Genomic DNA, 56,012 nt, shown 5'->3' with positions numbered 1-56,012 from the left:
CCTCCCGGCGCACGCCGACCGCTCGGTGCTGCGAACTGCCCCTCGCTGCACGCGAGTCAGGCCCGTAACCGGCGTGGTCGGGACCGTGACTCGCGTGATTGGAGCCGTAACTCGCGTGATTGGACGCGGAACTCGCGTGTCTGGAGGGGCATCACGTGTGATTGCAGGGACATCTCGCGTGATTGGAGGGTCATCTCGCGTGATTGGAGGGTCATCTCGCGTGATTGGAGGGTCATCTCGCGTGATTGGAGGGTCGGCTCGCGTACTCGGACGGTCGGTTCGCGTAGCGAGAGGGTCGGGTCGTGTACCGGGAGGGGCGGGTGGGTGGGTCAGGCTGCGTCTCCTTCCGTTGTCAGGGGGATTGCTCGGACCTTGGGGCGGGGGGTGCGGGATGCCTCGCCGAAGGCTCGGGCCAGCTCCTGAGCCACCTCGTGGGGGACCTGGCGGAGCTGGCGGACCGTGCAGCGGACCAGGACTATGCCCGTCGCTGCCAGGGCGAGGTGGCTGAAGCTGCCTCCTACGCCGGGGGAGCAGCGGTACTGCCAGGCCAGGCCGATCTCGTCCCACCATGCGTCCGCCTCGCCGAGGGGGCGGCCGCGGCGGTCGCAGATCGTCTGGTCCCAGCTCGGGGGCGGGAGGGGCGCCAGCTGCAGGATCTGCGCGGCGAGGCCGTGGGCCTGGATCGGGCCCTCGTCGAGCTCGCGCAGCACCTTGCGGACCGCCGCCGTGCCGCGTTGGGGGCCCTCGTCCAGCTCGATCAGCAGCTCCTGACGGCTGCAGAGGCCCCAGTACAACGGCAACGTCAGCAGGTGGCGGATGCGGGCCGGGTCGGGTTCGGTGCGGGCCAGGTCCAGCGTGGCGCGGGCCGGTGGGGCGAACGGCAGATCGTCGACCAGGACCGGTTCCGGTAACCGGGCCGTTCGCGCCAGCCGCACCCCTTCGCACGCCGCCACCCGGCAGTGGTCGGGTACCAGCAGGCGGATGTCGCCCGCCTCGCACTTGACGCCGTGGGCCTGGAGGGCGTCGGCGCCGGTGATCACCACCTTCGTGCCGTACCGCACCAGCAGCGCGCGCAGCAGCTGCTGCCGCGTCGGGGCGGTGTTGCGCAGCAGGACGACACCGGGGTGCAGGCGGCGCCACGGCCCGCCGGGGCCGCAGAGCCGCCGGGTTCTTCGATCCGATACCCCGGCCCTTCGCAACTGTTCGAGGTTCATCACCTCGCCGGCGTCGGGATTACTGAGGGACAGGGGGTCGGTGCACTGTGTAGCAGTCATGCTCCGAGCATGGCGGCTCGGCCAACCGGGTGGAACCCCGTCCGCGCCGTCTGTGGACAACTCGGCGGAATCCGTCCGTTCGCGGCCCCGCCTGTGGACAACTCAGGCGGCGAACCCGGGCTGCCAACGCTCCACGATGCCGCGGGCGGGGATCTCGGCGTCGAGCTGGCAGAGGATCCCCGTCGACCCCGCCGTCACCCGGTGGATCATCAGGTACTCGGGCGGCAGGTTCAGCGACCGGCCGACCCGGAAGTCGTTGCCGCGGCTGTCGCCGACCCGGCCGGCCTGTTTCTGCATCCACCGGCGGGTGAAGTGGAACGTCGGCGCGGCGAGCGGCTCGGTGAACGGCGCGAGGTACGCGAGCACCTCCTCCGCCTTGAGGTCGCTGTCCGGCCGGATGAACCGGTTCTCCCGCAGCAGGCGCATCAGCCCGGTGGACTCGCCGTCGAGGGCCAGCCGCGTCATCTCGCCCAGGTGGCGGGGGATGCCGTCGGGCAGCCGGGCGACGCCGCCGAAGTCGATCACGCAGAGCCTGTCGTCTTCGGTGATCATGAAATTGCCCGGGTGCGGGTCGGAGTGCAGCAGGTGGACGCGCTCGGGTGAGGAGTAGTGGAACTCCGCCAGCAGCCGGCCCGCCAGGTTCCGGGTCTCGCGATCGCCGTCCGCGATCACCTTGGACAACGGGGTGCCTGTCGCCCACTCGGTCACGACGACCTTCGGCGCGCTGGCCACCACCCGCGGCACCAGGATGCCGGGATCGCCGTCGAACGCCTTCGCGAAGGCCCGCTGGTGCTGCGCCTCGGCCTGGTAGTCGAGCTCCTCGTTCATCCGCTCGGCGAGCTCGGCCAGCAGCGGCTTGACCTCGGTGCCGGGCACGAACGCCTGGAACAGCCGGCTGAACCGCTGCAGCTGCCGCAGGTCGCTGCGCAGCGCCTCGTCGGCGCCCGGGTACTGCACCTTGACCGCGACCGCGCGGCCGTCGTGCCAGACCGCGCGGTGCACCTGGCCGATGCTCGCGGCCGCCGCCGGCTCGTCGTCGAACGAGGCGAACCGGCTGGTCCAGGTGCGGCCCAGCTGCTCGGCGAGCACCCGGTGGGTCTGCCGGGCCGGCATCGGCGGCGCCGCGGCCTGCAGCTTCGTCAGGGCCTCGCGGTAGGGCTTCGCCATGTCGTCCGGCACCGCCGCCTCGAACACGCTCAGCGCCTGGCCGAACTTCATCGCCCCGCCCTTGAGCGTGCCGAGCACCTCGAACAGCTGCTCGGCGGCCTTGGCCGACAGCGTCGCGTTCACCTGCTCCGCGCTCTGGCCCGCGAGCCTCTTGCCCCAGCCGCCCACCGCCCGGCCGGCGATGCCCAGCGGGAGACTGGCGAGCTTGGCGGTGCGGGCGGCACCCTTGCGCGGCATCGCGGTGTCGCGATCGCCCGGGTCGCGGAAGTCGGTCACACCGGCGATTCTGCCTTGCGGCGACGATGGCGCGCAGCCTGCGCGCGACGACTTAGTGGTCTACGTCTCCCGCAGCACCTCCTGGGCGCCACAGCCGCACCGCGGGTGGGGCGGCCAGCCGCGGTGGCGGATGCGGCCGGCGAAGGCGTCGATCTCGAGGGTGGCGTTCCACGCCGGCGGCGCCGGCGCGGCGGGGGAGAGCAGCCGCATGGCCTGGGCGACCGCCAGCGACGCGCAGGCGTGGACCGCGCCGAGGTCGGGCCGCTGGTGCCGGCCGGCGAGCTGCCCGGCGACGCGGGGCCAGCACGGGTCGCGGTCCGTCCGGTGCAGGTCGGCGCAGCGCAGGCACGAACTGCGGCCCGGCACCACCAGCGGCCCGACGATGGCCGTGCCGTCGCGGACGCGTGCCGCCAGGTGCGGGACGCCGTCCGCCATCAGCTCGGCGACGTGCTCGGGGGCCGGTACGACGGCGTCGGTGAGCAGGGCCAGGTCCGGGTACCGGTCGTGCAGGCGGGTGACCCGGACGTCGGGGTCGACCCGGCGGAGCAGGTCGGCGAGGGCCTGTCGCCGGGGCCGGCCCAGATCGGCGTCGGTGAGGCCGGAGCCGAGGTCGTGCTCGGTCACCGTGCCGGACGCCCGCAGCTCGACGTGCCCGATGCCGGCGTTGGCCAGCAGCACGGCGACGGCGACCGCCACCCGGCCGTCGCCGTGGACCGTGACCGCGGCGGCGCGCCTGCGGCTCGCGAGTGCGGCCTGGTGGTGGCGGGCGCGCAGCGACCAGAGACCGGACTCGCCGCGGAGACCCGGGCCGTCGGGCCGGCCGGCGTCGGTGACCAGGCCGAGCGCGGTCAGCTGCTGCAGGAGCGTCCGCAGCTGGTCGCGGTGTTCGCTCTCGGCGAGCAGAAGCCGCTCGACGGGCTTGCTGCCGTCGAGGGCGCGCACTCTCGCGGCGAGATCCGGGGTGAGGTTTTCGACGATCACGCCGTGGCGCGGATCGAGGCCGATCTGGATCTCGCGCGGGCCGCGTTCCAGCACGGTGAGGCCCGGGAGCAGGGCGGGATGGGCGGGCAGGAGGACCGGGGGCATGTCCGCGGTGGAGAGGAGCATGTCCGCAGGATGGCACCCGCCGGCGACCGGGAAGCCCGGGAAGGCGCCCGCGCGGCCGAGTTGTCCACAAGTGGAACCGGCTGTGGACAACTCGCGTCTGTGACCTCAAGGCGCTCGGAGTTGTCGGTGCCTGGCCTTACCGTTGTCGGGTGGTCGAAGCACGGACGCACTCGCTGAGAGGCACGGGGGAGACGAACCCCCCGTCGGACACACCTGGACACAAGGTCGAAGTGCGGCGCAGCCAGCGCCGGCACCGGACGGTCACCGCGTACTGGAAGGACGACACGCTCGTCGTGCTCATCCCCGCGCGGATGACCAGGGCGGAGGAGAAACACTGGGTCGCCGAGATGGAGCGCAAGCTGCAGCGCGCGGAACCACGTCGCCCGGCGCCCCCGAAGACGTCGGACGAAGCCCTGCTGGCGCGCTGCGCCCTGCTGTCGGGCAAGTACCTGAACGGCACCGCGACGCCGGCGAGCGTCCGCTGGGTGCCACCGATGCGCACGCGGTGGGCGTCCTGCACACCGGTCGACGCGACCATCCGGGTCAGCGACCGGCTGCGGAAGGTGCCCCCCTGGGTGCTCGACTACGTGCTGGTGCACGAGCTGGCGCACCTGCGGGAGCCGGGGCACGACGCGGCGTTCTGGGCCCTGGTGCGGCGGTACCCGAAGACGGAACGGGCGATGGGATACCTCGAGGGGCTGGCGGCTGCCGCCGGATGGGGGATCGATACGGAGTGTTGAGCCGGTGAGCTGACCGGGGTGGCCTGCGGGTTTGTGGTTCGCGGGTCGCCCCGGTTGCTTCGGGCGCCGGTTTGGGTGACGGCTGCCGGGAGGGGACTCCGCGTGCCGGTTCGGGCGGTGTTGCCGCCGGGCCCGGGCAGGCCGGGGCCCGGCCGTGGAAGCCCTGGAGCCCGGTCCGGGCAGTAACCGGACGCAGGCTCCTGCCGGCCCGGGCGCGCCCCGGCTGGCCGGAGTGGGCCTTGGACACCCGGTTCGCCCGGTAGCCGGACGCAGGCTCCTTCCGGCCCGGCTCGCCCCGGCTGGCCGGAGAGGGCCTTGGACACCGGTTCGCCCGGTAGCCGGACGCTTGCGGCAGCAGAAAGGCCGGTGACCCGCGATGCGGACCACCGGCCTCTCGAAAGACCTCCCGGGGCTTACGCCGGGCCCTCGCCCTCCTCGGGCGGGGTGTCCTTGCTCTTCTCCTCTTGCCCGGCACGCTCCGAACGCTCGTCGCGCTCGGCCTGCTCCGTGCGCTCCAGCTCGGCGATCGGGTCGAGGTCGTCGATCGAACCCGCTTCGCCCACTCGGTCGGCGAAGTCGATCGGCTCGTCCAGGTCCTCCGCCGTCGGCATCAGGTCCGGGTGGGACCAGAGGCCGTCGCGCTTTTCCGTTCCGTGGCGGTCGCCCACCAGCTTCCACAGGTTCGATGCGTCCCTCATCCGGCGGGGGCGCAGCTCCAGGCCCACCAGGGTGGCGAACGTCTGCTCGGCCGGGCCGCCCGTGGCGCGGCGGCGGCGCAGCGTCTCGCGCAGTGCGTCCGCTCCCGGGAGGCGATCGCCCACCGCTTCGGCCACCACCACGTCGACCCAGCCTTCGACCAGGGCCAGCAGCGTCTCCAGGCGCCGCAGCGCCGCCTTCTGCTCCTCCGTCGTCTGGGGCTCCAGCAGCCCCGACGACATCGCTTCCTCGATGCTCGCCGGGTTCGACGGGTCGATCTGGCCGGCCAGGGACTCCAGGGCCGACGTGTCGACCGAAATCCCGTGCGCGAACTCCTCGACCGTCGCCAGCAGCCGCTGGCGCAGCCACGGCACGTGCGTGAACAGGCGCTGGTGCGCCGCCTCGCGGGCGGCCAGGAACACCAGGATCTCGCTGTTCGGCAGCTCCAGGCCCTCGGCGAACTTCTCGATGTTCGCCGGCAGCAGGGCCGACGTGCCGGCCGGGGCCAGGGGCAGGCCGATTTCCGACGACGTCAGCATCTCCGAGGCGAGCTGGGCCAGCGCGTTGCCGAGCTGGGAGCCGAAGGCCATCCCGCCCATCTGGCCCATCATCTGCAGCAGCGGGCCCGCGGCCTGCTTGGCCTCCTCGGGCAGCGCCTGCATCCAGGCACCCGAGATCTGCCGCGCCACCGGGTCGCACAGCCGCTGCCACGTCGGGAGCGTCTTCTCCACCCAGGACCGCGGGGACCAGGCCACCGTCGACGTCGCGCCGGCCGGGTACACCGTCGCCGCGTCGAGCCAGAGCTCGGCGAGGTGGGCGGCGTCGCGGACCGCGGCGTTCGCGTCGTCGCCGCCGCGGAAGCCGAGCTTGCTCTCTCCGGTGTTGCCCTCGCTGCCGAGGGTCTGCAGGGCGATCTGCTTGGCGAGGTCGTAGTTCACCGGCCCGCTGGAGCTGCCGGCCTGGCTGAGCATCTGGCCCAGCTGGCTCAGCATCTGCCCGAGCTGGTTGAAGGCCTCGGCGCCGGACTGCTGCCCGCCTTCCGAGGGGTCGTTCTCACCTCGTTTGTCGGGATCGGAAGGTCCGAAGCCGAACGGGGGTTTGCTCATGTGTCCACCGTACGCGGGTCGAGGGCCGTCGAGCGCGTCAACCGGACCCATGTGCGTGGCCTTCACCGAGAAGCGAACGCGGTCACCGTACGCTGTCGGTCGTGACCAAGTCTTCCGAGGAAACCGCCCCCGCGAAGAGCGCTCCGGAACCGGCGGCGGAGCCGGCCGGCGAGGCCCGGCGGATGACCCGCCGCGGCTGGACACTGGTGGTCAGCGGCGCGCTGTTCCTGATCTTCGTGGTGCTCGGCTCGGTGGTGCCGGTGCCGTTCGTGGCGATCAGCCCGGGCCCGACCTACGACACGCTCGGTCGCGACGCCGCGGGCAACTCCGTCATCCAGGTCACCGGTCACCAGACCTTCCCGACCACCGGCGAGCTGCGGATGACGACCGTCTCCCTGCACGACGGCGTCACCCTCTTCCAGGGCCTCGGCTTCTGGGCGAGCGGGCGGTACGCGCTCGCGCCGCGCGAGGAGTACTTCAAGCCGGGCGAGACGAACGAGCAGGTCAAGCAGGAGAACATCCAACAGCTGCAGGACTCGCAGACCAACGCCCAGGTCGCCGCCCTGCGCAAGCTCGGCTACCCGATCAAGGTGCTGGCGAAGCAGATCGTCTCCGGCAGCCCGGCCGACCACGTGCTCTCGCCCGGCGACAAGCTGATCACCGTCAACGGCAAGAAGATCGTCGAGGCCGCCGACGTGCGGGCCGCGCTCACCGGCACCCTGCCCGGCCAGACCGTCCAGATCACCTTCCAGTCCGACGGCCAGCCCGAGCGGACCGTGCCGCTGACGCTCGCCGCGCGCCCGGACCGCAAGGAGGGCTTCATCGGCCTCACCGCGGTCGACCGGGCCGACGCGCCGTTCACCGTCAACATCTCCCTGCAGGACGTCGGCGGGCCGTCGGCCGGCCTGATGTTCACCCTCGCCATCATCGACCGGCTGCAGTCCGGCGACCTGGCGGGCGGCCGGCACATCGCCGGCACCGGCGAGATCACCGAGACCGGCGAGGTCGACCCGATCGGGGGGATCTCGTTCAAGGTCGTCGGCGCCCGTGAGGCGGGCGCCACCGACTTCCTGGTCCCCGAGCACAACTGCGCCGAGGCCAAGACCGCCGCGCCCGACGGGCTCAACCTCATCAAGGTGTCCACACTGGACGACGCGCTCGCGCAGCTGGCCAACCTGAAGGCGGGCCGGGCGACCGCCTCCTGCTAGGGCAGCAGCGTGGCCTTCAACGCCTCGACCAGATTCGGGGCCAGGTCGGGGCTTTCCACGATCTCGTCGACCGGTTCGTCGGTGCCGATCCCGCGCAGCCGCATCACGCAGGCGCCTTCGCCGTCGCGCAGGACCGCGGCCACCAAGCGGGCCTCCGTGCGCTGCGGGTGGTCGGCGGCCGCGCGGCGGAGGCTCTCCGCGTCCGCTTCGGCGACGTCCGGCAGCTCCGACTCCGAGCCCGGCGGGAGCACGATGATCTCCTGGGCCAGCGCGCACCCGATGACCAGGTCGGGCCAGGCGATCCGGCCCAGCGCCTCGGCCAGGTCGCCGTCGGGCAGCGCCTCCTGGGCCACCGGCGTCAGCGGGTTCGACCGGTCCAGCTGGCCGGCCAGCTCCGGCTGCTCGTCCAGCAGCGCCGCCGTCGGCACGAGCGCGAACAGCTGCGGCGGCTGGTCCCAGCCGCCCGCGGCCATGAACTCCTCGATTTCACGGGCGAGCGCGGCCACGCCGGCCTGTCGCGCTTCGTTCGCTGCCATGCGCCCATCGTGTCAGGTCGGCCGGCGCGGCGACGCCGCGAGTCCGGTTTGGGCGGGTCCCGGGAACTTCACCGGGCATCCGTAGAGTTAGGGAATCAGGGGGCGCACGCGCCCCTGCTCAAGTGTTGACGAAGACAGGAGCGTGTGCCGTGGCGACTCGGCCCCCGGTGAGCCTGCCGAAGCTGTCCCGGCGGAGCCGGATCCTCCTCATCATCGCCGCGGTGATCGTGCTGGCGCTGCTGCTCGGGGCCCGCCTCCTCGACACGTACGTCGATTGGCTGTGGTTCGGCGAAGTCGGGGCGCGGCCGGTGTTCACCACCCAGCTGATCACGAGAGTGATCCTCTTCTTCGCCGTCGGGCTGCTCGTCGGCGGCGCGCTGGCGATCAGCCTGATGATCGCCTACCGGACCCGTCCGGTGTTCGTGCCGATCTCCGGCGCCGACGACCCGCTGGCGCGCTACCGCTCCGCGATCGTCGCCCGGATCCGCCTGTTCGGCGTCGGCATCCCGGTGCTCACCGGCCTCATCGCCGGCCTGTCCGCCCAGGGCGACTGGCAGGTCGTGCAGCTGTTCCTGAACGGCACCTCGTTCGGCCAGACCGACCCCGAGTTCGGCAACGACGTCGGCTTCTACGCCTTCGACCTGCCGTTCTACAACTGGCTGCTCGGCTGGCTGTTCATCGCCGTCGTCATCTCCTTCTTCGGCGCGCTGATCTCGCACTACGTCTTCGGCGGCATCCGGCTGGCCGGCAAGGGCGGCCAGCTCGCCGGCCCGACCCGCGCGCAGCTCGCCATCACCGTCGGGCTCTTCGTGCTGCTGAAGGCGGTCGAGTACTTCTTCGACCGCTACAACCTGCTGCTGTCCGACCGCGACATGCCGCTGTTCGTCGGTGCCACCTACACCGACCTCAACGCGGTGCTGCCGGCCAAGCTGATCCTGCTGTGCATCTCGGTGATCTGCGCGATCGCGTTCTTCGCCGGCGCGTTCCTGCGCAACCTGCAGCTCCCGGCCATCGCCCTGGTGCTGCTGATCCTGTCGAGCATCCTCGTCGGCGTCGCGTGGCCCGCGATCCTCGACCAGTTCTCGGTCAAGCCGAACGCGAACGAGAAGGAAGCGACGTCCATCCAGCGCAACATGGACGCCACCCGCCGCGCGTACGGGCTCACCGACGTCCGGTACCAGCCCTACACCGGCAGTTCCGCCGCCACGCCGGACCAGATCAAGGCCGACAACGGGACGATGTCGAACATCCGGCTGCTCGACCCGAACATCCTCTCCGACACCTTCACCCAGCGCGTCGGCCGCGAGAACTTCTACGGCTTCCCGGCCAAGCTCGACATCGACCGGTACACCGTCGGCGGCGTGACCCAGGACTACATCGTCGCCGCCAAGGAGATCAAGACCGAGGGCCTGACCGGCAACCAGACCAGCTGGATCAACAAGCACCTCGTCTACACCCACGGCAACGGCTTCGTCGTCGCGCCAGCCAACACCATCGACCGCGCGGTCAAGGACGCCAACTCCGACGGCGGCTACCCGATCGCCACCACCAGCGACACCCAGAACCCCACCGGCGCCGGCGCGCCCGCCACCGGCCAGCCCGGCATCGAGGTCAAGGAACCCCGCATCTACTACGGCGAGCTGTCCGCCGCGGAATCCGACTACGCCATCGTCGGCGGCACGTCCGGCAACGCGCCCGGCGAATACGACACCGCCACCGACCGCTACAAGTACACGGGCACCGGCGGCGTCTCCGTCGACAACTGGTTCAACCGCCTCGCCTTCGCCGCCGAGTACGGCGAGCGGAACATCCTGTTCTCCGACGCCATCGGCGACAACTCGAAGATCATGTACAACCGCGACCCGCGCGACCGCGTCAGCAAGGTCGCGCCGTGGCTGACCCTCGACGGCGACCCGTACCCGGCGGTCGTCGACGGCAAGATCCAGTGGATCATCGACGGCTACACCACCCTCAACAACTTCCCGTACGCCCAGCAGACCCAGCTCGGCGCGGCCACCAACGACTCCCTCAACGGCGTCGCCCGGCAGGCCAACAGCTCCATCAACTACATCCGCAACTCGGTCAAGGCCACCGTCGACGCCTTCAACGGCACCGTGACGCTGTACTCGATCGACGACAAGGAACCGGTCCTCAACGCCTGGGAGAAGGTCTTCCCCGGGCTCGTGAAGCCCAGCTCCGAGATCTCCCCGGACCTGCGCGCCCACTTCCGCTACCCCGAGGACCTCTTCAAGATCCAGCGTGAACTGCTGTCGCGCTACCACGTCAGCAACCCGCAGGAGTTCTACTCCCAGCAGGCGTTCTGGAGCGTCCCGCAGGACCCGACGGCCGAAGGCGGCTCCAACCCGGCCGCGGCCGGCGCGGCCAACCAGCCCGGCTACTACGTCCTCGCCAACACCCCCGGCCAGACCAAGGCGACGTTCCAGCTGACCAGCTCCCTCACCGGCCTCCAGCGCCAGTACCTCGCGTCCTGGATGTCCGTGTCGTCCGACCCCGTCGACTACGGCAAGATCCGGGTCCTCCAGCTGCCCAGCGCGGCCACCGGAGCCACCCAGGTCGACGGGCCCGTCCAGGTCCAGAACCGGTTCCAGAGCGACTCCCGCGTCGCCCAGGACCGCACCCTGTTCAACAACCCCAACGTCACCCCCATCTACGGCAACCTGATCACGCTGCCGGTCGCCGACGGCTTCCTCTACGTCGAACCCGTCTACATCCGGCAGCGCAACCAGAACAGCTACCCGCAGCTGGCCCGCGTCCTCGTCTCCTACGGACCCAAGGTCGGCTACGGCGCCACCCTCCAGGAAGCCCTCGACCAGGTCTTCGGCGCCGGCACCGGCGAAGCCACCACCACACCACCCCAGGCCGGCCAGCCGACCACGACCCCGCCGTCGTCCACCAACCCCAACCCGACCACCACCCCGCCCGCCACCAACGGCGGCGGCAACGCAGCCCTCGACAAGGCCGTCACGGACATCCAAGCCGCCATCGCCAAGCTCAAAGCGGCCCAGCAATCCGGCAACTTCGCCGACCAGGGCGCGGCACTCGCCGCCCTCGACGCGGCGGCCCGAGCCTACGAAGCCGCCAAAACGGCAGCCCCCGGAACCACCACGCCACCGCCCAGCACCCAGCCCGGAGGGTGACGTCGGTAACGGGAACGGCACCTGCTTTGCACCCCCGCGAAACGAGGGCGTAAGGTGGGTGTCACGACGCGGGGTGGAGCAGCTCGGTAGCTCGCTGGGCTCATAACCCAGAGGTCGCAGGTTCAAATCCTGTCCCCGCTACAGAGGTTGGGAGGGGTGTGCGGACGGAGAACGTCCGCGCACCCCTCTTTCGCATTTGCTCTGGGGGTCGAACCCCCAGACCCCCGCCAGGGGGGCTTCGCCGCCCCTGGACCCCCCTGCGCGTGGTTGGGTTATGGGGTTAGCCAGTCTTTTGTTTCTCCTGTTGTGTTTGCTATGTAGCCGTCTGGGCGGACCAGGAGTCTTGTTGCGTCGGGGTAGGGGAGGTTTGGGGTTTCGGCTACTAGTACGTGTGGGTGGGGGCTTTTTGTGGGGGTTTTTGTTAGTAGGACCCAGTTTCCTTTGTGGAATAGGGTGCTTGCGTGGCCTTTGGGGTTTTGATGTCTGGTAGGCGGGTTCCTGCTGCTGGGTGGGGGTCTTGTGTTTCGTACTTGATGTTCAGGCCTGATATCAGGCCTGATAAGTGGTGCTGGACCTCGGGGATTTCTGTCAGGTCTCGGAAGAGGGCTCGCAGCGCCAGTTGGTTGGGGGTTGTGGGGATCAGGGCGTTTTGGGCCGCTATGTTGTCCAGGACCTGCTTGGCTACGGGGCGGCGCTCCTGCTCGTAGGTGTCCAGGAGGGTTGTGGGGGCCTGGTTGTGGAGGGTTGCTGCCAGTTTCCAGCCCAGGTTCATTGCGTCCTGGATGCCCATGTTGAGGCCCTGGCCTCCTGCCGGGAAGTGCGTGTGTGCTGCGTCGCCGGCCAGGAAGATTCGGCCCACCCTGTAGTTCTGGGCCAAGCGGCTGTCGTCCGAGAAACGGGATGCCCAGCGGATCTCCGCGATCTTTGCTTCCGGGCCGAAGCGTTCGGTGACCGCTTTGGCGACTTCGTCGGGGGTTACCTCGGCTCGGAGGTTTCGGGGGCGGTTCAGGCGGTCTCCGAACGTGATGCGGTACAGGTTCGGCTCGGCCAAGGGGATTACGCCGATGAACTTGCCCGGGCTTCCTGACGTCACCATGTCGGCCATCGAGCGCCACTGTGTCGGGGCTCCCGGTGGGGTTCGGGCGAACAGGACGTCCGCTGCTACGCCGTGGCCCTGACCCTCTATGCCCTCGAACGGCATCTTCAGGGCCTTTCGCACCGTGCTGCGGCCGCCGTCGCAGCCCACCAGGTACTTCGCTCTTATGAGCAGGTCTCCTGCTTCGACTGTGACGCCGGTTGCGTTCTGCGTGACGCTGGTCAGCTCGTGACCTCGCCTCACCTTCACGCCCTGCTCGGCCAAGCGCTCCTCCAGAGCCGCTTCGACCTCGGCCTGGGGGATACCCAACTGGTATGGGTGGCGGGTGTTCCAGCCCGCGTAGCTCACCGGGATCACCGCGAAGTGTCCGTCCGCGACAGTCGCGAACGAGCGGTCCTGCGCCCGGCCCAGCAACCCGCGCAGATCCAGGACTTCCGCGGTCCTCGGTTGCAGGTTCAAGGCCTTCGACAAGCCCGTTCGCTCGTGCATCCGCTCAAGCACCGAGGTGTCCACTCCGGCCAGTGCCAGCTCGTTCGCCAGCATCAGGCCCGTCGGGCCCGCGCCGGCGATCACCACCTCGGTCGTCAGCTCCGCCATCTCCCCAGCTCCTTAACAACGTTAAATTGACCTGCTCCGAGGATGCCCTTAACATCGTTAAGGTGTCAACCCCGGTGCTCGAGGAGACTGCGAAACATGGCCCTGACCAGGCAGGACATCGCCCGATCCGGGCTGAAGCTGCTCAACGACGTCGGTCTCAACGGGCTCACGCTCCGGCTGATCGCCGGTGATCTCGGCGTCAAGGCGCCCGCGCTGTACTGGCACATGAAGAACAAGCAGGAACTGCTCGACGAGATGGCCACGCAGATGTACCGCGATTCCGCGGCCGATCGTGAGCCGCCGGCGTCGCTGGGGGAGTGGGAAGGCGTCGCGCACGGCGCGCGGGCGCTGCGGCGGATGATGCTCGCCTATCGCGATGGCGGAAAGGTTTTCGCTGGTACCTACCTCGCCGACACCGATCTCATCGGTCCGCACCCGTTGCGCCGGAGCATCGAAGCCGGGCTCGACGAGAGGCTTGCCAGCCGGGCAACTTTCACCGTCTACTGCTACGTCGTCGGCTACGTCATCGAAGAGCAAGCTGTCCGGCCCATGGCCGGGGAGTTCGACGAGCGGTACCGCGAGTCGGCCGGCGAGGCCGTGCTGGGCGACGCCGACGCGCGGTTCGAGGACGGGCTGGCGATGGTCCTGAGTGGAGCCCGGCAGTGGCTCGAGACGGCGTAAGGGCAGGTCAGGGCGTTTGGGTACCCCGGTGTTCGGCCCATGGCGACGCCATGTAATCTATTCAAGTACCACAACGGCGCGGGGTGGAGCAGCTCGGTAGCTCGCTGGGCTCATAACCCAGAGGTCGCAGGTTCAAATCCTGTCCCCGCTACCACCAAGAGGCACGTTCTCGGGAAATCCGGGAACGTGCCTCTTTTTTCATGCCGGAACGGCTTTCGCTGCGGACTTTTCCGCCTGATCCGCGAAAAACTGCGGATCCCACGATGTGGACGCACCGGGCACGCGGTTGCGGTGCGTGTCCGCGGTGCGCCAAGCCGGGGAGTACCGCCCGGCGAACTCACCTGCCTGGAGGTGCCGGAGCGGTTCGCGTGCGTCTGGTTGGACCAAAAAAACCTGGGAGCGGTTGCAGAGCGTATTCAGGTCCACAGTGGACCGGCTCGCATTGGGCCGAACGAGGGGATCTCACTAGCCACAATGGACAGATCCGCTGACCACTGTGGACACAGCGGCCGATAAGTGGGAATCTAGGGGGCGTGTCCGAATTGAATGCAACAGCCGCCGCCCTGCTCGGTCTGCTCCACGACGGTCCCGCCACCGGCGGGCAGCTCGTCGCGGGAGCGGGTGAGCGTTTCGGCGCCTTCTTCAGCGTCACCCGCAGCCAGGTGTACCGGGAGCTCCCGGCGCTGTCCAAGGAAGGCCTCGTCCGGCTCGGCAAGCAGGGCCCGCGCTCCAGTCAGCAGTACCTGATCACCGCCGCCGGCAAGAAGGCCTTCAAGGCCTGGCTGACGTCCGAAGCCGGCCCCGACCACCTGCGCAGCCCGCTCATCCTGCGGCTCGTGCACGCCGGGTCGTTGACGGCGAAGCAGCGCCAGTCGCTGCTCGAGTCGGCCCGGACGAGCTACAGCCAGCAGCTCGACGACGCGCGGGCGGCCACCAAGGCGGCCGAAGGGCCGTACGAAAAGGCCGTCGCCGAGTTCGCCCAAGCGCAGGCCAAGGCCGCGCTCAAGCTGCTCGACGCCATCCCCGCGGCCTGAGGTTCGCGCGCCCACGACCGGTCCTCGCAACCGGTCGTGGGTTTTGCCGTAACCTTGACAAACGTGAGTGATGAGTTCGACGCGGCACTGAGGGACCTGACCGGCAAGCTGACGCAGATCGAGTCGGTGATGGACCTGGCTGCACTGCGTGCCCAGGTGGCCGACCTGGAGCAGCAGGCATCGAGCCCCACCCTCTGGGACAACCCGGAGGCGGCCCAGCAGGTCACCAGCCAGCTGTCCCACCGGCAGGGCGAGCTGCGCCGGGTCTCCGACCTGCGCCAGCGGCTCGACGACCTCGGCGTGCTGTACGAGCTCGCCGAGGCCGAGGGCGACTCCGGCAGCATGGCCGAGGCCGAGAGCGAGCTCGCCGACCTCGGCAAGGCCATCGACGGCCTCGAGGTCCGCACCCTGCTCTCCGGCGAGTACGACGACCGCAACGCCGTCGTCACCATCCGCTCCGAAGCCGGCGGCGTCGACGCGGCCGACTTCGCCGAGATGCTGCTGCGCATGTACCTGCGCTGGGCGGAACGCCACGGCTACCCGACCGACGTCTACGACATCTCCTACGCCGAAGAGGCGGGCATCAAGTCGGCGACGTTCAAGGTCAGCGCCCCCTACGTCTACGGCACCCTGTCCGTCGAGCAGGGCACCCACCGGCTCGTCCGGATCTCGCCGTTCGACAACCAGAGCCGCCGCCAGACGTCGTTCGCGCACGTCGAGGTGCTGCCCGAGGTCGAAGAGGTCGACCACGTCGACATCCCGGAAAAGGACATCCGGGTCGACGTCTACCGCTCGTCGGGCCCCGGTGGGCAGAGCGTCAACACGACCGACTCCGCCGTCCGCATCACCCACCTGCCGACGAACATCGTCGTCTCCTGCCAGAACGAGAAGTCGCAGCTGCAGAACAAGGCGGCCGCGATGAAGGTCCTCCAGTCGCGGCTGCTGCAGCGCAAGAAGGAAGAAGAGCGCAAGGAGATGGACGCGCTCAAGGACGGCGGCTCCAGCTGGGGCAACCAGATGCGCTCCTACGTGCTGCACCCGTACCAGATGGTGAAGGACCTGCGGACCGAGTTCGAGGTCGGCAACCCGACCGCGGTGCTCGACGGCGACATCGACGGCTTCCTCGACGCCGGCATCCGCTGGCGGGTGCAGAGCGCTTGATCGGCGCGGCGGGTGTTGGCGTGACCGCTCACCGTACGCAAACACCCGCTGCTCCACCCGGGTGCACCGGGCAACCGGGGCTTCACGAGACCGGTGGGTAGTATGCCGAATCGTGATCCGGCTCGAAGAGGTTTCCAAGGTCTACAAGACCTCGACGCGGCCCGCGCTCGAGCGGGTGTCCGTCGACATCGAAAAGGGTGAGTTCGTCTTCCTCATCGGTCCCTCGGGATCGGGGAAGTCGACCTTCCTCCGGCTCCTGCTGCGCGAAGAGGTGCCCAGCAAGGGGCGCGTGATGGTGTCCAACTTCGACGTCGCCAAGCTGGCCCGCCGCCGGGTCCCCCGCCTGCGGCAGACCATCGGCTGCGTCTTCCAGGACTTCCGCCTGCTGGCGAACAAGACCGTCGCGGAGAACGTCGCGTTCGCCCTCGAGGTCATCGGCAAGCCGGGCCCGACCATCAAGAAGGTCGTCCCCGAGGTGCTGGAGCTCGTCGGCCTCGACGGCAAGGCGGACCGGCTCCCCAACGAGCTCTCCGGTGGTGAGCAGCAGCGCGTCGCGATCGCGCGCGCGTTCGTGAACCGGCCGCTGGTGCTGCTCGCCGACGAACCGACCGGGAACCTGGACCCCGACACCAGCCAGGACATCATGCTGCTGCTGGAGCGGATCAACCGCACCGGCACGACCGTCCTGATGGCGACCCACGATCACTCCATCGTGGACTCCATGCGGCGCCGAGTGGTCGAGCTGCAGCTCGGCCGGGTGATCCGCGACGACGCCCGTGGCGTCTACGGCATCGGTCGCTGAGACCCGTCCACCCCGCACCGACCCCGACCCCAAGGACCTGCACCCGCCATGCGCGCCAGTTTCGTCTTCAGTGAGGTAGTCACCGGCCTGCGCCGGAACGTCACGATGACCATCGCGATGATGCTGACCACGGCCGTGTCGCTCGCCATGCTCGGCGGCGGCCTCCTCGCCGTGCGGACGATCGACAAGATGAAGGCCAACTTCCTCGCCGACGTCGAGGTTTCGGTCTACCTCACCGACGACATCAGCGCGGGCGACAAGAACTGCACGCAGGCCCTGTGCCAGTCGCTGCGGACGTCGTTGCAGAGCAACAACGGTGTCGAGTCGGTCGTGTTCGAGAACCGCGAACAGGCCTTCGACCGGTTCAAGAAGATCTTCGAGAGCCAGCCGGAGCTGATCGCGCTCACCGGTCCCGAGTCGCTGCCCGCGTCGCTGCACGTGAAGCTGAAGGACCCGGACCGCAGTGACGCGATCGTCCAGGAGTACGCGAGCAAGCCGGGCGTGCGGAAGGTCGACGACCAGAAGAAGTTCCTCGACCGCGTGTTCAACGCCTTCAACGGCGTCCGCAACATGGCCTTCGGCGCCGCGCTCATCATGGCCATCGCCGCGCTGCTGCTGATCGCGAACACGATCCAGGTGTCGGCGTTCACCCGCCGCACCGAGGTCGGCATCATGCGGCTCGTCGGCGCGACGCGGTGGTACACGCAGCTGCCGTTCCTCCTGGAGGCGGTGGTCGCCGGCGCGGTCGGTGCGATCCTCGGGATCATCATGCTGATCATCACCAAGGCCGGCTTCCTCGACTCGGTGTTCACCGGGGACGTGTTCCCGAAGATCACCATGCTGGAACTGCTGTTCCCGGTCGCGCCGATCCTGCTGGCGGTGTCCGTGGTGATCTCCGCCATCACCGGGTACGTCACGCTGCGGCTGTACGTCCGGCACTAGGTCAAACCGGCTGCTTGCCGCCCGGAGAATCACGTAGAGTGGTCGTATGCCCAAGGAACGTGGCCAGAAGGTGATCGTGTCGAACCGCAAGGCGCGGCACGATTACTCCATCCTCGACACCTACGAGTGCGGTCTCGTGCTCGTCGGCACCGAGGTCAAGAGCCTGCGCGAGGGCAAGGCGTCGCTGGCGGACGCGTTCGCGACCGTCGACGACGGCGAAGTCTGGCTGCGCAACGTGCACATCCCGGAGTACACGCAGGGCACGTGGACCAACCACATGCCGCGGCGGACCCGGAAGCTGCTGCTGCACAAGCGGGAGATCGAGAAGCTCATCGGCAAGACCAAGGAGAGCGGGCTCTCGCTGGTGCCGCTGTCGATGTACTTCAAGGACGGCAAGGTCAAGGTCGAGATCGCGCTGGCCCAGGGCAAGAAGGCCTACGACAAGCGGCAGACGCTCGCCAAGCGCGACGCCGAGCGCGACATCAGGAAGGCCATGGGCCGCGCGCTGAAGGGCCGGTTCACGGAGTGACGGCCGGCCCGGCTTCCGATTCCGACGTCGCGCGGTGGGCGGCTTCGCTGGGCCTGCCCGGCCTGGTCGACCTGCACGTCCACTTCCTGCCCAAGCCGGTGATGGACAAGGTCTGGGCGTACTTCGACCGGGCCTCGACGCACTACGGCACCGAGTGGCCGGTGTTCTACCGGACGTCCGAAGAGGAGCGGCTGGAGACGCTGCGCTCGCTCGGCGTGACCCGCTTCGCGCCGCTGGTCTACCCGCACAAGCCGGGGATGGCCCAGTGGCTCACGGACTGGGCGCTCGAGTTCGCCGCGCGGGTGCCGGACGCCGTGCCGACCGGGACGTTCTACCCCGAACCGGGCGCGGGGTCCGCTGTGGACGGTGCGCTGCGAGCCGGCGCCCGCGTGTTCAAGGCGCACGTGCAGGTGGGCGCGTACGACCCGCGTGACGACCTGCTCAAGCCGGTGTGGGGCGCGCTCGCCGACGCCGGCGTTCCCGTCGTCGTCCACTGTGGACACGGTCCGTTGCGGGGCGACTTCACCGGGTTGTCGGTCTTCGAAGAGGTGCTGGCGCAGCACCCGAACCTGACGGCGGTGCTCGCGCACGCGGCGATGCCAGAGTTCGCGACGGCCTTCGAGCTGCTGGCGAAGTACCCGCGGGTGCACCTGGACACCACGATGGTGGGCGTCCCGTTCTCCGAGGCGATGTCGCCGCTGCCGCCGGACTGGACGGCGCGGCTGGCGGAGTTCCCCGATCGCGTGGTGCTCGGCACGGACTTCCCGAACATCCCGTACTCCTACGCGACGCAGCTGCAGGCGATCGCCGGCTGGGCGGCAGCCGACGATCGCCTGGGTGAGCCGTTCCTGCGGGCGGTCCTGCACGACACCCCGCTCCGGCTGCTCGGCGCCTCGTGAGTGGTAAGGCGAGTTAGAACTCGCCTTACCACTCACGACCGGGTCAGCGCTTGAGGGCGGCTCGCTCGCTGACCGCGACCGCGCGGCCCAGCAGCCGGGTGCCGACGACGGCGACCGGGAGCGGCTTACTCGCCAGCAGGAACCCGGCCGTCGCCAGGACCACCCACGGCACCGGGCCGTGCGCGATGCCGTCGGACAGCGGGGCGAACCCGTGGGCCGCCAGGCCGAGCAGGCCGCCGGCGATCAGCACGCCCGCCGCGACCAGCTGCGGGATCCCGGCGGCGACGCCGGCGGTGTCGCGCTGCATCTCGAACTGGGCGAACAGCCGCAGCAGGCCGAGCAGCACCAGGCCGCACACCGCGAACCACGCGGGCGCCATGACCAGCCAGAACACCGAGCCCGGCGCCGGGGTCTCGTAGCCGAGGCCGTAGACCGTCACCCCCGCCACGACGATCAGCGCCGGCATGTGCCAGAGGTAGACGCTCATGAACCGGGCTCCGAGCCAGCCGAGGGCGTGGCCCACGCCCGGCCGGGCCGCGAACGCGTTGAGCTGCGGGCGGAAGGCCAGCAGCAGCCCGATCTGGCCGACGGCGAGGAAGGCGAGCAGCACGGTCGGCGGGCTCATGTTCGACACCGGCGCCCCCGGCATGCCGATCATGCTGGCCGGGTACGGCCCGAAGGCGACCATCAGCGCGGTGACGCCGAAGCCGGCGGCCGAGAGCGTCAGCGCGGCGCGGCGGGTCAGCGAGCCGAGGCGGCCTTCGACGTAGTGGAAGCCCAGCTGGTGCACCGCGACCCAGACGAAGACGGCGTTGGCGTACCCGACGTAGCCGAGGTCGTTGAAGCGCGCGACGTCGACGAGGACGCCGGCCACCCCCATGACCAGCGGGACCTTCAGCCCCCAGCGCCGGTGCGCGGCGACCATGAGGGGCGTGAGCAGCACGACGAGCACGTACACGGCGAGGAACCACAGCAGCTGCGCGGCGATCGCACTGGCGACCTGCAACGGCTGCTGCGGCACGCCGAGCCCGCGCAGGAAGTCCGGCATGACGAGCCAGACGGCCATCAGCGGCAGCACCGGCACCATCAGGCGCTTGAGCCGCGCGCCCAGCCACTGGCGCGCAGAGTCCGCGCGCCGGAAGGAGATCAGGTTCGCCGCGCCCCCGGCGAAGAAGACCAGCGGCATGACCTGACTGAGCCAGGTGACGACCCACCAGCCGGGTGTGGCGAGCGCGTTGCCGGTGGCGAGGTGGCCGTCGGAGTAGGACAGCACCGGCATGGTCCAGTGCTGGGCGATGACGGCGAGGATGGCCCCCGCCCGGACGACGTCGAGGAACCTGTCCCGGCCGCCGCTCGCGATCCCCTGGCTTGTCTGCATGCCGTTCAGCCTGGCCGTTCCGACCTGGCGGAACAGCGGTGCTGACCGGTCTTTCCGGGGTGCTGTTCACCCCCGGTGGCTCCGGGGGTTCTCCCTACCTCGAGCCGTCGGGCTCCGGTTCGTGCTGCGCCGCCGCGACCCGGTACTCCCAGCCCGTCTCGGTCAGGCCGAGCTCGTAGCGGGTTTCGATCTTCGGGCCGCCGTGCAGGTGGATGTGCCGGATGACGGTGCCGGGCACCGGCTCGGCGTCCCCGAGCTCCTGGACGCGGCCGTCGAGCGGGCCGCCGAAGAAGCGGACGCAGCGGGTCTCGTCGGACATCTGCGCGCTCCTCTCGCCGACAGTCCGCTCATGGTAGGTGAGCGCTCACAGTGGTGCCGCCCGCGGAACGGGTGACCCCGCGTCCACCCTACGGGACCTGCGGTCACGGTCCGTCGCCGCGAGCCGGGGTGGCGGCACTAGGCTCGAGCCCGTGATCGGATCGCCACGCCTCCCGGGACTCACGCTGGCGGACGCCGACCGGCTGGTGGACGCCGCCCTGGCGGCCGGGGCGGAGCGCGGGTTCCCGCCGCTGGCCGTGGCCGTGCTCGACGTCACCGGCGAAGTCATCGCGCTGCGCCGCGCCGACGGCGGGATGCCGATGACCAGCCGGATCGCCGTGGCCAAGGCTCGCACCGCGCTGCTCACGCTGAAGCCTTCCGGCGGGCTGGAGCTGCCCGGTCCGATCGTCGACGGCATCCAGCACCTCTTCCACGGCGACTACGTCCCGTACGCCGGCGGGGTTCTCGTCACCGACGGCGAGGTGGTCCTCGGCGCCGCCGGAGCCTCCGGCGCGCACGCCCGCGAGGACGAGGAGGCGGTGCAGGTCGCCGTCGAACGGTGGCGGGCTCAGCGGCCCAGGTAGGTCAACACCGCCCGCACGCGGCGGTGTTCCTCCGCGCTGGCTTCCAGCCCGAGCTTCGAGAAGATGTTGCCGATGTGCTTCTCCACCGCGCCGTGCGAGACCACCAGCGAGTTCGCGATCGCGGTGTTCGACAGGCCCTGCGCCATCAGGCCGAGGACCTCGGACTCGCGGGCGGTCAGCGCGTCCAGCGGGTTGCGGCGGCCGCGAGCCATCAGCTGCGCGATGACGTCGGGGTCGATCGCCGTGCCGCCGCCGGCCACCCGGCGGACCGCGTCCACGAAGTCCACGACGTCGGCCACGCGCTCCTTCAGCAGGTAGCCGACCCCGCCGGCACCGCCGGAGAGCAGCTCCACCGCGTAGGACTCCTCGACGTACTGCGACAGCACCAGCACCGGCAGCCCCGGCACCTCCTTGCGCGCCGCCAGCGCGGCGCGCAGCCCCTCGTCGGTGAACGTCGGCGGCATCCGGACGTCGACGATCGCGAGGTCGGGACGGTGCTCGGTGACCGCGCCGAGCAGGTCGTCCCCGTTGTCGACGGCCGCGACCGTCTCGATCCCCTCATCGGCGAGCAGGCGCGTGACCCCCGCCCGCAGCAGGACGGCGTCCTCGGCGATGACTACCCGCATCCGGCCCCCAGGTTCGTGGTTGAACGGGGTCCAGCCTATTCACCACTGGCAGGGCAGGTCAGCCCGGATCACGGTCGGCCCGCCGACCGGGCTGACCACGGTGATCACGCCGTCGATCGTCGCCGCGCGGTCCGCCAGCCCGGCCAGCCCGCCGCCGGGCCGCACCTCCGCGCCGCCGTGGCCGTTGTCGGTGATCTCGACGACGACGTGGTCGTCGGTCCGCCACACCTTCACGCCCGCTTCGGACGCTCCGGAGTGCTTCGCGATGTTGGTCAAGGTCTCGCCGACGATGAAGTACGCCGTCGTCTCCACCGCGGCCGGCGGCCGCGGCTCGACGTCCACCCGCACGTCGACCGGGATCGGCGACTTCGCCGCCTGCGCCGACAGCGCCGCGTCCAGCCCCCGGTCGCCGAGGACGGCGGGATAGATGCCGCGGGCGAGGTCCCGCAGTTCCGAGACGGCGAGCTTCGCGTCCGAGTGCGCCTCGTCGATCAGCTCCCGCACCGCCTGCGGGTCGTGGTCGAACTTCGACTTCGCCCGCCCCAGGCTCATCGCGACGGCCACCAGCCGCTGCTGGGCACCGTCGTGCAGGTCACGCTCGATGCGCCGGCGTTCGGCTTCGGCCGCGTCGACACCACGGGCCCGCGACGCCTGCAGCCGCTCGGCCTTCTGCTCCAGCCGCTTCGTGCGGTCCGGGCCCAGCAGCGCCAGGGCCAGCTCGCCGTGCAGGTACCCCAGCCACGGCGTCACCCAGATCGCCATCGGCAGCAGCACGATCGACGCCAGCGCGATCGCGAGCTCCGCGCACGCCAGCGGGAACGCCGCCATCAGGTAGGCGAGGTCACGCCACGTCGTCGGGTCGCTCAACCGGGTGACCCACCGCCGCAGCAGGGGGAGCCCTTCGACGGGCCGGCGCTCCACCCGCGGCAGCGGCACGCTCAGCATCCGGCCCGCCCAGCCGCGCTCACGGTCACCCGACCAGCGGACGAAGCTCGTCGTCGCCAGCAGGATCGGGAACCCGACCCAGATCACCGCCGTGGAGACACCCACCCCGACGCCGACCACGATCAGCACGAACTGCAGGAGCCGGAAGACGAAGCTGACGATCATGTAGAGAATCGTGCGAGCCGGGTGCGGCCGCGGGTGGTCCAGTGCACGTACGTCGGTCATCCCGCCACCAGGTTCTTCTCTTCCGCGTCTTCCCACCAGCGCTCCATCCGGTGACGCTGCGCCACGGTCGGCCCCAGCAGCGCGTTCGCCAGCCGGGCGTGCGTCCCCGCCAGCGCCTTCGTCAGCGCGACCGACAAGGCGACGAACAACACCCCCAGTGCCGCCCACGGTAGCGCCTCGACGGTCGAGTCCACGGTCAGCCAGGGCACGTCCCACGCCGGGAAGTGATAGGCACCGCCCGGCAGCCACCGGAAGTAGATCGGCAGCCCCGCCAACGCCAGGCTCGTCGACCAGAACGCCGTCACCAGCACGAACTCGACGAGACCAACCGGGAACAGGAGCGCGAAGTACGTGAAGTCCCGCCAGGTCGAAGGGTCCTTCAGCCGAGCCTTCCACCGCGCGGCCTGCTTCCCGGCCGGCAACGGCAGGTAAGGAAGGTCGATGTAGCGATCCAGCAGCGCATAGACCCGCGCCCGCTCCAGCCGAGCACCCCCACGCACGGCAAGCACGACCAGAGCGAGCAGACCGACACCCACCCACACCACCGCCGTCCCCACACCGGCCGACACGAACGCGGCGAGGAACCCGAACGCCAGCACCCCCAACGGCAGGTTCATCAGCAAGAACACCACCGAACCACCGAACGGCGGATCCCGCCTGTCGCTCACCATGACCGCGCTCCCTTCACCGAGAACCAGCATCGCGGTTCCCCGAGATCGGCGACATGGTGCGAGCGGGCATCCCCGCGGTAGGGCTGACCCCACCCCACCCGGACTAAAGAGCTGGCGCCGGGCGTTATGATGAACAGGTTGTGATCCCGACAAGGGGGTGAACGGTTTCGACTTTGGACGTCGAGTCAGGGGAAGCGTGCCGGTGCAGGCGAGAGACCACCGTAAGCGTCATCGCAAACCAATAAGCGCCGACTCCAGTCAGCGCGAGTTCGCCCTCGCCGCCTGAGCGAGTGCGACTCTGTCGGCCCGGGTTCGCCTCCGACCCGGGTACCGGCATCAGCTAGGAGGCTCAGCGACTGTCCCGGCCACGGGGAACAGTCGTGAAGCAAACAGTGGCTGGGCTCGTCACCTCAGCTTGTTCGCGTGATTGAGGGAGCCAAGCAGAGACGTAGCGGACTGCGCACGGAGAAGCCCTGTCAAGACGCCAGAGGACCCGGGTTCAATTCCCGGCACCTCCACTTCGAGAAGGCCCACGCCCCTTCGGGGCTGGGCCTTCTCTCGTTTCGTTCGTGTTCTCTGGGGGTCGAACCCCCAGACCCCCGCCAGGCGGGCTTCGCCCCCTGGACCCCCTTCTCCGAGGCTTCGCCCCGGGCCCTCTCTGGCGTCGGGGCTTCGCCCCTGCCTGACCTTGGGGCTTCGCCCCTTGCCCCTCCGGGCTTCGCCCGGCCCCCGCTTCGCCTTCGGGCTTCGCCCTAACCCCTTCCGGGTTTCGCCCTGCCCTCGCAGCTCTCCGGGCTTCGCCCGGGCCCCGCCTCGCCTCGGGGCGAAGCCCCGAGGCAGCCTCGGCCTCGGAGCCCGCGTCCCGGCGGCCTCTCCCCAAAGCCGGGCAGGCTCCTGCCAACCCCTCCCGCACCCGCTGCGCGGCTCCCGCACCCAGCCCCCGCCCCAGCCGCGCCCACCCCCGCCTGACGCGAGGGGTCACGAGAACCGGCGCCGACGAGGACCCAGACCTCCCCCGCACCCCGATCCGAAGCCAGAACACGGCCGGCAGCGCCGGGTCAAGGCACGCTTTCCCGCCTTGACGCGGCGCTGCCGGCCGTAGTCACAATGACAGCTTCGGGGTGCCGGAAGGCCCCAGAGAACATCGCTACGAAGAGCGACCAGGGGCCTGTGGCCGAACCCACTTGCGAGTGAAGTTTTTGTGAGTGTCATGCTTAGGGTCCGACCATGGCTCCGCACCCGTGGGGTCGGAAGTAGGTGGCCAGATGACCTGGGCCCGGCGTAGTGGCAGCTCTCTTGCCAATGATGATGACAGCCGGATGGGGGTTATCCGGGCCGAAGAGGCTGTTCGGCTTGCCGAACAGAACGATCGGGCCGTTCTCACCGTTGCCGGGCACTCCTCGGATGTCCGGGACTGCACCGAGCTGCTTGCCATGCTCGGGCTCGATGTCGAGCGGCGACACAAGACCGCCTGAGTCACGTCAGGTCCGCTGCGTGGACCACCTTGTTCCGGCCCGTTGCCTTTGCGTGGTAGAGCGCCGTGTCCGCTGCGTCCAGTAGACGCTTCAGGGACGTGCCTGCCTTCGGGTAGGTCGCTATGCCGATCGAGACCGACAGGCCCGTTATCGGCAACTGGCCCACCGGGACCGTCAGCGTGCTCACGGCGTTGCGGATGCGCTCGGCCACCGCCGCCGTCTCCGGGTGGGCCAGGCCCGGCAGGAGGACCACGAACTCCTCGCCGCCGAATCGGCCCACCGCGTCCGCCCGGCCGCGGACCGCCGACGTGATCGTGTGCGCCACCGCGTGGAGGACCGCGTCGCCCGCCAGGTGGCCGTAGGTGTCGTTGACCTGCTTGAAGTGGTCCAGGTCCAGCATCAGCAGACCGAACGAGGTGGCGCGGCGGCGGGCGTCCCTGAGCGTTCGCTCGGCCAGTTCGCGCCAGCCCCCGGCGTTGTACAGCCCAGTCTTCTCGTCGCGGTGTGCCGCCACCTCCAGCTGCTTCACCAGCACCGTCCGGTGCAGCAGCAGGACCGGCGGCAGCACGAGCGCCGTCAACCCCGGCAACGTCACCAGCGTCACCGCGTTGAGTGCGCCCAGGCAGAGCGTGGTCAGTTCCAGGCCGTTGTCCGACCACGTGCCGAACAACGCCAGCGGTGTCCGGCCCACCTCGCGGCGGGCCGGGAGCACCAGCAGCGCGTTCACCAAGAAGAACGTCAACGCCGCCGCCACCACCGCCGAAGCGCCACCCCAGCCGCGTGCGATCGCCGCCCGGACGTCCTCGACGCCGGTCAGCCGCAACACCCCCTGCGCCGCGTAGCAGGACAGCAGGATGATCGCCGCGTTGCTCACCGTGCGCCACGCCGGTACCCGCCGCAGGCGGAACCAGCTGCGCAGGGCCAGGTGCAAGTACAGGCCGCCGACCAGTGCCGCCAGCAGCAGCGGCGGGAGCAGCAGCACTCCGGCGAACGTCCACGCCGACGTCATGTTGATGTGCGGTGCCGCCGACATCCGGCGCTGGTTGCGCTCCACCCGCCGGCCGGTCTCCGCCTGGGCCACCCCGAGCAGCAGCAGCGCCCCCAGCACCAGCAGCATCCGGCGGTCGGCCGGCTGCGGGACCGGTCGCAGCGCCAGCACCACCGCCACGGCCTCCGTCAGCAGGCAGTAACCGACCACCCGCGGACCCTGCCGCCACAACCCCCACCGCGCGGGTGGAACGAGGGCACGGCCCAGCCGCACCTTCGCCGCACGCGCGTCATCCATCGCTGGTATCCCTCGGAACCGCTGCTCAGCCACGGTAGAGAGCTGACGGAGCGGAATCGAGGCGTCCACGTTCCAGTTGCCCCGATCGCACCAGCGGGTCAACCCGGGTGGCCGCCGATCCGGGTGGTCAGCTCGGCCGCCGTGGCCGCCACTTCCGCCGCCAGGTCCGGCCACGTCTCCCGGCACGGCTCGGCCGCGCAGTGGTGGCGGAGGGTCACGCTGATCGCGGCCAGCGGGCGGGCGCCGTGGTCGAAGACCGGGCAGGCCACCGAGGCGAAACCCGCCGTGACGTGGCCGTCCTCGACCGACCAGCCGAGACGGCGTTCCGCGGTGAGGGTGCGGCGCAGCTCGGCCAGGGTCCGCGGGCCGCGGCCGGTGCGGAGGACGAACGCCGTCGCCGACGGGAACAGCGCGCGGACGTGCGGCGCCGGCAGGTGCCGCAGGATCGCCCGGCCGGACGCGGTCAGCTGACCCGGCAACCGGACGCCGACCTCCGTCACCAGCGTCTCCGGGCGTGCCGGGCGCTCCTTGATCAGGTACAGCGACTCGTTGCCGTGCAGGACGCCCAGGTGGGCGGTGTGCCCGACGCGGTCGACCAGCTTGCGCAGCAACGGGCCGGCCAGCCGCTCCAGCGGGTCGTGGCGCAGGTAGGCCGAGCCCAGCTCGAAGGCGGCGATGCCCAGGCCGTAACGGCGTTCGGCGGGGAGGTGGACGACGAAGCCGGCGGCCTCCAGCTCGTTGAGCAGGTGGTAGGTCGTGGACCGGGGGAGGCCGGCTTCGCGGGCGATCGCCGCCGCGGTGACCGGGCCCGGGCGCGTGGCCAGCAGGCGCAGCACCGCCAGCCCGCGGCGCAGCGCCGGGACTTCGCTGCTCTCGCCCATGCACCGAGCCTACGTCTGGGATACCAGACAGAACCACTCGGTGGGGCATCCCACCAGCGGTTCCGAAGGGGTGCAATGAGCCCATGCCGGAAAAAGTGCTTCTGGGGCCGGAACCGCTGACCGCCGCCCAGGTCGTCGACGTCGTCCGCGGCCACGCGCCCGTCGGGCTCGCGGACGCCGCCGAGAAGAACCTCGCCGCGACCCGTCAGCACATCGAGAACCTCGCCCACGCCGTCACGCCCACCTACGGCGTCTCGACCGGCTTCGGCGCGCTCGCCACCCGTCACATCCCCGTCGAGAGCCGGACCGCGCTGCAGCGGAGCCTCATCCGCTCGCACGCCGCCGGCGCCGGGCCCGCGGTCGAGCCCGAGGTCGTCCGGGCGCTGATGCTGCTGCGGCTGCGGACCCTCGCCAGCGGGTACACCGGTGTCCGGCCGGGGACCGCGCAAGCGCTTGCGGCCCTGCTGAACGCCGACATCACCCCGATCGTCCACGAGTACGGCTCGCTTGGCTGCTCCGGCGACCTCGCGCCCCTCGCCGCCGTCGCGCTCGCGCTCATGGGGGAGGGCGAAGTGACGTACCGCGGCGAAGTGATGAAGGCGGCAGACGCGCTGAAGCACGCCGGCATCGAGCCGGTCGTGCTCGCCGAGAAGGAGGGGCTCGCCCTCACCAACGGCACCGACGGCATGCTCGGCATGCTGCTGCTCGCCGCCGCCGACCTGCACCGGCTCTTCGACGTCGCCGACCTGACGGCCGCGATGAGCGTCGAGGCCCTGCTCGGCACCGACCGCGCCTTCGCCGCCGACCTCCAGGCCCTGCGGCCGCATCCCGGGCAGGCGACGTCCGCGGCGCGGATGTGGCAGGCGCTGCAGGGCTCGAAGATCGTCGAAAGCCACCGCGGCCCGGACTGCAACCGCGTCCAGGACGCCTACTCGCTGCGTTGCGCCCCGCAGGTCCACGGCGCCGCGCGGGACAGCCTCGCGCACGCCGAGCTCGTCGGGGAGCGCGAGCTGATGTCCGCTGTGGACAACCCGGTCGTCCTCGCCGACGGCCGCGTCGAGTCCAACGGCAACTTCCACGGCGCGCCGGTCGCCTACGTGCTCGACTTCCTGGCCATCCCGGTCGCCGACGTCGCCAGCATCGCCGAGCGCCGCACCGACCGGATGCTCGACAAGGCGCGTTCGCACGGCCTGCCGCCGTTCCTCGCCGACGACCCCGGCGTCGACTCCGGGCACATGATCGCCCAGTACACCCAGGCCGCCGTGGTCAGCGAGCTCAAGCGGCTCGCCGTGCCGGCGTCCGTCGACTCCATCCCGAGCAGCGCCATGCAGGAGGACCACGTCTCCATGGGCTGGTCGGCCGCGCGGAAGCTGCGCAAGGCCGTCGACGGCCTGACGACCGTCCTCGCCATCGAGCTACTGACGGCGGCCCGGGCGCTGGACTTCCGCGCGCCGCTGGAGCCGTCGCCGGTCACCGGCGCGGTGCGCGACCTGCTCCGCACGAAGGTCGCGGGCCCCGGCCCGGACCGGCACCTGGCGCCCGAGATCGCGGCCGCCGAAGAACTCGTCCGCTCCGGCGCCGTCCTCGACGCCGCCCGTCTGGAGGTCTGATGCCCCGCGTCGTCCGTGCCGCCCGCGGCACCCAGCTCACCGCCAAGTCGTGGCAGACCGAAGCCGCGCTGCGGATGTTCCACAACAACCTCGACCCCGACGTCGCCGAGCGGCCCGAAGACCTCGTCGTCTACGGCGGCACCGGCAAGGCCGCGCGCAACTGGGCCAGCTTCGACGCGATCACCCGCGAACTGACCACTTTGGATATCGACGAGACGCTGCTGGTGCAGTCGGGCAAGCCGGTCGGCGTGTTCCGCACCCACGAGTGGGCGCCGCGCGTGCTGATCGCGAACTCGAACCTGGTCGGCGACTGGGCGACCTGGCCGGAGTTCCGCCGCCTCGAGCAGCAGGGCCTGACCATGTACGGCCAGATGACCGCCGGCTCGTGGATCTACATCGGCACCCAGGGCATCCTCCAGGGCACCTACGAGACCTTCGCCGCCGTCGCGAAGAAGAAGTTCGGCGGCTCCCTTCGCGGAACCCTGACCGTGACCGCGGGCCTCGGCGGCATGGGTGGCGCGCAGCCGCTGGCCGTGACCATGAACGACGGTGTCGCGCTGGTCATCGAGTGCGACCCGCAGCGCGCGCACCGCCGCGTCGAGACCCGCTACCTCGACGAGGTGGCCGACGACCTCGACGACGCGATCGCCCGCGTGACGAAGGCCAAGCAGGAGAAGCGCGCGCTGTCCGTCGGTGTCGTCGGCAACGCCGCCGAGGTGCTGCCGGAGCTGCTGCGCCGCGGCGTCGAGGTCGACATCGTCACCGACCAGACGTCCGCGCACGACCCGCTTTCGTACCTGCCCAAGGGCGTCAGCGTCGACGACTGGCACGACTACGCGGCCAAGAAGCCCGACGAGTTCACCGACCGCTCGCGCGAGTCGATGGCCGACCACGTCGACGCCATGCTGGGGTTCCTCGACAAGGGCGCCGAGGTCTTCGACTACGGCAACTCCCTGCGCGGTGAGGCCAAGCTCGGCGGCTGCGAGCGCGCGTTCGACTTCCCCGGCTTCGTGCCCGCCTACATCCGCCCGCTGTTCTGCGAGGGCAACGGCCCGTTCCGCTGGGCGGCGCTCTCGGGCGACCCCGAGGACATCGCCGCCACCGACCGCGCGATGCTGGACCTGTTCCCGGAGAACGAATCTCTCGCCCGTTGGATCCGGCTGGCCGGCGAGCGCGTGGCGTTCCAGGGGCTGCCGGCCCGCATCTGCTGGCTCGGCTACGGCGAGCGGCACCTGGCCGGCCTGCGCTTCAACGAGATGGTGGCCAGCGGCGAGCTCAAGGCGCCGGTCGTCATCGGCCGAGACCACCTCGACTCCGGCAGCGTCGCTTCGCCGTACCGCGAGACCGAAGGCATGGCCGACGGGTCCGACGCCATCGCCGACTGGCCGCTGCTGAACGCGCTGGTCAACACGTCCTCGGGGGCCAGCTGGGTGTCGATCCACCACGGCGGCGGCGTCGGCATGGGCCGGTCCATCCACGCCGGGCAGGTCAGCGTCGCCGACGGGACGCTCCTGGCCGCGCAGAAGCTGGAGCGGGTGCTCACCAACGACCCGGGCATGGGTGTCATCCGGCACGTCGACGCCGGTTACGAGCGCGCGGCCGACGTCGCCGACGAGCGGGGTGTGCGGGTGCCGATGCGGGACGCCGAGTGAGCGCCTCCGGGCTGCTGGGCGAGATCGCCGACGTCGGACGCGACCGGAAGCGCGGCGGCTACTCGCGGCACGCCTTCGACGCGCCCGAGCAAGACCTGCGTGCGTGGTTCGGCGAGCGCGCGCTGGGCCTCGGGCTCGACGTCGACACCGACCACAACGGCAACATCTGGGCCTGGTGGGGACCGCCGGGACCGGACGCCGTCGTGACCGGCAGCCACCTCGACTCCGTCCCCGGCGGCGGTGCCTTCGACGGCCCGCTCGGCGTCGCGAGCGCGCTTTCCGCCGTGGAATCGCTGCAGGAGCGGGGTTTCCGGCCGGGAAAGCCGTTCGCCGTCGTCGTGTTCTCCGAAGAGGAAGGCGGCCGGTTCGGCGTCCCGTGCCTGGGCTCGCGGCTGCTCACCGGCACGATCGACGCCGACAAGGCACGCGCGCTGCGGGACGCCGACGGCGTGACGTTCGCCGAAGCCGCCGCGAAGGCCGGCTTCGACCCCGCGCGGATGGGTGCGGACCTGGGCCGGCTCGGGCTGGTCGGGAAGTTCCTGGAGCTGCACGTCGAGCAGGGGCGGGGGCTGATCGACCTCGGCTCGCCGGTCGCCGTCGGCAGCACGGTGATCGCGCACGGGCGGTGGCGGTTCTCGTTCACCGGCCAGGGAAACCACGCGGGGGCGACACTGCTGGCCGATCGGGCCGACCCGATGCTGCCCGCCGCCGCGACGGTCACCGCCGTCCGGCGGCTGGCCGCGGGCGTGCCCGACGCGCGGGCGACCGTCGGCCGCCTGGTGCCGACGCCAGGCGGCACCAACGTCATCGCGTCCACAGTGGACCTATGGCTGGACGCTCGGGTGCCGGGCGCGGCCACTCCGGCGCTGGTCGAGGACATCGCCCGCGCGGCCTCGGACGCGGCGAAGGAAGAGGGCTGCCGGGTGACGGTGACGCGAGAGTCCTATTCGGACGACGTCGTGTTCGACGACGGCCTCCGGCGCGACCTCGGCGGCTGGCTCGGCGCGCCGCCGGAGCTGCCGACCGGCGCGGGGCACGACGCGGCCGTCCTCGCCGGGTTCGTCCCGGCCGGGATGCTCTACGTCCGCAACCCGACCGGCATCAGCCACTCGCCGGAGGAGTTCGCCGAGGCCGAGGACGTCGACGCGGGCGCTGCGGCACTGGCCACGGTTCTGGAGCGGCTGGCGCGATGACCTCCGGCCCGCGGGGGCGCCCCCCGTTTCCAGTCTATCGCTCGGCACCGACAGTTTTCTGGTGCGAACAGGCTTGGCTGCCGGCCGGGATCGCGTCCGCGGTGCGCGTCGACGTCGCCGACGGCCGGATCACCGGCGTGGCACCCGGCTCGCCGCGCTCCGGCACGGTGCTGAGCGGACTCACCCTGCCGGGGTTCGCGAACGGGCATTCGCACGCCTTCCACCGGGCGCTGCGGGGCCGGACGCACCACGAGCGCGGCACCTTCTGGACGTGGCGCGAGCGGATGTACGCGCTGGCGGCCCGGCTCGACCCCGACAGCTACTACCGGCTGGCGCGCGGGGTCTACGCGGAGATGGTGCTGGGCGGGTACACGAGCGTCGGGGAGTTCCACTACCTGCACCACGCGCCCGGCGGGAAGCCGTACGCCGACCCGAACGCGATGGGGGAGGCACTGCGGCGGGCCGCGGCCGACGCCGGGATCCGGCTGACGCTGCTGGACACGTGCTACCTCGCGGGCGGCATCGGTGTCGAGCCCGACGAGGTCCAGCGGCGGTTCTCCGACGGCTCGGCGTCGGCTTGGGCTTCGCGGGTCGCCGAGCTGAAGGAAGACGACCTCTTCCGCGTCGGCGCCGCGATCCATTCGGTACGCGCGGTTCCGGCCGACCAGCTGTCGCTTGTGGACAGTGCTCGTGTGGTGCACGTCCACCTGTCGGAGCAGCGGGCCGAGAACGAGCAGTGCCAGGCCGCCTACGGACGCACCCCCACCGAGCTGCTGGCCGACCGCGGGGTGCTGACCGAACGGCTGGTCGCCGTGCACGCCACGCACTTGACGGCGTCGGACATCGACCGGCTGAGCGGGGCGCGCGCGTGCTTCTGCCCGACCACCGAACGCGACCTCGGCGACGGCATCGGCCCGGCCCGCGCTCTGCGGGACGCCGGTGTGCGGCTGAGCATCGGCAGCGACAGCAACGCCGTCGTCGACGCGTTCGAAGAGACCCGGGCGCTGGAGCTGGACGACCGGCTGGCCAGCGAGGAACGCGGCCGGTTCAGCGCCGAGGAGCTCCTCGAAGCGGGCACGGACCACGCGGCGATCGGGTGGGACGAAGTCGGCGCGCTCGCCGAGGGGGCGGGCGCGGACTTCGTCACCGTCGGCTTGGACTCGGTCCGGACGGCCGGGATCGAGCCGTCGGGGGTGGTGTTCGCCGCGTCCGGGGCCGACGTCCGGCACGTCGTCGTCGCGGGCCGCGAGGTGGTGCGCGACGGCGAGCACCAGCTCGTCGAACGACCGGAAACCGTACTGGCGAAGGAGATCGAGGCACTGTGGCGGTCCTGATCACGGGTATCGGCGAACTCACCACCAACGACCCGGAGCTGGGCCGGCTGACCGAGGCGGCCCTGGTCGTCGAGGACGGGAAGATCGCCTGGGTGGGATCCGCCGCGCAGGCCCCGGACGCCGACGAGCGCGTCGACGTCGGAGGCCGCGCGGTCCTGCCCGGCTGGGTCGACAGCCACACGCACCTCGTCTTCGCCGGCGACCGCACCGCCGAGTTCGAGGCGCGGATGGCCGGAAAGCCCTACACCGCAGGGGGAATCGCGACGACCGTCGGCGCGACGCGGGAAGCGTCGGACGAGCAGCTGGCGGCGAACCTGCGTCACCACGTCGACGAAGCGGCCCGTCAGGGAACGACCTGCCTGGAGACGAAGACCGGCTACGGCCTGACCGTCGCGGACGAGGCCCGAAGCGCCCGGATCGCCGGCGAGGTGGCCGACGAGGTCACGTTCCTCGGTGCGCACCTGGTGCCGCCCGGCGCCGACGCCGAGTCCTATGTGGATCTGGTTTGCGGTGAGATGCTGGACGCGGTGGCGGAAAGCGTGCGCTGGGCGGACGTCTTCTGCGAGACGGGCGCCTTCGACGAGGCCCAGTCGGCGCGGGTCTTGCAGGCCGCGGCCGGACGCGGGCTCGGTCTGCGCGTGCACGGCAACCAGCTCGGCGAGGGGCCCGGCGTCCGGCTCGCGGTCGAGCTGGGCGCGGCGAGCGTCGACCACTGCACCTACCTCTCGGACGCGGACGTCGAAGCGCTGGCGGCTTCCGAGACGGTGGCGACGCTGCTGCCCGCGTGCGACTTGTCGACCCGCCAGCCCCTCGCCCCGGCGCGGCGGCTGCTCGACGCGGGCGCGACGGTCGCGCTGGCCAGCAACGCCAATCCCGGCAGCTCGTACACGACGTCGATGGCGTTCTGCGTCGCCACAGCGGTGCTGCAGATGCGGATGACGATCGAGGAAGCGGTCTGGTCGGCGACCGCGGGCGGCGCGAAGGCGTTGCGCCGGGAGGACGTGGGCTTCCTGCGACCCGGTGCCCGGGCGGACGTCCACGTCCTCGACGCGCCTTCGGTGACGCACCTGGCCTACCGGCCTGGCGTGCCGCTCACGAACATCGTGTGGCGCGCCGGCGAGCGCGTACGCTGAATCCCGTGCTGCCGCTGGTCGTGACCCTCACCGTCGACGAGCACGCGCAGACGGCGTGGAACGCCCTGCGGCGCCGGTGGTTCCCGCCGGCGCGGCAGCTCGTCGACGCCCACCTCACCCTGTTCCACGCCCTCCCGGGCGAGCACCTGGCGGCCGTGCTCGCCGACTGCGCCGAGGTGGCGGGCGCGCCGTTCGAGCTGACGCTCGCGCGGGTCCGGTCGCTCGGCCGCGGGGTCGCGCTCGACGTCGAATCCGGCGCGCTGCTCCGGCTGCACGCGGCGTTGCGGGCACGCTGGTCGCCGTGGCTCACCCGCCAGGACGCCCAGCCGTTCAAACCCCACGTGACGGTGCAGAACAAGATCAGCCCGGACGTCGCGGCCGCCACGCTCGAAGCCGTGCGCCGCGACCCCGGCCCCGCCGCGGCGACCGCGACGGGGCTGGCGATCTGGCGCTACCGCGGCGGCCCGTGGGAGCACGTCGCCGCGGTGCCGTTCACAGCGGCAGGGTGAACGGCGTGCACGACGGCCGGTAGCCCGCGTCGAGCGCGTGCAGGATCAGCCCGGTGACGTTCGGGTCGATCGCCTGGCTCAGGTGGCCCGCGGCGTCGGACGGGCAGAAGTCCTGCAGCACGATGTCCGTCGCGCCCGGCTCGTTCAGGATGCCGCTCGTGTACGGCGTCACGACCTCGTCGTACTTGCTCACGATGCTCGTGTACGCCGGGCCTGCCACGTGGACACCGCCGCGGGCGAGGTCGTCCAGGAACGCCGACGGGGCCAGGTATTCGGTGCAGGCGCCGCACGCCGTCCGCAGGATCGCGCCGAGGCCGGGCACCGTCGAGAGGAGCGCCTTGGCGAGCGCGTCGAGGCCGCCGAGGGTGGTGCCGCGGTAGTTCGCGCCGAAGCCGACGAATTGGGCCACGTTCGCCGCGCCGCCGTCGTACTTCAGGTAGTACGCGGGCATCGTGCTGCCTTCGGAGTGGCCGACGATGTCGACCTTCGCCGCACCTGTCGTGGCCCGGACCTGGTCGACGAACCGGCCCAGCTGCGCGGCGCTGTCGCGCATCGACGCGAGGCCGCCGACGCCCGGGCCGAGGACGCCGGTGCCGTAGGTCAGCGAGAACACGCAGTAGCCCTCGGCGGCGATCTTCGGCGCGTGGAAGAACCAGTTGACCGAGTCGTTCGCGCCGAGGCCGTGCACCAGCACGACGGGCTGGGGGTGCGCCGCGGTGGGGCGGCAGGCCCAGTCGTTCCAGCCGCCGGCCGGCGCCGCCTCGGCGACCGCCGGCGCGGCGGCCCCCAGGGTGATCGCCGCGACGACCGCGGTCAGGATTCGCTTGGCACCGCCGTTGGTGACCCGCATCAGACTGCCTCCGATTACCCGTCAGTAGGTGACGCAGCTCATGATGGGTCACAGAGCGGGGGAGACGACCTGGGACAACGCTCAGACTTGCGCGGCGTTCGTTGTGACGGGTGACAACGACGGGGTGCGGGCGGCCACCACGGTCCCGGCCAGGGCGAGCAGGCCGCAGAGCCAGGCGAACCAGTCGCCGAAGCGGGCGTACGGGGTCTTTCCGGCGCCGGCCGGGACGTCGGCGACGACCACCGAGAACGGGCGGTCGCCGGTGCGGGTTTCGGCCAGGACGTGCCCCTGCGCGTCGGCCAGCATCGGCGTGCCGCGGGCGGCGCTCCACGCCACCGAGAAGCCGTTCTCGACGCCGCGGATCAGTGCCGTGCGGCTGTGCGCCCAGCCGTCGGCGTCCTCGTCGGACGCCGGGATGAGGACCAGGCCGGTGCCCGCTTCGCCGTATTCGCTGCTGGGATCGGCGAAGTTGACGTCCATGCAGACCATCAGGCCGGTCGCGGCGAAGCGGGTGAGCTGGGTGCCGGACGTGATGCCGGGCGAATCCCCGTTGTGCCACTTGCGGTACTCGAGCGGGGCGCCGGACGGCGGAATGGCGAGCGCGGCATTGAATCGGCCTTCCGGCGTGGTGTCGATGATGCCGGTGACGACGTCGAGGTTCCTGGTGCGGGCGACTTGCGCGAAGGCCTCGACGAGCCGCGGACGGGTGGCCTGGCCGACCGCGAACGTCCCTTCGGGCAGCACGACGGCCCGGACGCCGTCCGGCAGCCGGCGGATTTCGTCCACATAGGACTGCAGCAGCGCCTGGCCGTCCGGCGTGGCGACGTCGGACGCCCAGCGGTGCTGACCCGGCGCGATCAACGCGATCCGGGCCGACGGCCCGGTCGGCGGCGGGACGCTCCAGAACACGAGCCCGCCGGCGACCGCGGCGAGCGCGACGACGGGGACGAGCCGGGTGCGGCCGCGCAGGCCGGGCGCGAGCGCGGCGGCGACGGCGGCCGGGACGAACAGCACGAGGAACTCCACGCCCCAGCCCCCGGTGACGGCCGCGATCCGCAGCACCGCCGGCCGGTCGGCCTGCGTCGTCATCAGGGTATCCATGACGCCGGTCGGGTTGAGCAGCGAGACGCCGTAGAGCGCGACGGTCCACAACGCGGGCGCGGCGAGCGCGGCCAGGAAGCCGTGGCCACGCCGGACCAGCAGCCGGAACAGCGTCACCGACAGCGCGAACAGCAGCGCGCTCCCGCCGAGGATCGCGAGCGCGGCCGGCCGCGGGACCGACTGGGAGTGCCAGAAGTAACTCCAGCTGCCGATACTGCCCGCGAGGTACGCGGTGAACGCGCAGACCAGCGCGATCCCGCCGTGCACGCGGGGCGCGAGCAGCAGGACTGGCAGCGGCGCCAGCCACGCGAGCTCGGGCAGCGGGTCCAGACCCGTGCCGAAGAAAAACAACACTGCCGACGCCACCGTCGCGAAAAGCGCTTTCACGGTGTCCCCTTTCGCCAGGTTCCGAAGGTTCCAGACGAGGACGGCGAACGCACTGGGCCAGACCACCGGATCCCGGGTGGGGTTGTCCCCACCGCGGTTCATCGAGAGTTCAGGGAGCCGTCACACGACGGGGATCGGAGTCCGTGCTGTTGATCAGTAGCGTTGCCAACGAACAGCTACGGAAGAGAGCCACGCATGGACTTCTCCCTCATCGTGCTGGTGGTGATCGTCGCGGCGCTCGCCTTCGACTTCACCAACGGCTTCCACGACACCGCCAACGCGATGGCCACCTCCATCGCCACCGGGGCGCTCAAGCCGAAGGTCGCGGTCGGCGTGTCCGCCGTGCTGAACCTCGTCGGCGCCTTCCTCTCGGTCGAGGTCGCGAAGACGATCTCCGGCGGGATCGTCGACGACACGAAGGTGACGCCGGTGATCATCTTCGCCGGGCTGGTGGGTGCCATCGTGTGGAACCTGGTGACCTGGCTGATCGGATTGCCGTCGAGCTCCTCGCACGCGCTGTTCGGCGGGCTGATCGGCGCCACCTGGATCGCCTCGGGCGCGGACGCCGTCCACTTCGGGAAGGTCGTCGAGAAGGTCCTGATCCCCGCGCTGGCCTCGCCGATCGTCGCCGGGATCGTCGCGACGCTGGGCACCTTCCTCGTCTACCGGATCACCGCCCGCGCGAAGCAGGACACGGTGGGCCGCACGTTCAAGGCCGGCCAGATCGCCTCGGCGTCCCTGGTGTCGCTCGCGCACGGCACGAACGACGCGCAGAAGACCATGGGCGTCATCACGCTGACGCTGATCGCGTCCGGCTCGCTCGCGCCGAACTCGGGACCGCCGCTGTGGGTGATCCTGACCGCGGGCACCGCGATCGCGCTCGGCACCTACCTCGGCGGCTGGCGGATCATCCAGACGATGGGCAAGAAGCTCACCGAAATCCAGACACCGCAGGGGTTCGCCGCGGAAACCAGCGCGGCCGCGGTCATCCTGACGTCGGCGCACCTCGGGTTCGCGTTGTCCACCACGCACGTCTGCTCGGGCGGCATCATCGGCTCCGGGCTCGGCCGCAAGCTCGCCGAAGTCCGCTGGGGCGTCGCGGGCAGGATGGTCCTCGCCTGGGCGCTGACGCTGCCCGCCGCCGCGATCGTCGGCGCGCTCGCCGCCGAGGTTTCGACGCTCGGGACCTGGGGCACGGTGCTGGTCGGCCTGGCCGGGGTCGTCGTCGCGCTGGGCATCTACCTCGCGTCGAAGCGGAACCCGGTCAACGCGAACTCCATCCACGAGCCCGGCGTCGCGCAGCCGGCCAACGCCTGAGGAGCGCCGTGCACATCAATTGGGGTTCCCTCGGACTCGTTTTCGTCGTCGCGCTGGCTTCGGTCGTCGTGCTGACGAGCCTTTTCTCCTTCGGCGTGGTCGGGCTTTCGCAGCGCGAATCGGCCCGGGAGGCGGGCGGCTCGGGCAGCGGGCCACTGGCCGGCGCGGTCGTCTGCTTCGCCGCCTGCGCCGCGATCGTCGGCTACGGGATCTACCTGATCGTCGCCTGAACGCGTTCCCGGAACCCGCCGGGCAGCCCGCCGAGCATCGGCACCAGGGTCGCCCGGCGGGCTTCGGCGAGGTGCGTCAGCAGGTCCAGGGCCGGCGTCCAGAGGTCCTCGTCGGCGGCCGCCGCGGTGACCAGCCGGCCCAGCCGGTGGGCCGGGAGCAGGCCGACGACGTGGTCGATGCGGTGTTTGTCGTCGAGCACGAACGCGATCCGCAGCAGCGCCGGGTCGTCGATCCCCTCCAGTGCCCGCCGCACGGTCGGGTCGGGCAGGTGGCCGACGAACCGGCCGAGGGTGATCCAGTCCTGCTTGACCGCCAGTTCGGCGGCGACCGCGAGAACGGTGTCCAGCGGGATCCGGCTGATGATCGCACTCGCGCGCCGCGGGTCGAGCTCCGCCGCCACCTCGGCGAGGAACCGCGGGCTCAGCCGCTTGGCGACGTCGACGCCCCGCGAGACGTCGACCAGCCCGGCGATCCGCGCGCACAACAGCGGGCCGAACACCTTCTCGGCGATCTTGGCGAGCACCCCGACCGGCACCACCCGCGCGGCCAGGGCCATCCGCTGCAGGGCGGCGGCGTTGGCGTCGAACAGCGTGTCGGTGACCTGCTCGCGGAAGGCCCGCAGATCGTCGGCGTCGACGCGCGCGAGGTACTCGAGACGCGCCGGCTCGACGTGGAGGACGCGGGCGAGCTTGAGGATCTCCGCCTCGGCCGCGTGGTTTTCGGCGGTCACAGGCCGACCGCCTTCCGGACCGCACCGCGCAGCAACGCGGGGACGTACCGGAGACCTTCTTCGCCCGCTTCGGCGAGCGCTTTCGCCTGCCGCCTGCGCGCGTCGCGCAGGGCGTCGGCGAGGTCCTGCCGCTCGTGCTCTTCGAGGGCCTCGATGCCTTCGGGGAGGTAGCCGCCCAACTGGTCGGCGAGTGTGCGCTCGGCCATGATGGATCATCATGCAACACCGGGGGCGTCACCGTGCGGATATGCGCATCGAGACGTCCGCCGTCCGTGTCGGCGGACGCTCCGCTTGCTGGGTGGTGGGTCGGCGTTTTGGGATGCTGCTGTCGGGGGTCGCCGGGGTCGGCGCGCGGGTCCGGGCCTGGGTGGATGAGCTCGCCGGGGTGCGGGGATCACTTCGCTGACCTTGGGTTTCACCTCTGGAGCAGTGCGCTCTGTTGTGAGCACTGCTCTCGTTGGGCGTTGGGCAGTGCTCACCTTTGAGAGCAGTGCTCACGCGAGGCGGCGAGCGGTGCTCGCTACGGAGAGCACTGCTCGCGCACCGCGGTGCACGTCGAGTCGTGCGCGAGAACGCTGCTCGCGCACCGCGATGCACGTCGAATCGCGCGCGAGAACACTGCTCGCGCACCGCGGCGCGCGCTGGATGGCGCGAGAGCGCTGCTCTCGACCTTTCCGATGCGCTGCTCCAAAGCGAGAGCACTGCTCTCCGGAGCGATGATCAGAGTCGAGAGCGGTGCTCACGGGGGCGGGTTGCTGGCGCGGCTCGCGGCTTCGAACTCGTGCGGGAAGGTTGACTTTCGGCAGTGGCCCGCCCGCCGGTGCGGCTTGTAGCTTCGAACCCGTGCGGGAGGTGGTGAAGCGCCGGTGGCGCGTGGTGTTCGACGTGCTGCTCGGGCTGTTCCTCGCGTTCACCGTCGTGGCCGACACCGTGAACACGCGGTCGGCGTGGGAGACCGTCGGCGGTCTCGCCGTCGTCGCCGGCTCGGTGGCCACGGCGCGGCGGTACCCCGTCGTCTCGCTCGGTGTCGCGCTGGCCGGGGCGCTTGCGGTGTCGTTTCCGTTCGGCCACCACTTGCCCGTGTGGGTGGTGTTCGTGCTGGTCGCGATGTGCTACCAAGCCGGGCTGCGGATGGCGCGGGCCCGGCCGGGGGTGCTGATCGGCGGCGCCGTCACGGCCGGTGGCCTGCCGGTGGCGCTGATCGCCGGGCCCGACGGTCTCGGCGACTGGGCGGCGATGGTGGCGATCCTGGTGTTCGCCGGGCTGTCGCCGTGGCTGCTCGGCCGGTACGTCCGGGTCCGCGGCGAGCTCGCCCGCACCGGCTGGCGCCGTGCCGAGGAGATGGAGAGCCGGCAGCGGCTGGTCGCCGAGCAGGCGCGGCTGCGCGAGCGCGCGCGGATCGCCGGCGACATGCACGACTCACTGGGCCACGAACTGAGCCTGATCGCCGTCCGGGCCGCCGCGCTGGAGGTCGCGGGCGGGCTCGACGACGCCCAGCGCGACGCGGCCGGGCAGCTGCGGACCAGCGCCGCGGCGGCGACCGAGCGGCTGCGCGAGATCATCGGCGTGCTGCGCGAGGACTCCGCCCCGGTGGAACCGGTGCAGGGCGACCTCGGCGAGCTGATCGCGCGGGCGCGGGCGTCGGGCTTGGTCATTGACTCCACTGTGGACATCGATGCGGCGCCCCCGATGGTGGCCCGCGCTGCCTACCGCGTGGTCCAGGAAGCCCTGACGAACGTGGCGAAGCACGCGCCGGGCGCCGCCGTGACGGTCCGGGTGAGCAGCGCCGGCGCGCGGACCGACGTCAGCGTGGTCAACGCGCGGCCGCCCGCCGGGCCGCTGCCCGGGGCGGCGTCCGGGCACGTCGGGCTGATCGGCCTGCGCGAGCGCGTCCGGCTGGTCGGCGGCACGCTGCGGGCCGGCCCGCACGAGGGCGGCTTCGCCGTGACCGCGGTGCTGCCGCACGGTGCCGAGCCGGCCGAACTGCGGGAGGCCGACGACGACGAGCTCGTGGAGCCGACGTCGGCGCGGGCCCTGGAGCTGGCGCGCCGGGACGTCCGGCGCAGCCTCGTCCAGGCGATCACCGTCCCGTGTGGACTGTTCGGTGTGGTGCTCGCGGTCAGCGGCATCGTCTTCCTCTACCAGTGGAACTCCTCGGAGCTGCCCGGGCCGGTCTACGACGGGCTGCGGGTCGGGCAGTCCCGGGCCGACGTGGCGCCGCGGCTGCCCGAGCACCAGCGTTCGGCCCGGCCGGTGCGGGGCGAGCCGCCGCTGCCGCCGGCGCCCGGCGTCGCGTGCGAGTACTACGGCACGGGCCGCTCGTGGCTCGACAACGACTACGCCGCCTATCGGTTGTGTTTCGCCGATGGGAAACTGGTCGCCAAGGACAGGTTCGCCGAGGGGGCATCGTGATCAGGGTCGTGCTGGCCGACGACGAAGCGTTGATGCGGGCGGGAGTGGCGGCGATCCTCGGCGCGGACCCGGCCATCGAGGTCGTCGCCGAGGCCGCCGACGGCCGTGCGGCCGTCTCGCAGGTCCTCGCCACGCACCCGGACGTGGTGCTGCTGGACATCCGGATGCCGGGCCTGGACGGCCTCGGCGCGGCGGCCGAGATCCGCCGCCTGCTGCCGGCGACCGGCGTGATCATGCTGACGACGTTCGGCGAGGACGACTACATCGAGCGCGCACTGGCCCTGGGCGCGGGCGGCTTCCTGCTGAAGTCGGGCGACCCGCGCGAGCTCCTCGCGGGAATCCACGCGGTCGCCGACGGGGCGGCGTTCCTCTCGCCGAAGGTGGCGCAGCGCGTGATCGCCCGGCTGTCCGGCGGGCAGCTGGCCCGCGCGGCTGCGGCCCGGGAGCGGATCCTGGCGTTGACGCCGCGCGAGCGTGAGGTGCTTGCCCTGCTCGGGTCTGGACTGTCCAATGCGGACATAGCGGCGAAGATGTTCGTCGTGGAGGGCACGGTGAAGGCCCACGTGAGCACGATCCTGAACCGCCTCGGCGTGAAGAACCGCGTCCAGGCAGCGATCACGGCTTACGAAGCAGGCTTGGTGGTTCCCGCCCCGTGATCAGGTGTCGCGGCGGCGCAACACCGTCGTGCCTGTCAGGAGAGCTGCTGTTGCCCAGGCCGCGCAGATCAGCAGGCCCACCCATGGTGCGTACGGTGCCACCGCCGTCGTCACCGGGTTCGGCTTTCCCGGCTCCGCCATCGCGTTGATGCCCGCGATGCCCGGGAAGTACGGCATCGCCTCCGCCCAGCCCAACGACGCCACGATCAGCGGCAACGGCACCAGCAGCACGATCACCGACACCAACGTCCCGGCCGCGCTGCGCAGGGACCAGCCGATTCCCGTGCACAGCACGCCGAGCAGTGCGAAATAGCCGCCCGTGCCCGATGCCGTTGTGAATGCTGCCGGGAAGGATGTCGGCAGGCCGTGGCCGTGCTTCACCGCCTCCGTCAGGGCCATGCTCGCGCATGACAGCACCACTCCGTACGCGAACAGCACCGGCAGGAGTACTGCCGCCTTCGCCAGGGCCACCCGGGGACGGACCGGTGTCCACAGCAGCGTCGAGCGGATTCCGCCGCCCGCGTACTCGCTTGTCACGAACAACGTTGCCAGGGCGATCACCGCGAACTGGGTTAGGTACACCGCGCCGCCGAGGGTGATCGCCGGGGCGCTCTGCGGGTCGTTGTCGTAGTGCTGGGCTATTGCCGACAGCGTGCCGTACCCCAGCATCAGTGCCGTTCCCGTGGCGAGGCACCACCACGTGGCCCGGACCGACCAGAGCTTCGTCCACTCCGCCGCCACCGCGCCCGGCAAGGCGCCGCGCGTATCGATCTTCATGCCGACACCCCGTATTCCACCGATGAAGCCGTCAGCTCCATGTACGCCTGCTCGAGGGACGCCCGCCGCTCGGCCAGGCCGTGCACGCGGATTCCGAGCTCGTGCACGAGGTCGCCCACGCGGGTGACGTCGATGCCGTCCACCACCAGTTCGCCCGCCTCGCCTGGGTGAGTCACGCCGCCCTCCGCGCGCAACTTCGCCTCCAGCGTGCGGCGGTCGCCGTCCGCCGGGATGCGGACCGCGACCGTTGTGCGGGAATGGCCCGCGATGAACTCCGCCACCGGGGCGTCGGCCAGCAGGCGGCCCTTGCCGATCACCACCAAGTGGTCGGCGGTCAGCTGCATTTCGCTCATCAGGTGGCTCGAGACGAAGACCGTCCGCCCCTCCGCCGCCAGCGAGCGCATCAGCTGCCGGACCCAGCGGACGCCGTCCGGGTCCAGGCCGTTGACCGGCTCGTCGAACAGCAGCACCGCCGGGTCGCCGAGCAGCGCGCCCGCGATCCCCAGCCGCTGGCCCATGCCGAGCGAGAACTGGCCCGCCCGCTTGCCGGCGACGTCCGACAGCCCGACGGTCGCCAGCACCTCTTCGACGCGGCTCGCCGCGATGCCGTTGCTGCGCGCCATGGCCAGCAGGTGCTTCCCGGCACTGCGGCCGGGGTGCAGGGCCTTGGCGTCGAGCAGCGCGCCGACCTCGCGCAGCGGGTGCCGCAGCTCGGCGTAGCGCCGGCCGCCGACCAGGACCTCGCCCGCCTGCGGGTGGTCGAGCCCGACGGTCATCCGCATGGTCGTCGACTTCCCGGCGCCGTTCGGGCCGAGGAAGCCGGTCACGCGGCCCGGCGCGACGTCGCAGGTCAGCGCGTCGACGACGGTCTTTTCCCGGTACCGCTTCGTGAGTCCCCTGAGTGTGATCATGCCCCGAAGTCTGCGGTCGGCGGGGGTGCGCGGGCATCGGACGACGGTCGCGGACCGCCCCCGACTTTCGGCGGGGTTCAGGAGCGGCGGCGGGTGTGCCGGGTCGGGACGGCGCCGGCCGGGTCCTCCGGCCAGGGGTGCTTGGGGTAGCGGCCGCGCAGGTCGGCGCGGACGGCCGGGTAGCCGGACGTCCAGAAGGACGCGAGGTCGGCGGTGATCGCCGCCGGTCGGCCGGCGGGGGAGAGCAGGTGCAGCACCACCGGGACGCCGGCGATCACCGGGGTTTCGGTCCAGCCGAAGGTTTCCTGGAGTTTGACGGCGAGCACCGGCTGGTCACCGCGGTAGTCGACGCGGATGTGCGACCCCGACGGCACTTCGAGGCGGTCCGGGGCGAGGTCGTCGAGCTTCGCCGCTTCCGGCCAGGGGAGGAGGGCCTTCAGGGCGGTGCCCGCGTTGATGTTCGCCAGGTCGGCTTTCCGGCGGGCGGTGCCGAGGTCGAGCCATCTGTCCACATCGGACAGCAGGGCGTCGTCGCCGACCGGGGGCCACGGCGGCCCGAGGACGCGGTGCAGGAAGGCCATCCGTTCACGGAGGCGGGTGGCGTCCTGGCTCCACTTCAGGAGGCCGAGCCCCTCGGACTTCAGGCCGGCGATCAGGGCGGCGCGGACGTCGGCGTTCTTCAGCGGCTTCTCGGACAGCACGATGGCACCGAGCTTGCGGACCCGCCGGGCGACGACGTCACCGTCCCAGGTGACTTCGTCCACTTCGGACACCGTGCCGGCGCGGACGGCGAGGGTTTCGTCGGCGGCCGCGGCCAGGCGGATGGTGCCGTGGACGCGGCCGGGATCGCGGGTGGCTTCGGCGATCGCCAGCCACTCGGAGTCAAGGCCGCTGCCGGGCGGGAGCTCGGCGGCGGTGCCACCGGCCATGAGGTAGACGGGGGCGCCGCCGGGACGTCGCTTGGCGAGCCGCTCGGGATGGGCGAGGGCGACGACCAGCGCGGGGTCGGCCGGGGCCGGACGCTCGGCCCGTCGTCCCGGGACCAGGCTCTCCAGCCGCCGTGCTTCCCGCTTCCAGCGCCGCGCTCCTTCGTCGCCCGCCGAGCGGAGGCGGCGCAGCTCCGCGGTCACGTCCGTCAGCGTCGCGCCCGCGTCCAGCAGCGCCACGACCTCCGCCGCGTTGCGGGCGCCGACTTCGGAAGAGCCGTCCAGGAGCGCGCGGGCCAGCCGCGGGTGCAGGCCGAGCTCGGCCATCCGCCGTCCGCGCTGGGTCACCGTCCCGTCCGCGGACGTCGCGCCCAGCGTCGCCAGCAGGGCCCGGCCCGCCGCCAGCGCGCCTTCGCCCGGTGGGTCCCACCAGGCCAGCCCGCTGCCGTCGGGCGTCGACCAGCACGCCAGCTCCAGCGCCAGCCGGGCCAGCTCGGCCGTGCGGATCTCCGGCTCGGGGTACGCCGGCAGCGTCGCCTGCTCGTGCTCGGCCCAGCAGCGGTACGCCCGCCCGGGTGCCTCGCGGCCCGCGCGGCCGGACCGCTGCGCGGCCACCGCCGCCGACACCCGGACCGTCGCCAGCCCCGGCAGCCCGCGCCGGTGGTCGACGCGCGGCACGCGCGCCAGCCCCGAGTCCACCACCGAGCGCACGCCCGGGACCGTCAGGCTCGACTCGGCCACGGCCGTCGCCAGCACCACCCGTCGCCGGTCGCGCGGCCGCAGCGCGTCGTCCTGGTGCGCCGCCGACAACCGGCCGTGCAGCGGAAGAACGTCCACATCGGACAGCCGCAGCAGACCCGCTGTCCGGGTGATCTCCCCGGCGCCGGGGAGGAAGGCGAGCACGTCACCGTCTCCGTCGGACAACGCGGTCCGCACCGCCCGGGCGACACAGGCCTCGGCGCGCTCACCGCGAGCGGGCGGGACGTAGGAGAACTCCACCGGGTAGGTCCGGGCCGTGGCCGTCACCACGGGGGCGTCGCCGAGCAGGGCCGCGAGCCGCCCGGACGCGACCGTCGCCGACGTCGCCAGCAGCCGCAGGTCCTCGCGCAGCCCGGCGCGGACGTCCAGGAGCAGCGCGAGCAGCAGGTCGGCGTCCAGGTGCCGCTCGTGGCACTCGTCGAGCAGCACCGTCGAGACGCCGGGCAGCTCCGGGTCGCCCTGCACGCGCCGCACCAGCAGCCCCGACGTCACGACCTCGATCCGGGTCCGCGCCGACACCTTCCGGTCGCCGCGCACGGCGTAGCCCACCGTCTCGCCGACCGGCTCACCCAGCAGCGCGGCCATCCGGGCCGCCGCCGCGCGCGCCGCCAGCCGCCGGGGCTCGGCGACCACGACCCGCCCCTCGGCCGCCTCCGCCAGGGCGAGCGGGACCAGCGTCGTCTTCCCCGTGCCCGGCGGCGCGACCAGCACCGCGGTGCCGTGCGCCGCCAGCGCGGCGACGACGTCGGGCAGCACGGACCGGACCGGCAGGTCGGGCAGCTTCACTTCGACGTGACCTCGGGAGGCGGGGGCAGCTGGTAACCGGACGGGCCGATGTTCGCGTTGAGCGAGCGCAGCCATTCGCCGGAGGAGATCATCTTCCGGATCGCGTCGTCGACCGCGGCCACCCCCTGCGTGTCGCCCTTGCGCAGGCCGACGCCGTAGTCCTCCTTCGAGAACGGCTTCCCGACGAGCTTCAGCAGCTCCGGGTCGCGCGCCACGTACCCGGCCAGGATCACCGCGTCCGTGGTCACCGCGTCGATCTGCCCGGCCAGCAGCGCGGTCACGCAGTCGGGGTACCGCGGGTACTCGACCAGCTGGACGGCCTGGGCGTACTTGTCCTTCACCTGCTGCGCCGGCGTGGACCCGGTGACCGAGCACAGCCGCCGCCCGTTGAGCGCCTCCGGCCCGGCGATGTCGGCCGACGTCCGGCGCACCAGCAGGTCCTGGCCGGTGGTGAAGTACGGGCCGGCGAACGACACGACCTGCTTGCGCTTTTCGGTGATCGAATAGGTCGCCACGACCAGGTCGACCGTGCCCGAGGTGAGGTCCGTCTCGCGCGTCGCCGGCGTCGTCTCGTGCCAGGTGATGTCCTTCGCGGCGACACCCAGTTCCGATGCGACGAAAGTCGCGACATCGACGTCGAACCCGACGAACCGGCCGTCGACGGTGTGCTCCGAAAGCCCCGGCGCGTCGAACCGGATGCCGATGGTCAGGTGATCCGTGGCACTCGCCCGGGTGACGAGCGAGTCCGTCGGCGAGACGCTGCGCGGGCCGCACGCCGACGCGGTGACCAGGAGCAACGCCGAGCCGACGAGCATGCGCCACCGCATCCAGCCGCTCCCTCCGCCGCCGTCCTGCCTCACGTTGTTCTCAGGTCCCCCCGTTAGCCTAAGTCCGTGGTGCGACCGTCCCAACCCGTGCTGAACACCGTCGGCACGCTCGCCCGGCTCGGGCTGGCGGCCGTCTGGCTCGTTTCCGGTGCGCTGAAGCTGGCGGATCCCGGCCAGACGCTGATCGCCGTGCAGGCGTACGACGTGCTGCCGGACGCACTCGAAAACGTGGTGGCCATCGCGCTGCCGCTCGTCGAACTCGTGCTCGGGCTGTTCCTGCTCGCCGGCCTGGCGACCCGCTGGGCCGCCGGGATCGCGCTGGGGCTGCTCGTCGTGCTCGTCGCCGGCATCGCCCAGTCGTGGGCCCGCGGGCTGAGCATCGACTGCGGGTGTTTCGGCGGCGGCGGCCAGGTGGCGGCGGGGCAGACGGAGTACCCGCAGGAAATCCTCCGCGACACGGGATTCGCGCTGCTCGCCGCCTGGCTGCTGGCGCGTCCCCGCACCTGGCTGTCGATCGACGGCTGGCTCGCGCGAGGTCGCGGGAACTCGGGCGAACCCGGGCACGACTACTCGGGTATCGCGGAAGGGAACTGATACACGGTGGGTGGAGCTGAGCGGACCGCTCGGAAGCGTCGTCAGGCGGCGCAGGCCGGTCCGAACGTGGTCGCGCAGGCCCGGGGGACCTCCGGTGACCGGCGGAAACTGTTCATCGGGATCGGGGCGGTGGTCGTCGTGGCCGCGCTCGTCATCGGCGGGGTGATCTGGACGATCGCGGACCGGAACCAGACCAAGGGCAAAGTGATCGACCCGGGCCAGACGACCAGCGCGCTGACCGGCGATGTCACCCAGAAGCGTGACGGCGTGGTCGTCACCGTCGGCAAGACCGGCGCCAAGGCCTCGATCGACGTCTACGCCGACTTCCTCTGCCCGATCTGCGGCAAGTTCGAGACGACGTACAAGAGCGAGATCGAGCAGGCGGTCAACGACGGCAAGCTGCAGGTCCGCTACCACATGGTGCCGCTGCTCAACGACCGCTCGAGCCCGCCCGGCTACTCGCTCGACTCGGCGAACGCGGCGCTGGCCGCGGCCGACGCCGGCAAGTTCGTCCAGTTCCACGACGCGCTGTTCGCCAACCAGCCCGAGGAAGGCAAGCGCGGCTACGACAAGGAGCAACTGATCGAGCTCGGCCGGAACGTCGGGATCACCGATCCGGCGTTCGCCCAGACGATCAACGCGGGCACCTACGACCAGCAGATCAACGCCGCGTTCCAGCAGATCGAGAACGACCCGAAGCTCGTGCAGGACTTCGGCGGCGGCCAGAGCGGGTTCGGCACGCCGACGGTCACCGCGAACGGTTCGATCGTCTCCTGGCAGGACCCGGACTGGCTCAAGAAGATCACCGGCTGACCGGGGCAATTCGCCCACCCGGGTACGGAACGTCGACTAGGCTGGCTCGCGCATCAGGGGAACCGGGGGTGCCGCGCGCACGTCGCACCTCCGGTGACAGGGAGGGCCAGTGGACGGTTCGGGGTTTCACGTCGACGAAGGCGCGTACACGCGGTACGCGCGCGAAGTCGACCCGCTCGGTGAAGACGTCAAAGGCGCGGCCGAGAAGCACGTCGGCCCGCACGTGACGCTCGGCGGCCACGGCTTCTCGGAAATGGGCGGCGAATCCGGGTTCTCCGGGGCCTACAGCGGCCGGATGCGCGCGCTGCAGGAGCGCCTGCACCGTGTCGGCGGCAGCTGGCAGCAGGTCGGCGCCGCCGCCCGGCAGACCGACCGCAACTTCGCGGCGGTCGAGGGCGAGCACGGCGACGTCGTCCGGCGGCTCGGCGGTGACGCGTGACCGGGCACGCCGACCTGCTCGTCCGGCACGGCCTGGACACGACCAACCAGTTCGCGCAGAAGCTGCGCCACGACCCGGCGGCCATCGGCGGCGCCCGGGACGCGCACATCGCGCTCCGGACGTCGGTGGGCCGCACCGGCGACGTCGCTTCGGACCAACGCGTTTCGCTGGCCTCCGCCAGTTCCGGTGCCACGGCCGACCGCGCCACGGCGACGTCGCAGAGCCTGGAGAAGGAGATCCAGGACCTCCTCGACGAGAGCGCCGAGATCGAACAGGCCGTCGCCGAGGCCGCCGAGACGCTGCACGTCGGCGAAATCAAGAACGACCAGGTGCGCGACCAGATCATCAAAGAGATCTCGGCGTCGATGAAGGCTCTCGAAGCGGTGAAGACGATCCAGCCGCCGGAGAGCCGCGGTGCCGCGTCGCGCGACATCCTGCTGAAGCTGCAGACCAAGATCAGCCGGCTGACCGGCCAGGCCGCGACGTTCAGCGAGCAGACGATCAACGACCTGACCGCGATCGGCACCCGGCTCGGCGGCGGAGAGCAGTCGACGTCGGCGTCCTCGGTTTCCTCGACGAAGGTCGGGTCGTCGTTCAACAGCAACAGCGGCTACTCCGGCGGTTCGGACGGCGGCGGAGGCGGAGGCGGTGGTGGCGGCGGTGGTGCCGTGCACAAGCCGCGGCTGCCGGTCGCGATCCCGCCGCAGCCCGGCACCGGCGTCGCGATCAACCTGCCCGGCGGCAAGCAGGTCATGGCGCCGAACGAGACCGCGGCGAAAGCCGTGCGCAACGCGCTTTCGCAGCTCGGCGTGCCCTACGTCTGGGGTGGCACCGCGCGCGGTGTCGGCCTCGACTGCAGCGGGCTGACCATGACGTCGTACCAGGACGCGGGGCTGCAGCTGCCGCGGACGGCGGCGCAGCAGACGGTCGGGGCCGAGGTGCCCTCGATCGACCAGCTGCTGCCGGGCGACCTGGTCGTCTGGTCCGGCCACGTGGCGATGGTGATCGGCGACGGCCAGATGATCGAGGCCGGCGACCCGGTGCACATCAGCAACATCCGCACGACGAACGCGGGGCAGTCGTTCATCGGCTTCTACCGGCCGACGGGGTGAGCGGTGGCTGAATTCGACATCGAGCTGGCTTCCGCGCGGATCGCCGAGCAGGCCGAACGCGCGGGCGCGGACGTTTCCGCGCGCCTGGCCCGTTCCGGCCCGGTGGTGGGCACGGCGTCGTCCGGCACGATCGAGGTCCAGGTGGCGCCGGGCGGGCTGCTGACCGGCGTCACGATCCACCGGTCGGCGCTGCGGCACGGGTCCGCGGTCCTCACCGACCAGATCTTCGAGCTGGCACAGCGCGCGACCCGCCGCGCGGGCGACCGGATGTACCACGCGCTGTCGTCCGTCGTGGACGCCGAACAGCTGAAAACCCTGGGCTACGAACCGATCCCGGACGACGACCCGGACGCCGAGACCACCACGTACGGAAGGTGACCCAGGTGATCACGACCCGCGAGCTGATCGCCCAGGCCCGCGCCCGCGAAGAGGCGATGGCCCGGGTGGAGGAGCTGCTCGCGTCGGCCTCCGGGACGGCCCACGACGTCGACGGCCAGGTCGAGGTCACCGTCGACGCGCGCGGTAAACTGCTGCGGCTGTGGCTGGCCCCGTCGGCGGTCAACCTGGGCGAGGGCCTGGGGCCGCGGGTGGTGGCGGTCGCCCAGGCGGCGATGCGCGAGGCGACCCAGGACGGGTACAACAAGGTCGCGCTGCTGCTGGGCGAGGACATGACGGCCATGATCGAGCAGATGACGGGGGTCCCGGCGCCGGCGCGTGCCGAGGACGACGACCCGGGCATGACGGTGGAGGAGTTCCAGCGGCTGCGGGCGGAGCGGCTGGGGGAAGCTTCAGCGGAACCGGAAGCGGAACCGGCTTCTAGCGTCGAGGACGAGGACGCTTACTGGGAGTCCTTCGACCCGGCTTCGCTGCGCTCGGATCGCTGAGCAGCCCCCGTTTTCCACGCTACCGGAGGGGACCGACAAGTCGTGACTGCGCGCAGAGTGGTTTCCTGGCCGGGTTTCTTCAACACCCGGGATCTCGGCGGCCTGCCGACGAAGTCCGGGCGGACGACCGCGTTCGGTGCCTTCTACCGGGCGGCGGATCTGCGGTTCGTCACCGAGGCCGGGTGGGCCCGGGCGCGCGAAGCGGGTGTCCGCACCGTCGTCGACCTTCGGAACGCGGACGAAATCCGGCCCGGGCCGGAGTCCCGGACCGCGCGGGCGGGTTCGGCGCAGTTCGCCGCGGACCCCGCGGGGCCGGCCACCCCGGCCGGGATCGACCGGCTCGAGGTCCCGCTCGACGACATCGGCGACACCGCCTTCTGGCAGCACGTCAACCGGGCCGGGCTCAACGGCACCCCGCTCTACTACCCCGGCTTCCTCCGGCAGAAGCCCGGCCGGTGCGCCGCGGTCGTCAAGGCGATCGCCGACGCCGGTTCCGGTGGCGTCCTGTTCCACTGCGGTTCGGGCCGGGACCGGACGGGCCTGGTCACGCTCCTGCTGCTCGCGCTGGCCGACGTCGAACCCCGCGCGATCGCCGCGGACTACGCCCTGTCGGCCGAAGCCCTCGGGCCGCTCGTCGCCGCGATGGGCGCCGCCGACCAGGGGCCGATCATCCGGGCCGCCCTCGCGAAGCGCGGCACCACGGCCGAAGATGCCGTGCTGGCGACCCTCGACGGGTTCGACGTCGAGCAGTACCTGCTGGATGCCGGCGTCACCGATGGTGAACTCAGTGCCCTTCGCGGCCGGCTGGTCAGGCCAGCTGGGCCGTCGAGTTGGCGCCGTCCAACGACTCGCGGATGAGGTCCGCATGGCCGGCGTGCTGGGCCGTCTCGTGGATCAGGTGCAGCAGTATCCGGCGGGCCGACCAGAACCGCGGTTCCGGGGGTGACCACGGGGTCGCCGGGAGCTGGACCTCGATGTCCAGCGACGGCAGCGAAGCCACGTACTCGTCCGTCGCGGCGGCCGCTTCCGCGTAAGCCGACAGCCAGTGGGAAAGCGTCTCGCTCATCGCGTACTGGCCGGTGTCCAGCATGCCCTCCGGGAGGGAGCCGTCGGCCGTGCGGAGGATCTCGAGCCACAGGCGCTCGCCCGTGGCCAGGTGGCGGATCAGGCCGCCCAGTGTCAGTTCGCTGACCGTCGTGCGGCGGCCTGCGTCCGCGTCCGAAACGTCGCGGGCCGGGATCAGCAAGCGCTTGCGGACTTCGGCCAGCACGGCCAACAGGTCCTCTTGTTCGCGGGTCATGCGGACACCGTAGGAATCAATTAGGTCAGATACTGGCCGGAACGCACAATCCCGCTGACCGGCACCCGAGTTCGCTCAGAGGTCTGGACCAGCCGCCTATCGCTGTGTCTTAATCCAAGGCGTGAATTTTGGTCTCTCGACGAGGAGGACCCGGATGCGCCTCGGACGCAGGCTGGGCATCGGCGCGCTGGCCGTGGGGTTGCTGCTGGCTTCCGAAACGCCCGCGCTCGCCGGGAACGGCCCGGCCTACAAGGATTCCTGGCGGCCGGTGAAGGTCCGGGTCGCCGATCTGCTCTCCCGGATGTCCCTCGACGACAAGCTCGGGCAGATGATGCAGGCCGAACGCCTCGGCGTGCAGAGCCCGGCCGACGTCACCACCGGACGGCTCGGCTCGCTGCTCTCCGGCGGCAGCTCGCAGCCGACCCCGAACACGCCCGTCACCTGGGCCGACATGTACGACGGCTTCCAGAAGGCCGCGCTCGCCACGCCGCTGGGCATCCCGCTGATCTACGGCGTCGACGCCGTTCACGGCCACAATGGCCTCTACGGCGCCACCGTCTTCCCGCACAACATCGGCCTCGGCGCGACGCGCGATCCGCGGCTGGTCGAGAAGATCGGCCGCGCCACCGCCGAAGAGGTCTCCGGCACCGGCATCGACTGGGACTTCGCGCCCTGCCTGTGCGTCGCCCGCAACGACCGCTGGGGCCGCACCTACGAGTCCTTCGGCGAGGTCCCGCAGCTGGCCACCCAGATGACGTCGATCATCACCGGCCTGCAAGGGAAAGCGCTGGACCGGCCCGGTTCGGTCATGGCCACCGCCAAGCACTACGTCGGCGACGGCGGCACCACCGGCGGCGTCAACGAAGGCAACACCGAGATCAGCGAGCAGGAACTGCGCGCGATCCACCTGCCGCCGTTCAAGGCCGCCGTGCAGCGCGGGGTCGGCTCGGTGATGATCTCCTACAGCAGCTGGAACGGCGTCAAGATGCACGCCGGCTCCTACCTGATCAACGACGTCCTCAAGAAGGAACTCGGCTTCACCGGGATCGTCGTCTCCGACTACAACGGCGTCGACAAGATCGACGGCAAGAGCGGGTTCACCCCCGACGAGGTCGAGGCCGCGATCAACGCCGGCATCGACATGGTGATGGTGCCCTACGCGTGGCAGAAGTTCATCGACACGCTGCGCACCCTCGTCCAGGACGGCCGCGTGCCGATGTCGCGGATCGACGACGCCAACCGCCGCATCCTCACCAAGAAGTTCGAGCTCGGCCTGTTCGAACACCCGCTGACCGACCGGCGGTTCCTGAACACCATCGGCAGCAAGCCCCACCGCGACCTCGCGCGCCAGGCCGTGCGGGAATCGCAGGTGCTGCTGAAGAACGAAAACCACGTCCTGCCGCTCCCGAAGCGCGGCAGCAGGATCTTCGTGGCCGGCAAGAACGCCGACGACCTCGGCAACCAGGCCGGCGGCTGGACGGTCGGCTGGCAGGGCACCAGCGGTCCGGTCATCCCGGGCACGACCATCCTCCAGGGCATCCGGCAGAAGTCCTCGACGGTGACCTACGCCGAGGACGGCACGGGGATCGACCGCAGCTACGACGTCGCCGTCGCGGTCGTGGGGGAGACGCCGTACGCCGAAGGCAAGGGCGACCGGCCGCAGGGCATGGGCCTGGACGCCACCGACCTCGCCACGCTGCAGAAGCTGAAGGACTCCGGGGTGCCGACGGTCGTCGTGCTGGTGTCCGGGCGGCCGCTCGACATCGCCGCGCAGCTGCCGGACTGGGCCGGGCTCGTCGAGTCGTGGCTGCCGGGCAGCGAAGGCCAGGGCGTGGCCGACGTCCTCTTCGGCGACTACAACCCCACCGGCAAGCTGCCGGTGACCTGGATGCGCAGCGCCGATCAGCAGCCGATCAACGCCGGCGACGGCCAGCCCGCGCTGTTCCCGTTCGGCTTCGGCCTGCGCTACTCGCGCCACTGGTGATCCCCGTCCCCCACCGGAAGGAACCCGCATGCCCCGCCGTCACCTGGTCAGAATCCTGGCCTTCTTCGCTGCCTGCCTGGGGCTTTCGCTCGGTGCCCCGGCCGTGCAGGCCGCCACGCCGTTCAAGGTCCTGGCCTTCTACAGCGGCACGTACGACGCCGCGCACATCAGCTTCGAAAAGGAGGCCAACGTCTGGTTCCCGCAGCAAGCGGCGGCCAACGGCTTCACCTACACCGCGACGACCGACTGGAACCGGCTGACGAGCCTCACCAAGGCCACCGCCGACGTCGTGCTGTTCCTCGACGACCAGCCGCAGTCGGCCGCCCAGTTCCAGGGCTTCCAGAACTACATGCAGAACGGCGGCGGGTTCTTCGGCTTCCACGTCACCGCCTACAACGACAGCTCCACGCCGTCGTACGCCAACTGGTTCCACAACGACTTCCTCGGCACCGGCCGGTTCACCTCGAACACGTGGGGCCCGACGCCGGAGACGCTGAAGATCGAGAACCGCACCCACCCGTCGACGGCGAACCTGCCGGCGACGATCCGGTCGTCGACGTCCGAGTGGTACGCCTGGCAGAACGACCTGCGCCAGAACAGCAACATCACCATCCTGGCGTCGATGGACTCCGCCACGTTCCCGATCGGCACCGACCCGAACCAGACCTGGTACAGCGGCTACTACCCGATCGCGTGGACGAACAAGAACTACAAGATGCTCTACGCCAACTTCGGCCACAACGCGATGAACTACGAGACGAACACGGCGCTGTCGTCGACGTTCGAAAGCGCCGACCAGAACCGGTTCGTGCTCGACGGGCTGAAGTGGCTCGGCGGCGGCTCGACCGGGCCGACCGACCCGGGCACGATCGACCCCGCGGCCTTCTACGCCGTGACGAACAAGGCGTCCGGCAAGTGCGTCGACGCCCGCGCGGCCGGCAGCGCCAACGGCACGGTCATCCAGCAGTACACGTGCAACGGCACCGCGGCCCAGCAGTACCAGTTCGCCCCGACCAGCGGCGGCTACGACCGGATCAACAACCGGACGAACACCGCCGAGGTCATCGACGTCACCGACGTCTCGACGGCGGACAACGCCGGGCTGCAGCTGTGGTCCTACAGCGGCGGCGGCAACCAGCAGTGGCAGCCGGTGTCCGAGGGCGGCGGTTACTACCACTTCGTCGCCCGCCACAGCGGCAAGTGCCTGACCGTGCCGGGATCGTCCACCGCGGACAGTGTGCAGCTGGTCCAGGCGGCCTGCAGCGGCAGCGCCGCTCAGTCGTTCAAGGTCGCCTGACGAGTCGTGGGGGGTGGGGGGGGGGGTGTACAACCGCGTCACAAAAGCCCACCGGGCCATGGGGGGGGGTGGTGGGATGGGAGAAACTATA

General features: G+C 71.3%; 53 protein-coding genes, 2 tRNA genes and 1 other RNA gene. 34 read left to right on the top strand and 22 right to left on the bottom strand.

Going from position 1 to position 56,012, the window contains the following annotated elements:
• Positions 1 to 329: 329 nt before the first annotated feature.
• From AB0M93_RS26020 to AB0M93_RS26010, 3 genes are all read right to left on the bottom strand, one after another.
• On the bottom strand, positions 330 to 1,214 hold the full coding sequence (locus AB0M93_RS26020) for a hypothetical protein (protein WP_364277089.1): 885 nt from the start codon (positions 1,212 to 1,214) through the stop codon (positions 330 to 332).
• Positions 1,215 to 1,376: 162 nt separating this feature from the next.
• On the bottom strand, positions 1,377 to 2,717 hold the full coding sequence (locus AB0M93_RS26015; RefSeq protein ID WP_364277033.1) for an AarF/ABC1/UbiB kinase family protein: 1,341 nt from the start codon (positions 2,715 to 2,717) through the stop codon (positions 1,377 to 1,379).
• Between the two features lie 60 nt (positions 2,718 to 2,777).
• Complete coding sequence (locus tag AB0M93_RS26010; RefSeq protein WP_364277031.1) at positions 2,778 to 3,824, bottom strand: hypothetical protein; 1,047 nt, start codon at positions 3,822 to 3,824, stop codon at positions 2,778 to 2,780.
• Positions 3,825 to 4,054: 230 nt separating this feature from the next.
• Between AB0M93_RS26010 and AB0M93_RS26005 the strand changes: the two genes are divergently transcribed.
• Positions 4,055 to 4,564 carry a M48 family metallopeptidase gene (locus AB0M93_RS26005; protein WP_364277086.1) on the top strand — a complete coding sequence of 170 codons (510 nt, stop codon included), beginning with the start codon at positions 4,055 to 4,057 and terminating at the stop codon, positions 4,562 to 4,564.
• Positions 4,565 to 4,977: 413 nt separating this feature from the next.
• Here the strand turns inward: AB0M93_RS26005 and AB0M93_RS26000 are convergent, their stop codons facing one another.
• Positions 4,978 to 6,366, bottom strand: coding sequence for a zinc-dependent metalloprotease (locus tag AB0M93_RS26000; RefSeq protein WP_364277029.1), 1,389 nt, complete (start codon positions 6,364 to 6,366; stop codon positions 4,978 to 4,980).
• Positions 6,367 to 6,467: 101 nt separating this feature from the next.
• On the opposite strand from AB0M93_RS26000, the gene AB0M93_RS25995 reads away from it, so the two are divergent.
• Positions 6,468 to 7,574, top strand: coding sequence for a PDZ domain-containing protein (locus AB0M93_RS25995; RefSeq protein WP_364277027.1), 1,107 nt, complete (start codon positions 6,468 to 6,470; stop codon positions 7,572 to 7,574).
• On the opposite strand, the gene AB0M93_RS25990 is transcribed toward AB0M93_RS25995, so the two are convergent.
• Complete coding sequence (locus tag AB0M93_RS25990) at positions 7,571 to 8,110, bottom strand: PPA1309 family protein (protein WP_364277026.1); 540 nt, start codon at positions 8,108 to 8,110, stop codon at positions 7,571 to 7,573. The two genes, AB0M93_RS25995 and AB0M93_RS25990, sit on opposite strands and share 4 nt — an antisense overlap.
• A gap of 149 nt (positions 8,111 to 8,259) precedes the next feature.
• On the opposite strand from AB0M93_RS25990, the gene AB0M93_RS25985 reads away from it, so the two are divergent.
• Positions 8,260 to 11,268 (top strand): UPF0182 family protein, encoded by a 3,009-nt coding sequence (locus AB0M93_RS25985; RefSeq protein WP_364277024.1) that lies wholly within the window; start codon positions 8,260 to 8,262, stop codon positions 11,266 to 11,268.
• Between the two features lie 67 nt (positions 11,269 to 11,335).
• Positions 11,336 to 11,409 (top strand) — tRNA-Met (locus AB0M93_RS25980).
• A gap of 280 nt (positions 11,410 to 11,689) precedes the next feature.
• On the opposite strand, the gene AB0M93_RS25975 is transcribed toward AB0M93_RS25980, so the two are convergent.
• Positions 11,690 to 12,961 (bottom strand): FAD-dependent monooxygenase, encoded by a 1,272-nt coding sequence (locus tag AB0M93_RS25975; RefSeq protein ID WP_364277022.1) that lies wholly within the window; start codon positions 12,959 to 12,961, stop codon positions 11,690 to 11,692.
• Between the two features lie 96 nt (positions 12,962 to 13,057).
• Here AB0M93_RS25975 and AB0M93_RS25970 point away from each other — a divergent pair, with 96 nt between their 5' ends.
• The 8 genes from AB0M93_RS25970 to AB0M93_RS25935 all read left to right on the top strand — a co-directional run bounded on the left by AB0M93_RS25970 (position 13,058) and on the right by AB0M93_RS25935 (position 19,009).
• Positions 13,058 to 13,642, top strand: a complete 585-nt coding sequence (locus AB0M93_RS25970) for a TetR/AcrR family transcriptional regulator C-terminal domain-containing protein (protein ID WP_364277020.1) — start codon at positions 13,058 to 13,060, stop codon at positions 13,640 to 13,642.
• Positions 13,643 to 13,719: 77 nt separating this feature from the next.
• Positions 13,720 to 13,796, top strand: a tRNA-Met gene (locus AB0M93_RS25965).
• 379 nt (positions 13,797 to 14,175) lie between these two features.
• On the top strand, positions 14,176 to 14,676 hold the full coding sequence (locus tag AB0M93_RS25960) for a helix-turn-helix transcriptional regulator (protein ID WP_013223153.1): 501 nt from the start codon (positions 14,176 to 14,178) through the stop codon (positions 14,674 to 14,676).
• A 63-nt stretch (positions 14,677 to 14,739) separates the two neighbouring features.
• On the top strand, positions 14,740 to 15,837 hold the full coding sequence (prfB, locus tag AB0M93_RS25955; protein WP_364277018.1) for a peptide chain release factor 2: 1,098 nt from the start codon (positions 14,740 to 14,742) through the stop codon (positions 15,835 to 15,837).
• Positions 15,838 to 15,949: 112 nt separating this feature from the next.
• On the top strand, positions 15,950 to 16,639 hold the full coding sequence (gene ftsE / locus AB0M93_RS25950) for a cell division ATP-binding protein FtsE (RefSeq protein ID WP_364277016.1): 690 nt from the start codon (positions 15,950 to 15,952) through the stop codon (positions 16,637 to 16,639).
• 48 nt (positions 16,640 to 16,687) lie between these two features.
• Complete coding sequence (gene ftsX, locus AB0M93_RS25945; protein WP_364277014.1) at positions 16,688 to 17,581, top strand: permease-like cell division protein FtsX; 894 nt, start codon at positions 16,688 to 16,690, stop codon at positions 17,579 to 17,581.
• A 46-nt stretch (positions 17,582 to 17,627) separates the two neighbouring features.
• Complete coding sequence (smpB, locus tag AB0M93_RS25940) at positions 17,628 to 18,110, top strand: SsrA-binding protein SmpB (protein ID WP_364277012.1); 483 nt, start codon at positions 17,628 to 17,630, stop codon at positions 18,108 to 18,110.
• On the top strand, positions 18,107 to 19,009 hold the full coding sequence (locus tag AB0M93_RS25935; RefSeq protein ID WP_364277010.1) for an amidohydrolase family protein: 903 nt from the start codon (positions 18,107 to 18,109) through the stop codon (positions 19,007 to 19,009). The genes smpB and AB0M93_RS25935 overlap by 4 nt, the downstream gene beginning before the upstream one ends.
• 43 nt (positions 19,010 to 19,052) lie before the next feature.
• Here the strand turns inward: AB0M93_RS25935 and AB0M93_RS25930 are convergent, their stop codons facing one another.
• Positions 19,053 to 20,387 carry an acyltransferase gene (locus tag AB0M93_RS25930; RefSeq protein WP_364277008.1) on the bottom strand — a complete coding sequence of 445 codons (1,335 nt, stop codon included), beginning with the start codon at positions 20,385 to 20,387 and terminating at the stop codon, positions 19,053 to 19,055.
• Positions 20,388 to 20,481: 94 nt separating this feature from the next.
• A complete protein-coding gene (locus tag AB0M93_RS25925; RefSeq protein WP_364277007.1) occupies positions 20,482 to 20,706 on the bottom strand; it encodes a hypothetical protein in 225 nt (74 codons plus the stop codon).
• A gap of 151 nt (positions 20,707 to 20,857) precedes the next feature.
• Between AB0M93_RS25925 and AB0M93_RS25920 the strand changes: the two genes are divergently transcribed.
• The gene (locus AB0M93_RS25920) at positions 20,858 to 21,289 is read left to right on the top strand and encodes a heme-binding protein (protein ID WP_364277005.1); all 432 of its coding nucleotides are present in this window, start codon (positions 20,858 to 20,860) and stop codon (positions 21,287 to 21,289) included.
• Here AB0M93_RS25920 and AB0M93_RS25915 read toward each other — a convergent pair.
• Genes AB0M93_RS25915 through AB0M93_RS25905 form a run of 3 tightly spaced genes read right to left on the bottom strand, consistent with a single transcriptional unit; the run spans position 21,274 to position 23,756 of the window.
• Positions 21,274 to 21,915 (bottom strand): response regulator transcription factor, encoded by a 642-nt coding sequence (locus AB0M93_RS25915; RefSeq protein ID WP_364277003.1) that lies wholly within the window; start codon positions 21,913 to 21,915, stop codon positions 21,274 to 21,276. The genes AB0M93_RS25920 and AB0M93_RS25915 overlap by 16 nt on opposite strands.
• 39 nt (positions 21,916 to 21,954) lie before the next feature.
• Positions 21,955 to 23,085: a sensor histidine kinase gene (locus tag AB0M93_RS25910; protein WP_364277001.1), complete on the bottom strand. Its 1,131-nt coding sequence runs from the start codon at positions 23,083 to 23,085 to the stop codon at positions 21,955 to 21,957.
• Positions 23,082 to 23,756, bottom strand: coding sequence for a sensor domain-containing protein (locus AB0M93_RS25905; protein WP_364276999.1), 675 nt, complete (start codon positions 23,754 to 23,756; stop codon positions 23,082 to 23,084). Before AB0M93_RS25905 ends, AB0M93_RS25910 begins: the two co-directional genes overlap by 4 nt.
• 153 nt (positions 23,757 to 23,909) lie before the next feature.
• Between AB0M93_RS25905 and ssrA the strand changes: the two genes are divergently transcribed.
• Positions 23,910 to 24,277, top strand: a transfer-messenger RNA (tmRNA) gene (ssrA, locus tag AB0M93_RS25900).
• 744 nt (positions 24,278 to 25,021) lie between these two features.
• Complete coding sequence (locus AB0M93_RS25895) at positions 25,022 to 25,231, top strand: hypothetical protein (RefSeq protein WP_364276997.1); 210 nt, start codon at positions 25,022 to 25,024, stop codon at positions 25,229 to 25,231.
• A gap of 1 nt (position 25,232) precedes the next feature.
• Here AB0M93_RS25895 and AB0M93_RS25890 read toward each other — a convergent pair whose 3' ends face one another.
• Together AB0M93_RS25890 and AB0M93_RS25885 are read right to left on the bottom strand one after the other, a co-directional pair.
• Entirely contained in the window at positions 25,233 to 26,516 is a 1,284-nt protein-coding gene (locus AB0M93_RS25890) for a GGDEF domain-containing protein (RefSeq protein ID WP_364276995.1), read from the bottom strand.
• Positions 26,517 to 26,614: 98 nt separating this feature from the next.
• On the bottom strand, positions 26,615 to 27,397 hold the full coding sequence (locus AB0M93_RS25885; RefSeq protein ID WP_364276993.1) for an IclR family transcriptional regulator: 783 nt from the start codon (positions 27,395 to 27,397) through the stop codon (positions 26,615 to 26,617).
• Between the two features lie 83 nt (positions 27,398 to 27,480).
• On the opposite strand from AB0M93_RS25885, the gene hutH reads away from it, so the two are divergent.
• The 6 genes from hutH (at position 27,481) to AB0M93_RS25855 (ending at position 34,828) form a co-directional block, all read left to right on the top strand.
• Complete coding sequence (gene hutH, locus AB0M93_RS25880) at positions 27,481 to 29,007, top strand: histidine ammonia-lyase (protein WP_364276991.1); 1,527 nt, start codon at positions 27,481 to 27,483, stop codon at positions 29,005 to 29,007.
• Complete coding sequence (hutU, locus tag AB0M93_RS25875; RefSeq protein WP_364276989.1) at positions 29,007 to 30,659, top strand: urocanate hydratase; 1,653 nt, start codon at positions 29,007 to 29,009, stop codon at positions 30,657 to 30,659. The genes hutH and hutU overlap by 1 nt, the downstream gene beginning before the upstream one ends.
• Positions 30,656 to 31,852: an allantoate amidohydrolase gene (locus tag AB0M93_RS25870; RefSeq protein ID WP_364276987.1), complete on the top strand. Its 1,197-nt coding sequence runs from the start codon at positions 30,656 to 30,658 to the stop codon at positions 31,850 to 31,852. Before hutU ends, AB0M93_RS25870 begins: the two co-directional genes overlap by 4 nt.
• Positions 31,853 to 31,953: 101 nt before the next feature.
• A complete protein-coding gene (locus tag AB0M93_RS25865; protein WP_364276986.1) occupies positions 31,954 to 33,186 on the top strand; it encodes a formimidoylglutamate deiminase in 1,233 nt (410 codons plus the stop codon).
• Positions 33,174 to 34,319, top strand: coding sequence for an imidazolonepropionase (hutI, locus tag AB0M93_RS25860; RefSeq protein WP_364276984.1), 1,146 nt, complete (start codon positions 33,174 to 33,176; stop codon positions 34,317 to 34,319). Before AB0M93_RS25865 ends, hutI begins: the two co-directional genes overlap by 13 nt.
• A 5-nt stretch (positions 34,320 to 34,324) precedes the next feature.
• Positions 34,325 to 34,828, top strand: a complete 504-nt coding sequence (locus AB0M93_RS25855; protein ID WP_364276983.1) for a 2'-5' RNA ligase family protein — start codon at positions 34,325 to 34,327, stop codon at positions 34,826 to 34,828.
• On the opposite strand, the gene AB0M93_RS25850 is transcribed toward AB0M93_RS25855, so the two are convergent.
• Positions 34,812 to 35,678: a lipase gene (locus AB0M93_RS25850; protein WP_364276981.1), complete on the bottom strand. Its 867-nt coding sequence runs from the start codon at positions 35,676 to 35,678 to the stop codon at positions 34,812 to 34,814. The two genes, AB0M93_RS25855 and AB0M93_RS25850, sit on opposite strands and share 17 nt — an antisense overlap.
• 81 nt (positions 35,679 to 35,759) lie before the next feature.
• Positions 35,760 to 37,166 (bottom strand): acyltransferase, encoded by a 1,407-nt coding sequence (locus AB0M93_RS25845; protein WP_364276979.1) that lies wholly within the window; start codon positions 37,164 to 37,166, stop codon positions 35,760 to 35,762.
• Positions 37,167 to 37,361: 195 nt separating this feature from the next.
• Between AB0M93_RS25845 and AB0M93_RS25840 the strand changes: the two genes are divergently transcribed.
• Both AB0M93_RS25840 and AB0M93_RS25835 read left to right on the top strand, forming a co-directional pair.
• The gene (locus AB0M93_RS25840; protein ID WP_364276977.1) at positions 37,362 to 38,483 is read left to right on the top strand and encodes an inorganic phosphate transporter; all 1,122 of its coding nucleotides are present in this window, start codon (positions 37,362 to 37,364) and stop codon (positions 38,481 to 38,483) included.
• A gap of 8 nt (positions 38,484 to 38,491) precedes the next feature.
• A complete protein-coding gene (locus AB0M93_RS25835; RefSeq protein ID WP_364276975.1) occupies positions 38,492 to 38,713 on the top strand; it encodes a hypothetical protein in 222 nt (73 codons plus the stop codon).
• Here the strand turns inward: AB0M93_RS25835 and AB0M93_RS25830 are convergent.
• Positions 38,695 to 39,444 carry a hypothetical protein gene (locus AB0M93_RS25830; RefSeq protein WP_364276973.1) on the bottom strand — a complete coding sequence of 250 codons (750 nt, stop codon included), beginning with the start codon at positions 39,442 to 39,444 and terminating at the stop codon, positions 38,695 to 38,697. The two genes, AB0M93_RS25835 and AB0M93_RS25830, sit on opposite strands and share 19 nt — an antisense overlap.
• A complete protein-coding gene (locus tag AB0M93_RS25825; protein WP_003082038.1) occupies positions 39,441 to 39,650 on the bottom strand; it encodes a hypothetical protein in 210 nt (69 codons plus the stop codon). Before AB0M93_RS25825 ends, AB0M93_RS25830 begins: the two co-directional genes overlap by 4 nt.
• Positions 39,651 to 40,287: 637 nt before the next feature.
• Here AB0M93_RS25825 and AB0M93_RS25820 point away from each other — a divergent pair.
• Together AB0M93_RS25820 and AB0M93_RS25815 are read left to right on the top strand one after the other, a co-directional pair.
• Positions 40,288 to 41,856, top strand: a complete 1,569-nt coding sequence (locus AB0M93_RS25820; protein ID WP_364276971.1) for a histidine kinase — start codon at positions 40,288 to 40,290, stop codon at positions 41,854 to 41,856.
• Positions 41,853 to 42,512, top strand: coding sequence for a response regulator transcription factor (locus tag AB0M93_RS25815; protein WP_364276969.1), 660 nt, complete (start codon positions 41,853 to 41,855; stop codon positions 42,510 to 42,512). Before AB0M93_RS25820 ends, AB0M93_RS25815 begins: the two co-directional genes overlap by 4 nt.
• Here AB0M93_RS25815 and AB0M93_RS25810 read toward each other — a convergent pair whose 3' ends face one another.
• From AB0M93_RS25810 to AB0M93_RS25795, 4 genes are all read right to left on the bottom strand, one after another.
• Positions 42,513 to 43,289 carry an ABC transporter permease gene (locus tag AB0M93_RS25810; protein ID WP_364276967.1) on the bottom strand — a complete coding sequence of 259 codons (777 nt, stop codon included), beginning with the start codon at positions 43,287 to 43,289 and terminating at the stop codon, positions 42,513 to 42,515. It lies immediately after the preceding gene.
• Positions 43,286 to 44,200, bottom strand: coding sequence for an ATP-binding cassette domain-containing protein (locus tag AB0M93_RS25805; protein WP_364276965.1), 915 nt, complete (start codon positions 44,198 to 44,200; stop codon positions 43,286 to 43,288). Before AB0M93_RS25805 ends, AB0M93_RS25810 begins: the two co-directional genes overlap by 4 nt.
• A 77-nt stretch (positions 44,201 to 44,277) precedes the next feature.
• Complete coding sequence (hrpB, locus tag AB0M93_RS25800) at positions 44,278 to 46,671, bottom strand: ATP-dependent helicase HrpB (RefSeq protein WP_364276963.1); 2,394 nt, start codon at positions 46,669 to 46,671, stop codon at positions 44,278 to 44,280.
• Positions 46,668 to 47,498 (bottom strand): glutamate ABC transporter substrate-binding protein, encoded by an 831-nt coding sequence (locus AB0M93_RS25795; protein WP_364276962.1) that lies wholly within the window; start codon positions 47,496 to 47,498, stop codon positions 46,668 to 46,670. The genes hrpB and AB0M93_RS25795 overlap by 4 nt, the downstream gene beginning before the upstream one ends.
• An 87-nt stretch (positions 47,499 to 47,585) precedes the next feature.
• Between AB0M93_RS25795 and AB0M93_RS25790 the strand changes: the two genes are divergently transcribed.
• From AB0M93_RS25790 to AB0M93_RS25760, 7 genes are all read left to right on the top strand, one after another.
• The gene (locus tag AB0M93_RS25790; protein WP_364277083.1) at positions 47,586 to 48,092 is read left to right on the top strand and encodes a MauE/DoxX family redox-associated membrane protein; all 507 of its coding nucleotides are present in this window, start codon (positions 47,586 to 47,588) and stop codon (positions 48,090 to 48,092) included.
• Positions 48,093 to 48,158: 66 nt separating this feature from the next.
• Positions 48,159 to 48,905 (top strand): thioredoxin domain-containing protein, encoded by a 747-nt coding sequence (locus AB0M93_RS25785; protein ID WP_364276960.1) that lies wholly within the window; start codon positions 48,159 to 48,161, stop codon positions 48,903 to 48,905.
• Between the two features lie 109 nt (positions 48,906 to 49,014).
• On the top strand, positions 49,015 to 49,344 hold the full coding sequence (locus tag AB0M93_RS25780; RefSeq protein WP_364276958.1) for a hypothetical protein: 330 nt from the start codon (positions 49,015 to 49,017) through the stop codon (positions 49,342 to 49,344).
• Positions 49,341 to 50,456 carry an NlpC/P60 family protein gene (locus AB0M93_RS25775; protein WP_364276956.1) on the top strand — a complete coding sequence of 372 codons (1,116 nt, stop codon included), beginning with the start codon at positions 49,341 to 49,343 and terminating at the stop codon, positions 50,454 to 50,456. The genes AB0M93_RS25780 and AB0M93_RS25775 overlap by 4 nt, the downstream gene beginning before the upstream one ends.
• A gap of 3 nt (positions 50,457 to 50,459) precedes the next feature.
• On the top strand, positions 50,460 to 50,834 hold the full coding sequence (locus tag AB0M93_RS25770; RefSeq protein WP_364276954.1) for a YbaB/EbfC family DNA-binding protein: 375 nt from the start codon (positions 50,460 to 50,462) through the stop codon (positions 50,832 to 50,834).
• Positions 50,835 to 50,839: 5 nt separating this feature from the next.
• Positions 50,840 to 51,340, top strand: a complete 501-nt coding sequence (locus AB0M93_RS25765; RefSeq protein ID WP_364276953.1) for a YbaB/EbfC family nucleoid-associated protein — start codon at positions 50,840 to 50,842, stop codon at positions 51,338 to 51,340.
• Between the two features lie 42 nt (positions 51,341 to 51,382).
• Positions 51,383 to 52,198 (top strand): tyrosine-protein phosphatase, encoded by an 816-nt coding sequence (locus AB0M93_RS25760; protein WP_364276951.1) that lies wholly within the window; start codon positions 51,383 to 51,385, stop codon positions 52,196 to 52,198.
• Here the strand turns inward: AB0M93_RS25760 and AB0M93_RS25755 are convergent.
• Positions 52,149 to 52,640 (bottom strand): DUF664 domain-containing protein, encoded by a 492-nt coding sequence (locus tag AB0M93_RS25755; RefSeq protein ID WP_364276949.1) that lies wholly within the window; start codon positions 52,638 to 52,640, stop codon positions 52,149 to 52,151. The genes AB0M93_RS25760 and AB0M93_RS25755 overlap by 50 nt on opposite strands.
• Positions 52,641 to 52,794: 154 nt before the next feature.
• On the opposite strand from AB0M93_RS25755, the gene AB0M93_RS25750 reads away from it, so the two are divergent.
• Positions 52,795 to 54,624, top strand: coding sequence for a glycoside hydrolase family 3 N-terminal domain-containing protein (locus AB0M93_RS25750; protein WP_364276947.1), 1,830 nt, complete (start codon positions 52,795 to 52,797; stop codon positions 54,622 to 54,624).
• A 28-nt stretch (positions 54,625 to 54,652) separates the two neighbouring features.
• Positions 54,653 to 55,921 carry an RICIN domain-containing protein gene (locus AB0M93_RS25745; RefSeq protein ID WP_364276945.1) on the top strand — a complete coding sequence of 423 codons (1,269 nt, stop codon included), beginning with the start codon at positions 54,653 to 54,655 and terminating at the stop codon, positions 55,919 to 55,921.
• Positions 55,922 to 56,012: the final 91 nt, after the last annotated feature.

It is taken from the genome of Amycolatopsis sp. NPDC051102, assembly GCF_040682815.1.
Lineage (GTDB): Bacteria > Actinomycetota > Actinomycetes > Mycobacteriales > Pseudonocardiaceae > Amycolatopsis.
This window is presented reverse-complemented; position numbering and strand designations above follow the sequence as displayed.

Bases quoted from the DNA above. Each gene is read 5' to 3' on its own strand.
- AB0M93_RS26020 (WP_364277089.1), bottom strand. From the start codon at position 1,214: ATGAACCTCGAACAGTTGCGAAGGGCCGGGGTATCGGATCGAAGAACC.
- AB0M93_RS26010 (WP_364277031.1), bottom strand. From the start codon at position 3,824: ATGCTCCTCTCCACCGCGGACATGCCCCCGGTCCTCCTGCCCGCCCAT.
- AB0M93_RS26000 (WP_364277029.1), bottom strand. From the start codon at position 6,366: ATGAGCAAACCCCCGTTCGGCTTCGGACCTTCCGATCCCGACAAACGA.
- AB0M93_RS25990 (WP_364277026.1), bottom strand. From the start codon at position 8,110: ATGGCAGCGAACGAAGCGCGACAGGCCGGCGTGGCCGCGCTCGCCCGT.
- AB0M93_RS25975 (WP_364277022.1), bottom strand. From the start codon at position 12,961: ATGGCGGAGCTGACGACCGAGGTGGTGATCGCCGGCGCGGGCCCGACG.
- AB0M93_RS25970 (WP_364277020.1), top strand. From the start codon at position 13,058: ATGGCCCTGACCAGGCAGGACATCGCCCGATCCGGGCTGAAGCTGCTC.
- ftsX (WP_364277014.1), top strand. From the start codon at position 16,688: ATGCGCGCCAGTTTCGTCTTCAGTGAGGTAGTCACCGGCCTGCGCCGG.
- smpB (WP_364277012.1), top strand. From the start codon at position 17,628: ATGCCCAAGGAACGTGGCCAGAAGGTGATCGTGTCGAACCGCAAGGCG.
- AB0M93_RS25930 (WP_364277008.1), bottom strand. From the start codon at position 20,387: ATGCAGACAAGCCAGGGGATCGCGAGCGGCGGCCGGGACAGGTTCCTC.
- AB0M93_RS25925 (WP_364277007.1), bottom strand. From the start codon at position 20,706: ATGTCCGACGAGACCCGCTGCGTCCGCTTCTTCGGCGGCCCGCTCGAC.
- AB0M93_RS25915 (WP_364277003.1), bottom strand. From the start codon at position 21,915: ATGCGGGTAGTCATCGCCGAGGACGCCGTCCTGCTGCGGGCGGGGGTC.
- AB0M93_RS25910 (WP_364277001.1), bottom strand. From the start codon at position 23,085: ATGACCGACGTACGTGCACTGGACCACCCGCGGCCGCACCCGGCTCGC.
- AB0M93_RS25905 (WP_364276999.1), bottom strand. From the start codon at position 23,756: ATGGTGAGCGACAGGCGGGATCCGCCGTTCGGTGGTTCGGTGGTGTTC.
- AB0M93_RS25895 (WP_364276997.1), top strand. From the start codon at position 25,022: ATGACCTGGGCCCGGCGTAGTGGCAGCTCTCTTGCCAATGATGATGAC.
- AB0M93_RS25890 (WP_364276995.1), bottom strand. From the start codon at position 26,516: ATGGATGACGCGCGTGCGGCGAAGGTGCGGCTGGGCCGTGCCCTCGTT.
- AB0M93_RS25885 (WP_364276993.1), bottom strand. From the start codon at position 27,397: ATGGGCGAGAGCAGCGAAGTCCCGGCGCTGCGCCGCGGGCTGGCGGTG.
- hutH (WP_364276991.1), top strand. From the start codon at position 27,481: ATGCCGGAAAAAGTGCTTCTGGGGCCGGAACCGCTGACCGCCGCCCAG.
- hutU (WP_364276989.1), top strand. From the start codon at position 29,007: ATGCCCCGCGTCGTCCGTGCCGCCCGCGGCACCCAGCTCACCGCCAAG.
- AB0M93_RS25850 (WP_364276981.1), bottom strand. From the start codon at position 35,678: ATGCGGGTCACCAACGGCGGTGCCAAGCGAATCCTGACCGCGGTCGTC.
- AB0M93_RS25840 (WP_364276977.1), top strand. From the start codon at position 37,362: ATGGACTTCTCCCTCATCGTGCTGGTGGTGATCGTCGCGGCGCTCGCC.
- AB0M93_RS25825 (WP_003082038.1), bottom strand. From the start codon at position 39,650: ATGGCCGAGCGCACACTCGCCGACCAGTTGGGCGGCTACCTCCCCGAA.
- AB0M93_RS25810 (WP_364276967.1), bottom strand. From the start codon at position 43,289: ATGAAGATCGATACGCGCGGCGCCTTGCCGGGCGCGGTGGCGGCGGAG.
- AB0M93_RS25805 (WP_364276965.1), bottom strand. From the start codon at position 44,200: ATGATCACACTCAGGGGACTCACGAAGCGGTACCGGGAAAAGACCGTC.
- AB0M93_RS25795 (WP_364276962.1), bottom strand. From the start codon at position 47,498: ATGCGGTGGCGCATGCTCGTCGGCTCGGCGTTGCTCCTGGTCACCGCG.
- AB0M93_RS25755 (WP_364276949.1), bottom strand. From the start codon at position 52,640: ATGACCCGCGAACAAGAGGACCTGTTGGCCGTGCTGGCCGAAGTCCGC.
- AB0M93_RS25750 (WP_364276947.1), top strand. From the start codon at position 52,795: ATGCGCCTCGGACGCAGGCTGGGCATCGGCGCGCTGGCCGTGGGGTTG.
- AB0M93_RS25745 (WP_364276945.1), top strand. From the start codon at position 54,653: ATGCCCCGCCGTCACCTGGTCAGAATCCTGGCCTTCTTCGCTGCCTGC.